61 protein-coding genes (2 of these 61 only partly in view) are annotated in these 57,532 nt (G+C 32.7%); 30 read left to right on the forward strand and 31 right to left on the reverse strand.

Features of this window, described 5'->3' with window-relative positions; all coding sequences use genetic code 11:
• Positions 1–909 carry the end of a M13 family metallopeptidase gene (locus tag AC2D8I_RS03705; protein WP_484704644.1) on the forward strand. Its footprint begins 1,179 nt before the window's first position, so only the last 909 of its 2,088 coding nucleotides appear in the window; its start codon lies off the left edge, out of view; it ends in the stop codon at positions 907–909.
• 326 nt (positions 910–1,235) lie between these two features.
• On the forward strand, positions 1,236–3,512 hold the full coding sequence (locus AC2D8I_RS03710) for a GEVED domain-containing protein (protein ID WP_484704645.1): 2,277 nt from the start codon (positions 1,236–1,238) through the stop codon (positions 3,510–3,512).
• Positions 3,513–3,620: 108 nt separating this feature from the next.
• Here the strand turns inward: AC2D8I_RS03710 and AC2D8I_RS03715 are convergent, their stop codons facing one another.
• The 4 genes from AC2D8I_RS03715 to AC2D8I_RS03730 form a co-directional block, all read right to left on the reverse strand.
• Positions 3,621–4,334: a 3'-5' exonuclease gene (locus AC2D8I_RS03715; RefSeq protein ID WP_484704646.1), complete on the reverse strand. Its 714-nt coding sequence runs from the start codon at positions 4,332–4,334 to the stop codon at positions 3,621–3,623.
• Positions 4,335–4,417: 83 nt separating this feature from the next.
• Complete coding sequence (locus tag AC2D8I_RS03720) at positions 4,418–5,569, reverse strand: serine hydrolase domain-containing protein (protein WP_484704647.1); 1,152 nt, start codon at positions 5,567–5,569, stop codon at positions 4,418–4,420.
• 54 nt (positions 5,570–5,623) lie between these two features.
• On the reverse strand, positions 5,624–6,100 hold the full coding sequence (locus AC2D8I_RS03725; RefSeq protein WP_484704648.1) for a methylated-DNA--[protein]-cysteine S-methyltransferase: 477 nt from the start codon (positions 6,098–6,100) through the stop codon (positions 5,624–5,626).
• 3 nt (positions 6,101–6,103) lie between these two features.
• On the reverse strand, positions 6,104–7,225 hold the full coding sequence (locus tag AC2D8I_RS03730; RefSeq protein ID WP_484704649.1) for a CNNM domain-containing protein: 1,122 nt from the start codon (positions 7,223–7,225) through the stop codon (positions 6,104–6,106).
• 551 nt (positions 7,226–7,776) lie between these two features.
• On the opposite strand from AC2D8I_RS03730, the gene AC2D8I_RS03735 reads away from it, so the two are divergent.
• Both AC2D8I_RS03735 and AC2D8I_RS03740 read left to right on the forward strand, forming a co-directional pair.
• On the forward strand, positions 7,777–8,115 hold the full coding sequence (locus AC2D8I_RS03735; protein WP_484704650.1) for a hypothetical protein: 339 nt from the start codon (positions 7,777–7,779) through the stop codon (positions 8,113–8,115).
• A 2-nt stretch (positions 8,116–8,117) separates the two neighbouring features.
• A complete protein-coding gene (locus AC2D8I_RS03740) occupies positions 8,118–9,452 on the forward strand; it encodes a hypothetical protein (RefSeq protein WP_484704651.1) in 1,335 nt (444 codons plus the stop codon).
• 102 nt (positions 9,453–9,554) lie between these two features.
• Here the strand turns inward: AC2D8I_RS03740 and hemB are convergent, their stop codons facing one another.
• The 9 genes from hemB to hemA form a co-directional block, all read right to left on the reverse strand.
• A complete protein-coding gene (gene hemB / locus AC2D8I_RS03745) occupies positions 9,555–10,544 on the reverse strand; it encodes a porphobilinogen synthase (RefSeq protein ID WP_484704652.1) in 990 nt (329 codons plus the stop codon).
• Between the two features lie 198 nt (positions 10,545–10,742).
• Positions 10,743–11,516: a hypothetical protein gene (locus tag AC2D8I_RS03750; protein ID WP_484704653.1), complete on the reverse strand. Its 774-nt coding sequence runs from the start codon at positions 11,514–11,516 to the stop codon at positions 10,743–10,745.
• A gap of 13 nt (positions 11,517–11,529) precedes the next feature.
• The gene (locus AC2D8I_RS03755; RefSeq protein WP_484704654.1) at positions 11,530–11,916 is read right to left on the reverse strand and encodes a YchJ family protein; all 387 of its coding nucleotides are present in this window, start codon (positions 11,914–11,916) and stop codon (positions 11,530–11,532) included.
• Between the two features lie 9 nt (positions 11,917–11,925).
• Positions 11,926–12,828 (reverse strand): oxygen-dependent coproporphyrinogen oxidase, encoded by a 903-nt coding sequence (gene hemF, locus AC2D8I_RS03760; RefSeq protein ID WP_484704655.1) that lies wholly within the window; start codon positions 12,826–12,828, stop codon positions 11,926–11,928.
• Positions 12,829–12,864: 36 nt separating this feature from the next.
• Positions 12,865–13,212 (reverse strand): 5-carboxymethyl-2-hydroxymuconate Delta-isomerase, encoded by a 348-nt coding sequence (locus AC2D8I_RS03765; protein WP_484704656.1) that lies wholly within the window; start codon positions 13,210–13,212, stop codon positions 12,865–12,867.
• Positions 13,213–13,268: 56 nt separating this feature from the next.
• Positions 13,269–14,042: an EI24 domain-containing protein gene (locus AC2D8I_RS03770; protein ID WP_484704657.1), complete on the reverse strand. Its 774-nt coding sequence runs from the start codon at positions 14,040–14,042 to the stop codon at positions 13,269–13,271.
• Between the two features lie 81 nt (positions 14,043–14,123).
• Positions 14,124–15,152, reverse strand: a complete 1,029-nt coding sequence (gene hemE / locus AC2D8I_RS03775) for a uroporphyrinogen decarboxylase (protein WP_484704658.1) — start codon at positions 15,150–15,152, stop codon at positions 14,124–14,126.
• Between the two features lie 92 nt (positions 15,153–15,244).
• Complete coding sequence (gene hemC, locus AC2D8I_RS03780) at positions 15,245–16,828, reverse strand: hydroxymethylbilane synthase (RefSeq protein ID WP_484704659.1); 1,584 nt, start codon at positions 16,826–16,828, stop codon at positions 15,245–15,247.
• A complete protein-coding gene (hemA, locus tag AC2D8I_RS03785) occupies positions 16,821–18,071 on the reverse strand; it encodes a glutamyl-tRNA reductase (protein WP_484704660.1) in 1,251 nt (416 codons plus the stop codon). The genes hemC and hemA overlap by 8 nt, the downstream gene beginning before the upstream one ends.
• 180 nt (positions 18,072–18,251) lie before the next feature.
• Between hemA and AC2D8I_RS03790 the strand changes: the two genes are divergently transcribed.
• The 5 genes from AC2D8I_RS03790 (at position 18,252) to AC2D8I_RS03810 (ending at position 23,369) form a co-directional block, all read left to right on the forward strand.
• Positions 18,252–19,172 carry a helix-turn-helix transcriptional regulator gene (locus AC2D8I_RS03790; RefSeq protein ID WP_484704661.1) on the forward strand — a complete coding sequence of 307 codons (921 nt, stop codon included), beginning with the start codon at positions 18,252–18,254 and terminating at the stop codon, positions 19,170–19,172.
• Between the two features lie 212 nt (positions 19,173–19,384).
• A complete protein-coding gene (hemH, locus tag AC2D8I_RS03795) occupies positions 19,385–20,416 on the forward strand; it encodes a ferrochelatase (RefSeq protein ID WP_484704662.1) in 1,032 nt (343 codons plus the stop codon).
• Between the two features lie 6 nt (positions 20,417–20,422).
• Entirely contained in the window at positions 20,423–20,968 is a 546-nt protein-coding gene (locus tag AC2D8I_RS03800; RefSeq protein ID WP_484704663.1) for a CopD family protein, read from the forward strand.
• 70 nt (positions 20,969–21,038) lie between these two features.
• A complete protein-coding gene (locus AC2D8I_RS03805; protein WP_484704664.1) occupies positions 21,039–22,496 on the forward strand; it encodes a sensor histidine kinase in 1,458 nt (485 codons plus the stop codon).
• Positions 22,497–22,586: 90 nt separating this feature from the next.
• Positions 22,587–23,369 carry an enoyl-CoA hydratase/isomerase family protein gene (locus AC2D8I_RS03810; RefSeq protein WP_484704665.1) on the forward strand — a complete coding sequence of 261 codons (783 nt, stop codon included), beginning with the start codon at positions 22,587–22,589 and terminating at the stop codon, positions 23,367–23,369.
• A 61-nt stretch (positions 23,370–23,430) separates the two neighbouring features.
• Here AC2D8I_RS03810 and AC2D8I_RS03815 read toward each other — a convergent pair whose 3' ends face one another.
• The 4 genes from AC2D8I_RS03815 to AC2D8I_RS03830 form a co-directional block, all read right to left on the reverse strand.
• Positions 23,431–24,084, reverse strand: a complete 654-nt coding sequence (locus AC2D8I_RS03815; protein WP_484704666.1) for an HD domain-containing protein — start codon at positions 24,082–24,084, stop codon at positions 23,431–23,433.
• A 66-nt stretch (positions 24,085–24,150) separates the two neighbouring features.
• On the reverse strand, positions 24,151–25,137 hold the full coding sequence (locus AC2D8I_RS03820; RefSeq protein ID WP_484704667.1) for an acyl-ACP desaturase: 987 nt from the start codon (positions 25,135–25,137) through the stop codon (positions 24,151–24,153).
• Positions 25,138–25,148: 11 nt separating this feature from the next.
• A complete protein-coding gene (locus tag AC2D8I_RS03825) occupies positions 25,149–25,883 on the reverse strand; it encodes a lysophospholipid acyltransferase family protein (RefSeq protein ID WP_484704668.1) in 735 nt (244 codons plus the stop codon).
• A gap of 109 nt (positions 25,884–25,992) precedes the next feature.
• Complete coding sequence (locus AC2D8I_RS03830; RefSeq protein ID WP_484704669.1) at positions 25,993–26,403, reverse strand: BrxA/BrxB family bacilliredoxin; 411 nt, start codon at positions 26,401–26,403, stop codon at positions 25,993–25,995.
• A gap of 252 nt (positions 26,404–26,655) precedes the next feature.
• Between AC2D8I_RS03830 and AC2D8I_RS03835 the strand changes: the two genes are divergently transcribed.
• The 5 genes from AC2D8I_RS03835 (at position 26,656) to AC2D8I_RS03855 (ending at position 31,769) form a co-directional block, all read left to right on the forward strand.
• Positions 26,656–27,477 carry a DnaJ domain-containing protein gene (locus AC2D8I_RS03835; RefSeq protein WP_484704780.1) on the forward strand — a complete coding sequence of 274 codons (822 nt, stop codon included), beginning with the start codon at positions 26,656–26,658 and terminating at the stop codon, positions 27,475–27,477.
• A 90-nt stretch (positions 27,478–27,567) separates the two neighbouring features.
• Positions 27,568–28,284 (forward strand): aspartyl/asparaginyl beta-hydroxylase domain-containing protein, encoded by a 717-nt coding sequence (locus AC2D8I_RS03840; protein ID WP_484704670.1) that lies wholly within the window; start codon positions 27,568–27,570, stop codon positions 28,282–28,284.
• 173 nt (positions 28,285–28,457) lie between these two features.
• A complete protein-coding gene (locus AC2D8I_RS03845; RefSeq protein ID WP_484704671.1) occupies positions 28,458–29,888 on the forward strand; it encodes a T9SS type A sorting domain-containing protein in 1,431 nt (476 codons plus the stop codon).
• A 264-nt stretch (positions 29,889–30,152) separates the two neighbouring features.
• Positions 30,153–31,214, forward strand: coding sequence for a T9SS type A sorting domain-containing protein (locus tag AC2D8I_RS03850; RefSeq protein ID WP_484704672.1), 1,062 nt, complete (start codon positions 30,153–30,155; stop codon positions 31,212–31,214).
• A 159-nt stretch (positions 31,215–31,373) separates the two neighbouring features.
• Positions 31,374–31,769: a hypothetical protein gene (locus AC2D8I_RS03855; RefSeq protein WP_484704673.1), complete on the forward strand. Its 396-nt coding sequence runs from the start codon at positions 31,374–31,376 to the stop codon at positions 31,767–31,769.
• Positions 31,770–31,773: 4 nt separating this feature from the next.
• Here the strand turns inward: AC2D8I_RS03855 and AC2D8I_RS03860 are convergent, their stop codons facing one another.
• Both AC2D8I_RS03860 and purN read right to left on the reverse strand, forming a co-directional pair.
• A complete protein-coding gene (locus AC2D8I_RS03860) occupies positions 31,774–32,412 on the reverse strand; it encodes a ribonuclease H1 domain-containing protein (RefSeq protein ID WP_484704674.1) in 639 nt (212 codons plus the stop codon).
• 20 nt (positions 32,413–32,432) lie between these two features.
• Positions 32,433–33,011 carry a phosphoribosylglycinamide formyltransferase gene (gene purN / locus AC2D8I_RS03865; protein ID WP_484704675.1) on the reverse strand — a complete coding sequence of 193 codons (579 nt, stop codon included), beginning with the start codon at positions 33,009–33,011 and terminating at the stop codon, positions 32,433–32,435.
• 185 nt (positions 33,012–33,196) lie between these two features.
• On the opposite strand from purN, the gene AC2D8I_RS03870 reads away from it, so the two are divergent.
• From AC2D8I_RS03870 to AC2D8I_RS03895, 6 genes are all read left to right on the forward strand, one after another.
• Positions 33,197–33,430, forward strand: a complete 234-nt coding sequence (locus AC2D8I_RS03870) for an acyl carrier protein (protein WP_013869581.1) — start codon at positions 33,197–33,199, stop codon at positions 33,428–33,430.
• Between the two features lie 12 nt (positions 33,431–33,442).
• On the forward strand, positions 33,443–34,693 hold the full coding sequence (gene fabF, locus AC2D8I_RS03875) for a beta-ketoacyl-ACP synthase II (protein ID WP_484704676.1): 1,251 nt from the start codon (positions 33,443–33,445) through the stop codon (positions 34,691–34,693).
• A gap of 7 nt (positions 34,694–34,700) precedes the next feature.
• Complete coding sequence (rnc, locus tag AC2D8I_RS03880; protein ID WP_484704677.1) at positions 34,701–35,447, forward strand: ribonuclease III; 747 nt, start codon at positions 34,701–34,703, stop codon at positions 35,445–35,447.
• A gap of 127 nt (positions 35,448–35,574) precedes the next feature.
• Positions 35,575–36,063, forward strand: a complete 489-nt coding sequence (locus AC2D8I_RS03885; protein WP_484704678.1) for an IPExxxVDY family protein — start codon at positions 35,575–35,577, stop codon at positions 36,061–36,063.
• Positions 36,063–37,490 (forward strand): pyruvate kinase, encoded by a 1,428-nt coding sequence (gene pyk, locus AC2D8I_RS03890; RefSeq protein WP_484704679.1) that lies wholly within the window; start codon positions 36,063–36,065, stop codon positions 37,488–37,490. The genes AC2D8I_RS03885 and pyk overlap by 1 nt, the downstream gene beginning before the upstream one ends.
• A 235-nt stretch (positions 37,491–37,725) precedes the next feature.
• Positions 37,726–38,010, forward strand: coding sequence for a hypothetical protein (locus AC2D8I_RS03895; RefSeq protein ID WP_484704680.1), 285 nt, complete (start codon positions 37,726–37,728; stop codon positions 38,008–38,010).
• A 109-nt stretch (positions 38,011–38,119) separates the two neighbouring features.
• On the opposite strand, the gene dinB is transcribed toward AC2D8I_RS03895, so the two are convergent.
• Positions 38,120–39,220 carry a DNA polymerase IV gene (gene dinB, locus AC2D8I_RS03900; protein ID WP_484704681.1) on the reverse strand — a complete coding sequence of 367 codons (1,101 nt, stop codon included), beginning with the start codon at positions 39,218–39,220 and terminating at the stop codon, positions 38,120–38,122.
• 67 nt (positions 39,221–39,287) lie between these two features.
• Here dinB and AC2D8I_RS03905 point away from each other — a divergent pair, with 67 nt between their 5' ends.
• Positions 39,288–39,761, forward strand: a complete 474-nt coding sequence (locus AC2D8I_RS03905) for a CYTH domain-containing protein (protein WP_484704682.1) — start codon at positions 39,288–39,290, stop codon at positions 39,759–39,761.
• 135 nt (positions 39,762–39,896) lie between these two features.
• Here AC2D8I_RS03905 and hflX read toward each other — a convergent pair whose 3' ends face one another.
• Positions 39,897–41,129, reverse strand: coding sequence for a GTPase HflX (gene hflX / locus AC2D8I_RS03910; RefSeq protein ID WP_484704683.1), 1,233 nt, complete (start codon positions 41,127–41,129; stop codon positions 39,897–39,899).
• An 80-nt stretch (positions 41,130–41,209) separates the two neighbouring features.
• On the opposite strand from hflX, the gene AC2D8I_RS03915 reads away from it, so the two are divergent.
• On the forward strand, positions 41,210–42,169 hold the full coding sequence (locus AC2D8I_RS03915; protein WP_484704684.1) for an endonuclease/exonuclease/phosphatase family protein: 960 nt from the start codon (positions 41,210–41,212) through the stop codon (positions 42,167–42,169).
• A gap of 96 nt (positions 42,170–42,265) precedes the next feature.
• On the opposite strand, the gene AC2D8I_RS03920 is transcribed toward AC2D8I_RS03915, so the two are convergent.
• A complete protein-coding gene (locus AC2D8I_RS03920; RefSeq protein ID WP_484704685.1) occupies positions 42,266–42,601 on the reverse strand; it encodes a single-stranded DNA-binding protein in 336 nt (111 codons plus the stop codon).
• A 238-nt stretch (positions 42,602–42,839) separates the two neighbouring features.
• On the opposite strand from AC2D8I_RS03920, the gene AC2D8I_RS03925 reads away from it, so the two are divergent.
• The 7 genes from AC2D8I_RS03925 (at position 42,840) to AC2D8I_RS03955 (ending at position 49,517) form a co-directional block, all read left to right on the forward strand.
• A complete protein-coding gene (locus AC2D8I_RS03925; protein WP_484704686.1) occupies positions 42,840–43,568 on the forward strand; it encodes a LytR/AlgR family response regulator transcription factor in 729 nt (242 codons plus the stop codon).
• A gap of 347 nt (positions 43,569–43,915) precedes the next feature.
• Positions 43,916–44,095 carry a hypothetical protein gene (locus AC2D8I_RS03930; protein ID WP_484704687.1) on the forward strand — a complete coding sequence of 60 codons (180 nt, stop codon included), beginning with the start codon at positions 43,916–43,918 and terminating at the stop codon, positions 44,093–44,095.
• Positions 44,096–44,568: 473 nt separating this feature from the next.
• Entirely contained in the window at positions 44,569–46,116 is a 1,548-nt protein-coding gene (locus tag AC2D8I_RS03935) for a tetratricopeptide repeat-containing sensor histidine kinase (protein ID WP_484704688.1), read from the forward strand.
• A gap of 8 nt (positions 46,117–46,124) precedes the next feature.
• On the forward strand, positions 46,125–46,796 hold the full coding sequence (locus AC2D8I_RS03940; RefSeq protein ID WP_484704689.1) for a response regulator: 672 nt from the start codon (positions 46,125–46,127) through the stop codon (positions 46,794–46,796).
• 298 nt (positions 46,797–47,094) lie between these two features.
• Positions 47,095–47,631, forward strand: coding sequence for a hypothetical protein (locus AC2D8I_RS03945; protein WP_484704690.1), 537 nt, complete (start codon positions 47,095–47,097; stop codon positions 47,629–47,631).
• 1,000 nt (positions 47,632–48,631) lie between these two features.
• Positions 48,632–49,195, forward strand: a complete 564-nt coding sequence (locus AC2D8I_RS03950) for a GNAT family N-acetyltransferase (protein WP_484704691.1) — start codon at positions 48,632–48,634, stop codon at positions 49,193–49,195.
• Positions 49,170–49,517 (forward strand): hypothetical protein, encoded by a 348-nt coding sequence (locus AC2D8I_RS03955; RefSeq protein ID WP_484704692.1) that lies wholly within the window; start codon positions 49,170–49,172, stop codon positions 49,515–49,517. The genes AC2D8I_RS03950 and AC2D8I_RS03955 overlap by 26 nt, the downstream gene beginning before the upstream one ends.
• 115 nt (positions 49,518–49,632) lie before the next feature.
• Here AC2D8I_RS03955 and pheS read toward each other — a convergent pair whose 3' ends face one another.
• The 3 genes from pheS to AC2D8I_RS03970 form a co-directional block, all read right to left on the reverse strand.
• The gene (pheS, locus tag AC2D8I_RS03960) at positions 49,633–50,652 is read right to left on the reverse strand and encodes a phenylalanine--tRNA ligase subunit alpha (protein ID WP_484704693.1); all 1,020 of its coding nucleotides are present in this window, start codon (positions 50,650–50,652) and stop codon (positions 49,633–49,635) included.
• A gap of 82 nt (positions 50,653–50,734) precedes the next feature.
• The gene (locus AC2D8I_RS03965; protein WP_484704694.1) at positions 50,735–51,151 is read right to left on the reverse strand and encodes a lipocalin-like domain-containing protein; all 417 of its coding nucleotides are present in this window, start codon (positions 51,149–51,151) and stop codon (positions 50,735–50,737) included.
• Positions 51,152–51,188: 37 nt separating this feature from the next.
• Positions 51,189–51,545 carry a hypothetical protein gene (locus AC2D8I_RS03970; RefSeq protein ID WP_484704695.1) on the reverse strand — a complete coding sequence of 119 codons (357 nt, stop codon included), beginning with the start codon at positions 51,543–51,545 and terminating at the stop codon, positions 51,189–51,191.
• A 52-nt stretch (positions 51,546–51,597) separates the two neighbouring features.
• Between AC2D8I_RS03970 and AC2D8I_RS03975 the strand changes: the two genes are divergently transcribed.
• Positions 51,598–52,107 carry a CvpA family protein gene (locus tag AC2D8I_RS03975; RefSeq protein WP_484704696.1) on the forward strand — a complete coding sequence of 170 codons (510 nt, stop codon included), beginning with the start codon at positions 51,598–51,600 and terminating at the stop codon, positions 52,105–52,107.
• A 3-nt stretch (positions 52,108–52,110) separates the two neighbouring features.
• On the opposite strand, the gene AC2D8I_RS03980 is transcribed toward AC2D8I_RS03975, so the two are convergent.
• The 6 genes from AC2D8I_RS03980 to AC2D8I_RS04005 form a co-directional block, all read right to left on the reverse strand.
• Positions 52,111–52,860 (reverse strand): tetratricopeptide repeat protein, encoded by a 750-nt coding sequence (locus AC2D8I_RS03980; protein ID WP_484704697.1) that lies wholly within the window; start codon positions 52,858–52,860, stop codon positions 52,111–52,113.
• Between the two features lie 2 nt (positions 52,861–52,862).
• A complete protein-coding gene (locus tag AC2D8I_RS03985; RefSeq protein ID WP_484704698.1) occupies positions 52,863–54,635 on the reverse strand; it encodes a BatD family protein in 1,773 nt (590 codons plus the stop codon).
• Positions 54,636–54,859: 224 nt separating this feature from the next.
• Positions 54,860–55,666: a tetratricopeptide repeat protein gene (locus tag AC2D8I_RS03990; RefSeq protein ID WP_484704699.1), complete on the reverse strand. Its 807-nt coding sequence runs from the start codon at positions 55,664–55,666 to the stop codon at positions 54,860–54,862.
• Positions 55,667–55,862: 196 nt separating this feature from the next.
• Positions 55,863–56,903: a vWA domain-containing protein gene (locus tag AC2D8I_RS03995; RefSeq protein ID WP_484704700.1), complete on the reverse strand. Its 1,041-nt coding sequence runs from the start codon at positions 56,901–56,903 to the stop codon at positions 55,863–55,865.
• A gap of 38 nt (positions 56,904–56,941) precedes the next feature.
• Positions 56,942–57,469, reverse strand: a complete 528-nt coding sequence (locus AC2D8I_RS04000; RefSeq protein ID WP_484704701.1) for a flavodoxin family protein — start codon at positions 57,467–57,469, stop codon at positions 56,942–56,944.
• 18 nt (positions 57,470–57,487) lie between these two features.
• Positions 57,488–57,532, reverse strand: the final stretch of a protein-coding gene (locus AC2D8I_RS04005) for a vWA domain-containing protein (protein WP_484704702.1). Its footprint extends 960 nt past the window's final position; only the last 45 of its 1,005 coding nucleotides appear in the window; the start codon falls outside the window, past its right edge; its stop codon occupies positions 57,488–57,490.

A 57,532-nucleotide genomic window follows, 5' to 3' on the forward strand; every position in this document is an offset into this window, starting at 1 on the left:
AAAATGATTAAAAATGTCATTTTAGCTTTTGAAAAGCGAATAAATAAGCTGGATTGGATGAGTGAAGATACTAAGAAGAAAGCTATTGAAAAGCTTAGAGCTACCAAAGTGAAAATTGCATACCCAGATAAATGGAAAGATTATTCAACATTAGAAATTAAAGGTGTTGAAAATGGAGGTTCGTATCTTCAAAATATACTAAGCGCAAGGGCATGGAATTTTAAAGATGATTTAGATAAATTAGGCAAAGCCGTAGATAAGAGTGAATGGTTTATGGCCCCACAAGTCGTAAATGCATATTTTAATCCTTCTTATAATGAAATTGTATTTCCTGCAGCCATTTTGCAGCCTCCTTTTTATAATTATAAAGCAGATGATGCTGTAAATTACGGAGGAATAGGCGCTGTTATTGGACATGAAATATCACATAGTTTTGATGACTCTGGCGCACGTTATGATAAAGATGGTAATTTGAATAATTGGTGGACAGATGAAGATTTAAAGCGATTTGAAGGTCTAGGAAAAGCATTAGCAGATCAATACAGTGCTATAGAAGTCTTACCAGAGGTAACAATTAATGGAGAGTTTACATTAGGAGAGAACATAGGAGATCTTGGCGGAGTTTTAGCAGCGTATGATGCCTTACAAATGAGTTTTGGTGATGAAAAACCCGCAGCTATAGATGGTTATACACCAGAGCAACGGTTTTTTATGAGTTGGGCAACAGTTTGGAGAACAAAAATGAGGGAGGACGCTTTAAAAACAAGGATTAAAACAGATCCACATTCACCAGGAATGAACCGCGCAGTACAACCTTTGTTAAATGTTGATGCCTTTTATGAAGCATTCGGTATTAAGGAAGGCGATAAAATGTATATTGCTCCAGAAGATAGAGTTAGAATTTGGTAATAAGCAAAGATCTAATTTTTAAAAAAGCGTCTAAAATTAATTTTTAGACGCTTTTTTTATTGGGTATCTATATCCACAAATATTTATTGTTGTTTTAAGTGAACTTATGAGTAATAAAATAATTTTTTAGTATTCTAAAATCGTATTGAACTTTGTTAAGCTTTAAAAGTAACAAAATAATTACGGGAAAAACCGTACTTTCTAATGAATGATTTTTTTTAATAGCACATTTTATCGAAAACTAATATTGAATACTCGTTCGGTATTGCTTTAATACTTTTATTGCGCTGCTAATAAAAAATTAATTAAATTATTAAAGTATTTTTATGAAAAAAACAATTACCCTATCATTGTTTAGTTTCCTTTTTGTTTTCACTCTTTTTGCTCAAGAAAGAGGCTGTGGAACAATGGGAAATTTAGAATTTCTAAAACAACAAGATCCAGGCTTAGAAAGGCGTATGGATGAGATTGAAGCTTTTACTAAAACAAAGGTTGAACAAATGGAAGCCACAAGTAATAGAATTGTTGGAGACATTATTACAATTCCTGTAGTAGTACATGTTCTGTACAGAAACGCTACAGAAAACATTAGCGATGCTCAAATACAATCTCAATTGGATGTATTAAATGAAGATTTTAGGAGAACCAATCCTGATGCTGATAATACTTGGCCTCAAGCAGCAGATACGCAAATAGAGTTTTGTTTATCTACAATAGATCCTAATGGGAATGCTACAACAGGTATTACTAGAAAATCCACAACACGTCATGATTGGGGAGCAGATAATGATGCAAAGCGCTCGTCTGATGGTGGAATTGATGCTTGGAATACCGATGAGTACCTAAATATGTGGGTAGTACCAAAAATGACAACTGTATCTGGAGGAGAGGTTATCAACCTTTTAGGTTATGCGCAATTTCCTGGAGGCCCAGCCTCTACAGATGGATTGGTTATGATTTATAATGCTTTCGGTAGAGTTGGAGCTGTTTCAGCACCTTATGACGGAGGAAGAACAACAACACATGAAATTGGACACTTTTTAAATTTACGTCATATTTGGGGAGATAGCTTTTGTGGAAATGATTTTGTAAGCGATACGCCTACACATCAAACGTCAAATGGCGGGTGTCCTGTTGGAAAAGAATCTTGCTCGTCTGTAGATATGGTTCAAAATTATATGGATTATACTAATGATGCTTGTATGAATTTATTCACATTAGGTCAAAAAAACAGAATGAGAGCAACATTGCTTAATGGAGGGCCAAGAGCAGCTTTAGCAGCATCAGACAAATGTGGTGCAGTAGCGCAACCAACATGCTCAGATGGAATTCAAAATGGAACAGAAACAGGAGTAGATTGTGGCGGTTCTTGTGCGCCTTGTCAAACAGGAAATCAATATTGCGCATCAGCAAGTACAAATGTTAGCGATGAGTATATTAGTCGTGTGCAATTAGGAGGAATTGATAATAATTCTGGGGCACAGTTTTATTCAGATTTTACTTCTATCTCAACAGACTTGTCTAAAGGGGCTGAATATACTATTAGTGTCACTCCAACTTGGCCAGGAACTGTATATAATGAAGGTTACGCGGTATGGATAGATTATAACAATAATGGAAACTTTTCAGATGCAGGAGAATTAGTATGGTCTAAGTCACCAAGTAATGTAACACCTGCTACAGGGACTTTTAATGTGCCTGTAAATGCTACAACAGGAGCAACAAGAATGCGTGTGGCATTACAATATGAAGCCATTCCAACATTATGTGAAGAAACTTTTGAATATGGTGAAGTAGAAGACTATACTGTTAATATTACAGATGGTTCTTCGGCAGGATGTACAACAGGCGTGAGTTCATTCCCATACACTGAAGGGTTTGAAAATACTTTAGGAGATTGGTCTCAAGAAACTGAAGATGATTTTAATTGGACGCTAAAAAGTGGTAGTACAGCATCAAATAATACTGGGCCATCTAGTGCTAATCAAGGAAGTTATTATATCTATATGGAATCTTCTGCTCCTAACAATTCGAGAGACAGAGCGATATTAAATTCTCCTTGTTTAAACTTAGCTGGTTTAGGGCAAGCAACAGTTACTTTTAAATACCATATGTATGGTGCTAGTAATATGGGAAGTTTAGCATTAGAGGTAAGTACTAACGATGGTAGTTCTTGGACTAGTATCTGGAGTGAATCTGGAAATCAAGGAAATTCATGGAGTACTGCTAATGTAAGCTTAAATAGCTATGCAGGGAATAGCAATGTGAAATTAAGGTTCAATGGTGTTACTGGTGCGACTTGGCAAGGTGATATGGCTATAGATGGACTTTCAATTACAGGAAGTTCTACAGCTAGAGAATTAGAGTCTGTGTCCGATGAAGTGTTTAACCTGAGTATTTATCCTAATCCTGTTAAAGAAACACTTTATGTAAAAGCAACAAAATCTTTACCTTATACCGTGGTGAATATGATTGGTCAGCAAGTGGCTAAAGGAAATACTACAACTAATGGTATAGATGTAAGCGATTTAAAATCTGGTTTATACATGATTCAGTTTAATGCGAATAGTAAAATAATTACTAAAAAGTTTATTAAGCAATAGTATAAAATTAGCTAATTAAATTTAAAAGCCTCGATGAAAATCGAGGCTTTAGTTTTTTATATAGTGTAATTTAATTAGGTAGGTTTATGTGATTTTTTTAAGAGCTAATTAAACGTGAATAATTTCATCTTCATCTAGAATGGCGTCACCACGTAACCTTAAGAATATTTGAGCGACAGCAATAGTATCTTTTTCGCAATAGGTAACAATACGATCTATTTCATTATTTTCATAATACACGCTGTAAACTTCACTACCATCTATATCATCTTTTGGAGAAGGAATTCCTAATACATTGGTTAAAAGTTTAAGCGAAGTGTAGCTTTTGTAATCACCAAATTTCCATAAATCCATTGTATCTAAATGTGGGACTTCCCAAGGTTTTTTTCCAAAGAGATTGAGTTTATGAGGTAATTCAATGTTGTTAATAATCATACGTCTTGCAATGTACGGGAAATCAAACTCTTTTCCATTATGAGCACAAAGCAAGTGTTTTGCTTGGCTAAAGTGGGTAAGTATTAAATTTTTAAAATCTTTTAAAAGTTTTTCCTCTGCTCCAAAAAAAGACGTTGTTCTAAACAATCGTAGGTCATTATGCGTCGAAAAATAACCAACAGAAATACAAACAATTTTTCCAAATTCTGCCCATATTCCAGCACGCTCGTAAAATTCTTCAGCAGAGAAGACTTCCTTTCGTTGGTATTTAGATTTTAAATCCCAAAGGTCTTGTTTGCTTTTGCTTAATTCTGAAAAATGTTGCGTTTCAGGAACGGTTTCTATGTCAAGAAATAATATGTTCTCTAAATTAAGTTTAGATATCATAGGTTTTTATTTTATTGAAAAGCTGTATTGATTTTGAGAAAAAGAAAACAGAGTTTTACAAAAAAAAGCTTAGCTCAAAAAAATTAACGCTTAGCGTTTAACATTTTATAGGCTTCATCTATATATATGGAAACGTCTTTGGTGTATTCTCCAACACTGGCTTCTGGTGATTTTTGATGTCCTAAGCGAACAATGATAATATTATCTTCAGGTTGAACAATAACATATTGTCCTAAGTGACCTCGCATTAGTTTAAAATTTCTCTCATTTTGTGTTTTCAACCACCAGCCATATCCATAAGCATCACTAAAACGTGGGGTTAAGGATTTTGCGACAAAACTAGAGTCTAAAATCTGGTTCCCGTTCCATTTTCCATGGTCCTTATATAATTTACCAAATCGAGCAAAATCTTTGGCATTACTCGCAATACAGCAATAAGCTTTTACCAAGTCATGGTCTTTGCTATCTACCTGCCAAAAAGCATCGTTTTCAGCTCCTAATGGTTTCCAGAAACTCTCTTCCATATATTTATATAGCTTTTTTCCTGTTGCTTTTTCAATAACCATAGCTAGCATTTGTGTGTCTCCACTAGCATATTTATATGCCTGACCTGGCTCGTCTACAACTTCCAGACCTAACATTACCTTTTCTAAGTCATCATCAAAATACGCTCGTGTGGTGATCGATAATGGGGAATAATAAGCTTCATCCCAATTGGTTCCTGAAGACATTGATGATAAGTCTCCAACAGTCATTTTTGCAGCTTTACCTTCTTTAAATGTTGGTAAAAAATCTCCAACAGGCTGGTCCAGACCTTTTATATAACCTTCCATAATAGCTTTGCCTAATAAACCAGAAACATAGCTTTTGGCCATCGAAAAGGAGTTGGATTTTGAATTAGCGTTATAACCCTCATAATAGTTTTCAAACCAGATGCTATCATTTTTAATAATTACATAAGCAATAGTACCGTATTCTGTATTAGCTTTTTGTAGGGCATCGGTTTCTTTTACAGTATTATAATTTTTGTGATTAGGCCATGGCTGAGGGGTTCCTTTTTCAATAGTTCTATTGTCGAATTTATGGTAATCATCTAAAAAAGCTGTTGTATAACCTTGCATATAAATGGTACGAACAGCCTTTATTAAATAATCAGTATCTGTAGCATATAGCAAAACAATAGAAAATAAGAAAAATAGAACTACAATCTTAAGTAGTTTTTTAAGAAAAGTCATAGAAAAAGATTTTAAAGGATTTAAAGATAAGAAAATAAACCTCGTATAAGGACACTAAAATAGTGATTGTTGTTTATAAGGGCTTTCATGTTCTAAAAGCCATTGCTTTCTATGTAAGCCGCCTGCATAGCCTGTTAGGCTACCGTCACTCCCAATAACTCTATGGCAAGGTATAATAATCCAAAGTGGGTTTTTGCCATTGGCATTAGCTACAGCTCTTATGGCTTTAACATCTCCTAATTGCTTTGAAAGCGAGAGATAAGAGGTGCTTTTGCCATAAGAAATGGTTTTTAAAGCGTCCCAAACACGTTTTTGAAAAAGTGTGCCTTTAGGGTTTAGTTTTAAGTTGAAATGCTTTCTTTTGCCTTCGAAATATTCGTTGAGTTGTTGTACGCAATCTTTTAGAACCTCAGGAATAATTTTTGAAATAGGAGTGTTAGGGTTGGTTAAGATAGAAACGGAAGTAATGCCATTACAGTCACCTTCAATTTTTGTAACTCCTAAAGGTGAGTTGATAAAACAGCTTTCCATTGTTTAATCTTTTTTGTTTTCGTTATCTATAATACCTAGTTTTTTTGCTCTAGCTTCCCAGTTTTTTCGTGCTTGTACTTGTAAATCAGAAACATTATCGCTTTCATCCATAATCTCTAGTCCCAGTAGGGTTTCTATAACATCTTCCATTGTTACTAAACCGCTAACGGTACCATATTCATCAACAACTAAAGCCATATGATTTCGGGTTTCTACAAGTTGTTCAAATAATTTAGGAATAGCGATGTCTCGATTTACTATAATAATATCTCGTTTTATTTCAGCAAGCTTTTTCGAGCCATTACCTAAAGCCATTTCTTTAAAAATTTCATCTTTTAAAACAAGCCCTTTAATATTATCTTCCATATTGGAATATAGGGGGATTCTAGAAAAACGAAGGTTGAGGTTTTTATTAAAAAAATCTTCAACAGTTGTCGTTTCGCTTTCTGTTTTCATAACCGTTCTGGGGGTCATAATATGTTTTGCTACAATGTCTTTAAACGTTAAGAGGTTTTTTATAACCTTACTTTCGCTCTCTAAAAACACTCCTTCTTGTTGTGCCATATCTGCCATTACATGGAAATCTTCACGACTTAAAACACTGCCGTGGTGTCCTTTACCTCCAATTAATTTTGTGGTTAGTTGTAAAAGCCAAAGGATTCCTGTCCATCGTAAGGGAAAAATAAGCACTTTAAGGGCTTTGGTTGTAAATTTTGCTAAGCTTTTCCAGTAGGTTGCTCCAATGGTTTTTGGGATAATTTCTGAAGCAACTAATATTAAAATAGTCATTATTGAAGAAACAACACCTACCATTACATCTTCAGTGAAGCTTATTCCTAGAAAGGATTTTGTTTGGCTGCCATATAATTCTGCATATGCTATTTTAGCTTGTACTCCTACAAGAATGGCACCAACAGTATGTGCTATTGTGTTTAAGGTTAAAATAGCAATAAGAGGTCTGTCTACATCTTTTTTAAGTGTTTCTAGCTCGTTTGCAAAGCCTTTGTTTTCCTTTTTTTTAACATTTATAAATGTTGGTGTAACACTAAGTAAAACAGCCTCAAGTATAGAGCATAAAAAGGAGAAAAAAATTGATATGAAAGCGTAGAATAATAGTAAAGCCATCCAGAGTTTTTATTTGATGCTAATTTAATTAATTTTTTTGATCCTTTCGGTTAAGTGGTCTTAATTGCGTAATCAATTTTAGTATCGCATCTTAAGAAGGTTTAATAGGGATAATATTTATTTAAAAGCATATTACTTTCCTGTAAAAACGTAACATTTGCAGTGGTTTCTTAAGCAAAAGAGTTGTATCGTGTTTTTAGCGAGCGTATTTTTTTAAAACTAAAATTTAAAGTATAGTCGTATTTAATTTAGTTATTATAAATACCTTGTATTGGGATTGTCTTAAGTTTTTTTAGTTCTCAATTTTACAACTATTACTAGGTGTCTTAAAAAAACACCTCGATATTGATTACCTTAGTAGAAAAGGGGTTAACTTAAGTTGTGATAAGGAAAGCGTAAACGACCAGACTTTTAAAAGGAATACTATAAAGAAAGTAGATTGTGAAAAATGTAACTAACTAGATAAATAAACACTTGTGTATTGCTATTGAAGCAAAATAATCTCTTCAAAGAAAAAATAATAATACAGCTATAACCTAAAATCAATAATTATGAAAAATATTATTAACAAAATTAATTACAATGTAACCCCAGGAACACGTTATTATTTGACTATTGTTTTCGGCAATGGACAGATAGGTAATTCAACTTTTAAAAGCGTTAGCGGGCAATACCACACGGGAGCGATTATGAATATAGATATAGGAACTGGAGCCCAATTGGAAGCGCAGTCTATTCTTATAGGATCTTTGGTAACAGATACCAACCCTTTAACTAATATGACAAGTGTTTCTTACTATATTAATACGGAAGAATTAAAAACCTATGAAACAGAGGTAGAAGAGTCTAATGCGTCCATTTATTACACAACTAAAATTTATTTCAAATAATTATGAAACCAAAAATTATACTTATCGTTTTTTTTGTTTTGAGTATCACGCTTTCATATGCTCAAGATATAGACCTTACTGAATTAAAGGCGCCCACGTCTCCAGCCTTTACTATTTTAGGAATACAACCTACAGAGATTGCAAGACCAACGACTTTTGATGCTTTTAAATCGAGTTTGTTTAATGATTTTTCTGATGATGATGGATTTAGTTTACCTCAAAATTTAGCCTTAGAATTTACGCCATTTTGGTTGTTTTCACATAAGAATTTGACTTTTGAAAACATACTAGAATCTAATAATATTGGGAATAATATTTTGTATAATTCTTCCTTTTCTGTAGCAACTATAGACATAAAGGATGAAACGGATTCTTTAAAAATAGGGACGAGAATGGGGATAGGCTATAGAACAATGATTTTTAAAGGCAGTCCTTCTAAAGCTAATAAAGAAAAAATATTAGAAGCTGTTGAAGAGGTGAATAATATACAGAGAGCAGCCACTGGTGTTATAAACCCGCTGCAGCAATTAGCATCAGACACTTTAATTACGAATTTAGACGATTATATTAAGCAAGTTCCAAAAGAAATGGAGCAATATTATGATAGTGAAGGCATAGGTGAATCTAATAAGGAAGCGGTTAAAACAGCCGTAAATGAAACTATTATGCCCTGGTTGAAAGCACAAGATGCTTCAGAAATAAATACCAATGAAAAAGTTCAAGAATTAATAAATACGAGCTTGTTAAATACGGTGTATGCTAAGGATAGTAAAGTGAGCACTCTTATTAAAACGCTTTCAGAAAAAGCAAAAATGGTAGATAGTTTACTGGATGCTTCTAAAACTCCTTACAAAGGGTTTTTCTTAGAATTTGCGTCCTCTATTGCGTTAGATTTTGAAAATGATAAATTTAATGACAGTAAAATTCCTAAATGGGGAATTTGGTTAACGCCTTCCTATCGTTTAGAAAATGAGACTTTCGAATTTTTAGGCGTTTTACGTTATCTTAAGAATGAAGTATTACAAAACACGGTGTCTGATAATATAGATTTAGGGGCGAAGATTGTTTTTCATAAAGATAGATTTTCGCTTTCAGGAGAGTTTATACAGCGTTTTCAAGACGCCGATTTTATGGATAATTCCGGAGAATCAGAATCAAAAAATGATTTAAAAGCGACGTTGAATATAGAATATAAACTAACAACTAATATTTTGTTGACTTATACTTTTGGTGAAGATTTTGATATTAATACGGAAACAGAAGGGAATATTATTTCTACGGTAGGTTTAAGTTATGTTATTGGTGGAAATACAAAATCAATAGCACTGTTTGACTAATATTGTATATATAAATATAGTATAAAACTATCACATTGAATAACTTATTTTAAAAAGGATATTCGATGTGATAGTTTATTCAAAAATATAATGATTTTTGTTTTAAGAAATTAATTTTACAACATCTTTAGCAAAATAACTTGCAATTACATCTGCTCCAGCACGCTTAATAGCTGTAATTTGTTCCATCATTACTGCATCATGATCTAGCCAACCTTTTTCTGAAGCTGCCTTTAACATTGCATATTCTCCACTCACTTGGTAAACGGCAACAGGAACATCGATTTCATTTTTTATTTCACGGACAATATCTAGGTAGCAAAGTCCAGGTTTTACCATAACAATATCTGCGCCTTCATCAATATCCATTTCAGTCTCTCTAATGGCTTCAAAACGATTAGCGTAGTCCATTTGATAGGTCTTCTTGTCTTTTGGAACGTTTTGAAGGTCGGCAGGAGCAGAATCTAAAGCATCTCGAAAAGGGCCATAGAAAGCAGAAGCATATTTTGCAGAATAACTCATAATTCCAGTATCTGTATAGCCTTCATCTTCTAATGCTTCACGAATGGATATAATACGGCCATCCATCATATCACTAGGGGCTACAAAATCGGCTCCAGCCTCAGCATGTGACAAGCTCATTTCGGCCAATATTTCAACAGTATCGTCATTTGCTATTTTGCCATTTTCAACAATGCCGTCATGACCAAAAGAAGAGTATGGATCTAAAGCAACGTCCGTCATTACCAACATACCTGGGCAAACAGACTTTACTGTTTTAATAGCGCGTTGCATTAAGCCTTTAGGGTTTAATGCCTCTGTTCCTTTATTGTCTTTTAAATGCTCTGGAACCTTAACGAATAACAACACCGATTTTAAGCCCATTTCCCAAAGTGTTTTGATTTCATTTTCAAGTAAATCTAAGCTATAACGGTAATAATTAGGCATAGATGCAATCTCTTCTTTTACAGCTTTACCTTCCGCCACAAAAAGAGGAACTAGAAAATCGTTAGGAGAAATTATCGTTTCACGAACTAAGCTTCTAATCGCTTGACTTGTTCTTAGTCTTCGGTTTCTTTTTATTGGATACATTTTATTGATTATTAGGTTATTGGTTAAATTTAGTTATTATTTGTGGTCGTGAGGGACTTCTTTTTTTATTTTTTTTAAGCGACTCAAAATGAGTTGATTCCTTATTTATACGTTTGCTTTTAAATAATCGAAGCTTCATTTTATTGCTATGGCATAGGTTTTTATAACCCATTTTTTCGATTATAAATAGGATCCAATTTATTCTAAGTTACGAATGAATTTTTCAACATTAATTTCAACATCATCTTCTCCTTGTTGATCAAAAGGGTTTTCTAAATGTGATTGAATATTGTCTAAAGCAACTAAAATTACGCTAAATAAAACAGGGACAGCATATTGTAAACCATAATTGAAATTAGTTGCATTTTCAGCAAAGTGAGGTCCGTAAATAATAGGTAGTATAATTATGAAAATATCGCTATATGTTCGTAATGTTCTTGGTGTTCTGTACTGGTAGATGTGCTTGATGCGTTCAAAGGAAATCATCATTTTACTTAGAAATTGATTGGAACGCGAAGCTTCTCCAGACGGTAAGCCATAACTTCGCATTTTTTTTATAAACAGCGATAATTTTCTAAAACTATTGTATACTTCTTTCTCATTGTATTCTAATTCAGCAACAGAATGTGTAAAGATTTGTTTGCAAGAATTTAATAGCTCTGAAAGGTGTTCTTTTAGCTCCGTTTTTAATTCTTGAGGTGGGTTTTCTAACCAATCGGATACAGCAAAATATAAAGTTCTGCCATGGGCTTTGATTGCGCCATATTCGTCTAAGGCGATCTCTCGACGTTTGTATGCACCTCCAATAGAAAATACAATAGGGAAAACGATGGCTGTACTAATTAATGTAAGTGGAAAATTAGCTTTGATATGGAAATGTAAGCAAAATGCTGTCGATGCAATTGCGAGGCTGGTGATGATTAATGTCTTCCAATTTATAATTAAACCAATACGTTTAATACGTTTTAACATGTTTGCGTCATTTTTAATTGCTTAATCCTAGGTATTTCCATTGCTTGTTTTCTTTAACAAAAGCCGATTTTTCATGAATGGTATCTGCTTTTCCGTTTTCAAAAAAATAAGCATTAAATGTTACTGTTCCATGAGTATCATTTTGAGAGCCCTTAGTTGTTTCTAGTATTTCTAATGCGATCCACTTGACAGATTTTGCCCATTTAACAATGGCTTTTTTTTCTTTTATTGAACGTGTTTTTGAGTGGTGACTTTCCATTAAATAATCACCATCAGCCAATACAAAAGCGCTATATCTCGAGCGCATTAACTGCTCGGCGGTTAATGCGTGATTAATATTTTTATGAATTTTTTCACAACAATTAGAGTATGCTTTTAGGCTTCCGCAGTAACAATTCATTTTAATAAATTAAATCCAATCTTTTGGGTTTTGTAATATGTTTACCAATCGTTCTTCTTCACTTCCTGGCTCTGGGGTAAAGTCGTAAACCCATTGTACATGTGGTGGTAAACTCATTAATATGCTTTCAATTCTTCCGTTTGTTTTTAAGCCAAAAAGGGTGCCTTTGTCATGAACTAAATTGAATTCAACATAACGACCACGGCGAATTTCTTGCCAATCGCGTTGTGCTTTAGAATATTCTAGATGCTTTCGTTTTTGAACAATAGGGACGTAGGCTTGTAGGAAACTGTCTCCAACCTCGGTAACAAAGGCATACCATTGTTGCATGCTCATATTATCTGAAGCTTTGCAATAATCAAAAAATAGTCCTCCAACACCACGACCTTCATTTCTGTGACTGTTGTAAAAATAGTCATCACAACGTGCCTTGTATTTAGGATAAAAGCTAGTGTCGTGTTTGTCGCAAGCAGTTTTACAGGTTTGATGGAAATGTGACGCGTCCTCATCAAATAAATAATAGGGTGTAAGATCTTGGCCGCCACCAAACCAGCGGTCAACTATTTTTCCAGTGTCATCATACATTTCAAAATATCGCCAGTTTGCATGTACCGTTGGAACCATTGGACTTTTAGGGTGGATCACGAGACTTAAACCGCAGGCAAAAAAATGCGCATCTTTAACACCGAAATAATCTTGCATTGTTTTTGGAAGTTTTCCGTGTACACCAGAAATATTTACGCCTCCTTTTTCTATGATATTTCCATTTTCAATAACGCGAGTTCTTCCGCCTCCGCCTTCAGGACGTTCCCAAAGGTCTTCTTTAAATTTAGCTTTGCCGTCTATAGCTTCAAGTTTAGCTGTAATTGTGTCTTGTAATTCGTGTATGTAATTGAAAAATTTATCTTTCATGAGCTCTTAAATTTAAAAAAGGAAAAACTAGAATGTTTATACCATTGTTTTGTTGCAGTATGTTGCTTTTTCGAAGTCTCTAATATTTATAGATAATATAGGGACTTTAGGGAATAGGGCCTTTAGTTTTTCTACCATCAATTTTGAAAGGTTGGCTTTTTGTTCTAGTGTTCTTCCTTCCATAATATTAGCAAAAATATGTATAAAATCATCCTTTTTACCACCGACAAGATAGTGTTCGGGGAATGTGTTTAAACGAACTTTTATATCCGATTCTTCAAATAGTTTTGAAGATACTGCTGTGTTGTGTATTTCTTCTAGTATTGCTTCTGGTTTTACAAAGCTTAGAATCGGTTTTGAGCAGTCTATTACAAAATGTGGCATATGTTTTTTTTAAGATCTTTTTTATAGCGGAAAGCGGTTTACTAGTAAAAGTGAAATTAGCTTATTGTTTTGTTAATTGAAAATGCAGCTTGTTTTTCTGCTTTTATTAGTTCTAACGTTTTAATAGAGGCTGCGGTTACAGAAAACGGTAACACAATGATAATTCCTATAATGGGAATTAAAAGGAAAAGTATAAATACAATACCATTTCCAATGGCAATACCTTTATATTTCTTAACAAATAAAATACTTTCTTTGTATTTAAAATGGCGTTCTAGTGTGTAATCCATATTTCCAAAACCAGCATAATACGCTTGAATCAAAAAGAGAAGTAGTGTTGATAAGATTCCTATTAGGGGAATGAAGCTAATAATTAAAAGCGGTAGACTAAATAAAAGCTCTTTGCATAAATTTCTGCCATTAATTCTAAGGCCTCTCCATAATTGTGCTTTCAGTGAGGTTGATTTTACGGCAAGCTGTTTTTCTCCGTAAAAATGGGCTTCTATTTTTTCTGAAACAGGACTCATAAATGGCGCCGAAAAAGCCATTACAATATGCTTGTAAAGTATAAAACCTAAAACAATTACAATTACTCCGCCAATAAAACTGGAGATGGTGGTAAATGTTTCCTTTCCAGTCTCCCATATCCAAATTTTAGTTATAAAATGACCAATATTATCAGATAATCCGTATGCTGTAACCCCAATAATAGTAGCTGTTAGAATACTAATAATAATGGGAATTAAAAAGAACCTCCAAAGGTTTAATTTAGAAATTAAAGCAAGCGTTTTAGTATAAGCCTTTATACTGTTAAGAATGTTCTTTATCATGCTGTTATTTTTGGGTTAAACCATACTTAAAGAGTGTAAAAACCAATTTTATGTTACTTAAAAGAACCTCATTAAAATGAGTTATTGCGCTTTATATTCTTTTACAGCATCTATAAATGCTTTAGCATTATCTAATGGGATATTGGGCAATATACCATGTCCAAGATTTACAATGTATTTGTCTTTTCCAAACTCATTAATCATTTGATGTACCATTTTTTTGATTTCTGAAGGAGGGGAAAACAAACGTGTGGGATCAAAATTTCCTTGAAGTGTTATATTGCCTCCTGTTAAGTAACGTGCGTTTCTTGGAGAACATGTCCAGTCTACACCAAGAGCAGCGGCACCAGATTTAGACATTTCATTTAGAGCAAACCAACAGCCTTTACCAAAAGCGATAACAGGAGCATGCTCTTTTAAAGCATCAATGATTTGCTGAATGTACTGCCAAGAAAACTCTTGATAATCTACAGGCGATAACATACCTCCCCACGAATCAAAAACTTGGACAGCATTAACTCCTGCTCTTACTTTTTCTTTTAAATATGCGATTGTAGTGTCTGTTATTTTTTGCAATAATTGGTGGGCAGCTACTGGGTTTGTAAAACAAAATTCCTTAGCCTTGTCGAAGTTTTTACTGCCTTGTCCTTGAACACAATAACATAAAATGGTCCATGGAGATCCTGCAAAACCAATTAAAGGGACTTCATTGTTTAATTTTTCTTTTGTTGCTTTTATTGCTTGATATACATAATCCAAAGTACTCGTTACATCTGGAACAATAACCTTATCAACATCTTGTTGTGAGCGTATAGGGTTTGGCAAATATGGCCCAAAGTTTGGTTTCATTTGCACTTCTATATTCATTGCTTGGGGAATTACTAAAATATCAGAAAAAAGAATAGCAGCATCCATGCCATAGCGACGAATGGGTTGTACCGTAATTTCACTTGCTAATTCAGGAGTCTGACAGCGAGTAAAGAAATCGTACTTTGCTTTAATTTCCATAAATTCTGGAAGGTACCTTCCCGCTTGACGCATCATCCAAACTGGTGGGCGTTCTACAGTTTCTCCTTTTAATGCTCTTAAAAATAAATCGTTTTTCAACATATCTTTATGTGTTATCCCTACGGTGTAAGGTTTTTTTAGTGGACTTCCTTTTGTAAATAATAGTGATTTTAGCTCTTTATATAGCTAAAAAATTATATGTAATGCTCATTTACCAATTCAATAACACTTTCTACAGTTGGTAATTTTGCAATTCGTATATCTTTAAAGTGTTTTTTTGCCTCTTTAGCAGTAGATTCTCCAATACAAAAAGCAATCATATCCTCTTTAACATTATTCTCTTGTTTGTAACTCTTAACTGTTGAGGGACTATAAAACATAACGCCTTCAACATTCTCGTCAATCTTTACTGCATCAAACTTCGTTTGATAAGCTTCAACTTCATTGACTTTTATATTGTTCTCGGTAAGAATATTCGGTAAATCATCTAACCTTAAATCGCTACAGAAATATGAGACTTCATTACCTTCCATAAACTCTACGAGATGCTCTGCTAATTTCTTAGCATTTTTTTCAGTATGTAAAACCGGCCCTATTTTTTTTTCAACTAAACGCTTCGTTCGGCGACCAACACAATAGATATTTTCAAATTGTAATTCTGTAGCCGAATAGTTTGTGATTAAGGATTCAATCGCATTTTTGCTAGTAATCACTACATTCTGAATTTTATTCTTTAAATGACGTGGGTGAATCCTGTTTAAGTTTATTTTTATAAAATCTGAACTTTCTGGGACTACTTTTTCGTGAAATAACAGCCGTTGATCCTCTGTAAAGGATTTTGTAGAATAAACATTCGTTTTTCTGTAAGCATTTTTAATGTTATCCATTAAGCGTTTACCGCCTTTTTCGATAATATAGTCGGCAGAAAAAATAGCTAAGTCGTTGTGTTCTCCTAATTTTTTACTTCTTTTTATTTCTATTTTTTTAGTCCCATCAGGACTTAAAAGAATACCATGGAAATGAACCTCTTCGTCTTTTATAAATGCCAAGGCTCCTATGGGAGCAGTACAACCGCCTTCTAACCTATTAAGAAATGTACGTTCTATTGTTGTACAAATTTCAGTTTCTTCATGATTGATTTCTTTGCATATCGTTAATATGTCTTCATCTTCAGCTAAGGCGGTAACCATAATGGTGCCTTGTCCTGGTGCAGGAACCATCCAGTCTAAGTTAATGGCTTCTTCAGGTCTTAAGTCTAATCGGCCTAAACCAGCAGCGGCAAAAATAGCGCCATTCCAAATATCACTGTCTTCTAGTTTTTGTAAACGCGTATTTACATTCCCACGGATATCCTCTGTGGTATGTGTAGGGTAACGGTTTAGCCACTGTGCGCGGCGGCGTAAGCTGCTTGTTGCGATAACACCTTTTCGAGAGCCTAAAAACTCTTCATTGTGTTTATAGACTAAAGTGTCTCTAACATTACCACGCTTTATAACTGCTGCTTGTACGATTCCTTTAGGTAATAACGTTGGGACGTCTTTTAGGGAATGTACAGCAATATCAATGTCGTTATTTAGCATCGCTATGTCTAAGGTTCTGGTAAAAATACCCGTAATCCCTAGCTCGTAAAGTGGTTTATTTAGAACAATATCTCCAGTAGCCTTTACAGGAACTAAAATAGATTTATGACCGAGGTGTTCTAATTGTTTTTGTACTATGGTAGCTTGCCATAACGCTAATTCGCTATCGCGTGTACCAATTCTTATGGTTCTAGACATTTTTTGATTGTTCTAACTGAAACACTTTCTTTATAAGTTCAAGACTATCATTTGTAGAGATATTATCGTCTTTTAAATGATGGGCAAAGTGATTGGTTATTTTTTGAATAATATTGTTGCTTATCAATTCGGCCTGCTCTTCGTTAAAATTGGAGATTTTTTTACGTTGTGTATCCAACTCTGCAGTTTTAAAATCTAAAAGCTTGTGTTTTAAGGCTTTTATTGTAGGAGCAAATTTACGGGTTTCTAGCCAGCCATTGAATTCGGTTTTTACGTCTTCAATGATGCTTTCGGCTAAAGGAATATGAGCTTTTCTGTTTTCTAAGGTTTCATCTGTGATTTGAGATAAATCATCTAAATGAACAAGAGTGACATTATCTAATTCTGAAACGTCTTGGTTAACGTTTTTAGGAATAGATAAGTCTAATATAAGTAATTTTTTTTCAGATTGGATTAAGTATTTGTCTATTGTAGGGTTTTGAGCACCTGTAGCAACAATTAAAATATCTGAGGTGTTTATTTCCTCTTGTAAATCGGCATATTCTTTTACTAAAAGATTAAACTTTCCAGCAATAGCTTCTGCTTTATCTTTGGTTCTATTAATTAGGGTTATATGCTCGTTTTTGGTGTGTTTCACCAAGTTTTCACAAGTATTTCGACCTATTTTACCAGTTCCAAAAAGTAAAATATTTTTTTCTGAAACATTTTTAACTTGTTTTAGAATGTATTGAACCGAAGCAAATGAAACTGAGGTGGCACCTGAAGATATGTCTGTCTCTGTTTTTATACGCTTACTCGCTTGTATTACAGAGTTAACTAAACGTTCAATAAAAGAATTGAGTAATCCGTGTTTTCTAGACAGCTTAGCGCTTTTTTTAAGCTGGCTTATAATTTCAAAATCACCTAGTATTTGACTGTCTAAACCCGAACCTACACGAAACATATGTGAAATGGCATCTTTGTTTTTGTAAACATAAGCTACTTTTTGAAATTCTTCTATGGTCCCTTTTGTATTGTCGCAAAGTAATTGTATTAATTGAAAAGGATGCTCTGCAAAACCGAAAATTTCAGTTCTGTTACAGGTAGAAGTCACTATTAGACTTTCTATCTCATTTTGGTTTGCTTGGTTTAATAATTTTAGTTTAGCCTCTTCGTCTAAACTAAAATGTCCTCTAATCTCTGCATCAGCTTTTTTGTAACTCAACCCAATGGCGTAGAAATATGTACTTTTTGTATGTTGCATTATTTAATTTGCGAAGCTTATCATTACAAGGAACAAAAATATGCTTAGTCATCAATAAAAAATAACGCTTAAAGAACTTTAAGTGTCGCTATGTGGGTTTTAGGCATGTTTTAGCCGTAAAACGGTTAAAAACACCTATTTTTGTAGTGATAGCAACACTTTTAAAATAATTAATTTAGAATGAATCTAAATAAAAGAATTGATAATACTAATAATAATACTTCTAAAAATGTCGCCAAAGGTTCTTTTAATGAAACCGAAATCGACGAAGAGGTTTGTGTTTTAACCTATAAAAATGAGACGAACGATTCTCAAATAATTGTTAGAGAGATTGATAGTAGCTTTATTCAATTTCATTTTTGTGTTAAAGGGAAGAGTGCGTTTAATTTTAATAATGGACGGTATACTTTGGATGTACAGGAAGAGCACTCCTTATTATTGTATAACCCGCAGAGAGATTTGCCTATTAATTTAAAGGCCAATGAGAATACGTGGTTAATATCTGTGCTTATTTCTATAAAGAAATTTCATAGTTTGTTTTCTCAAGAAGCAGATTACATTACTTTTTTAAGTGAAGATAATAAGGATAAAAAATATTATAAGGACGGCAAAATTACGCCTTCTATGGCAATAGTACTTAATCAATTAATTAACTATAATTTAAATCAGTCAATTAAAACCCTTTATTTTAAAGGGAAAGCATATGAATTGTTGAGCTTGTATTTTAATAGAAATGAAGATGCAAATGTAGAGCAATGTCCTTTTTTGATTGACGAAACTAATGTGATAAAAATTAGAAAAGCGAAAGATATTGTGATCGCTAGAATGTCTGAGCCACCAAGCTTAAGTGAGTTAGCAGATGAAATAGGATTGAGTCTTAAGAAATTAAAGGAAGGCTTTAAGCAAATTTATGGGGATTCTGTTTTTAGTTTTTTATTCGATTATAAAATGGAGTTTGCTAGGAAATTATTAGAATCAGGTGAGCATAATGTAAATGAAGTGGGATTAAAAATAGGGTATAGTACTTCGAGTCATTTTATCGCTGCTTTTAAAAAGAAATATGGCACAACTCCAAAAAAATACATTCAGTCTATAATATGATTTTAAATTTTAAAAATGGGCTTGTCTTATTGGAGAAGAGAAGTAATCGTATTTTTTTTAGGGAGTGCTTTTTTGTAAATTAAAGAGGGGCTTTATGCGTTTTATAGCTCTAAAGAGCAGCCTTTAAATTGCTTTTAATATTGAGTGTATGATTTTTAAGCCTGTTACAAATTAGAGTTGTATTTTTGTTTAATTAAATGTGATTGATTAAAATGAAAAAAGGAATTTTACTAGTAAATCTTGGTTCTCCAGAAAGCCCGGAGCCTAAGGATGTTAAGAAGTATCTGGGTGAGTTTTTAATGGACGAGCGTGTTATAGATGTTCCGCTATGGGCAAGGACCTTACTTGTAAAGGGGATTATTTTAAATACAAGACCCAAACAATCTGCAAAGGCTTATAAAAAGATTTGGTGGAAAAAGGGTTCTCCGCTAATTGTATTATCGGAAGAACTTCAAGAAAAGGTGCAAGATCAGGTGGAGTTTCCTGTGGCTTTGGCTATGCGGTATGGGAGCATGACTATCAAAAAAGGATTGCAAGAATTGGTAGATAAAGGAGTGGAAGAGGTGATGTTAATTCCTTTATATCCACAATTTGCAATGGCTACAACAGAAACAATTTTGGTTTTGGCTGAAGCAGAGCGAAAAGCGCATTTTCCAAATCTAAAAGTAGAGTCCTTTCCAGCATTTTATAAGGAACCAGAATATATTGAGGTGTTATCAAATTCAATACAAAGGCATTTGAAAGGAAAGAAGTATGAGCATTTGTTATTCTCATATCACGGTGTGCCAGAGCGTCATATCCGAAAAAGTGATATAACAAAATCACATTGTAAAATCGATGGGAGTTGTTGTAAAACAGCATCTAAGGCTCATGAGTTTTGTTATAGACATCAATGTTTTGAGGTTACAAGGTTAGTGGCAGAGAAATTAAATTTAAATGAAGATGCTTATTCTACCTCTTTTCAGTCTCGCTTAGGTTTTGATCCGTGGTTATTACCATATACAGATAGAACCATTGAGCGTTTAGGAAAAAAAGGAGTCAAGAATATGGCTATAGTTACCCCTGCGTTTGTTAGTGATTGTTTAGAAACCTTGGAGGAAATAGCAATGGAAGGTGAGGAGATTTTTCATGAAGTTGGCGGAGATGAGTTTACAACAGTGCCTTGTTTAAATACAGATGCTGCTTGGGTAGCGCTTATTGTAAAATGGGTTAAAGCTTGGGCTGAAAAAACGGTAGCAGTATAAAAAAACATGGCGTATAATTACATAAAGTCTTTACATTTAATCTTTGTGATCACATGGTTTGCAGGGTTATTTTATATTCCTAGACTATTCGTATATCAAATTGAAGCGTTTCATAAGGCGTCACCAGAGAAAGAGATTTTAGGAAAACAGCTAAAATTAATGGCAAAGCGATTGTGGTTTATTATCACATGGCCATCGGCAATATTAGCCATATTGTTTGCGGTGTGGCTAATAGTATTAGTGCCGACGTGGTTGCAGCAACCTTGGATGCATGTGAAATTGGGGTTTGTTGCATTATTAGTCCTTTATCAAATTCAAACACATATTTATTTTAAACAATTACAAAATGATATCGTAAAAAAGAGTTCTAACTTTATGAGACTGTGGAATGAAGGGGCTACTTTTATTTTATTCGCTGTTGTGTTTTTGGTTGTTTTAAAAAGCGCTATTAATTGGGTTTTTGGTGTTGTCGGTATTATTGTTTTGGGAATTTTATTAATGCTTGGATTTAAAATTTATAAACGTATTAGAGAAAGAAACCCTGAGGCATAAGTTGTTATTTAAATAGTGGTTCAGTTGTTGATGGTGTAGTGCTAATGCGATATAATAAAGAAACAATTAAATGAGGTTAAATAAGTTGTCCTTAAGGGTTAGAATATTTATAGCAATGATATTGTTGGTTCTGTTATCGTCAATATTAACGGGAATGCTTTCGGTTATTCAGAAAAACGAAGAAGCACAAACCTATAATAATGAGCGTTTGGTGCGAAAAGAAAGAACGGTAATAACACGATTTAACTATATAATAAAGGAAACATCATATCCTGTTGTTACCGAAAAAGTACCATTGATTTTTAAGGATAAAATTCAAGAAGTTGCAGAAATTCATAATCTATGTCTTCCTGTGGAGCTTTACGATTTAGAAGGAACTTTTCTTATTTCTTCAAGATCAAAATTTGGATTTGAGAATAAAAAAGAATGCCTCGATGTTTCTATTTTAAATGCGTTGTTTAATACGGCCGAACATCGTTACGTAATAAAGGGTGTTGAGAATGGAGAAGCCTTTAGGTCGTCTTACAATTATATAATGGATGGAAGGGGTAGGCCTTTAGCTATTATTAATTTGCCCTATCTTGAAAAGGACGATTTTTTTGAAGACGAATTACAATCATTCTTAGGGCAGTTGATTCTTACGACATTTGTAGTTTTCTTAATAGCGATAGCATTAGCCTTTTTTGTTTCAAAGTATATAACCAAATCGCTAAAGGCAATAGGCGATAAAATGCGGACTACACGTTTGGAGCAGCGTAATGAAAAAGTGGTTATAGAGAATGTGAGCGAGGAAATTTCAATTCTTGTAAATTCATATAATAGTATGATTGATGAATTGGAGGAGAGTGCGGTTAAGTTAGCGACAAACGAAAGAGAGCAGGCATGGCGAGAGATGGCGAAGCAAGTTGCTCATGAAATTAAAAATCCGTTAACTCCTATGCGATTAACGGTGCAAAGCTTTCAGCGAAAATTTAACCCTTTAGATGAAAATATTACACAAAAATTGGATGAATATAGTAAAACTTTAATTCAGCAAATAGATACCATGAGTACTATTGCTGAAGCTTTCTCTAATTTTGCAAAAATGCCAGCACAGCAAAATGAAATGCTTAATGTTGTTGAGGTTGTGGACTTGTCTCTAGAAATTTTTAATGAGAACTACATTACATTTAAATCAGAAAAAAATAAGCTTATCGCTAAATTTGATCGTACGCAATTAATTCGTGTGGTTACTAATTTAATTAAAAATGGAATTCAGGCTATTCCAGAGGAGCGTACACCAGAAATATTGGTTGCTGTTTCAGAAGAAGGAAAGATGGTGAAAATTAAGGTCTCTGATAATGGGATTGGGATTTCCGAAGAGAATAAACCTAAGGTGTTTGAACCTAAATTTACCACAAAAACTAGCGGAATGGGATTGGGGTTAGCTATGGTTAAAAACATAGTAGAAACCTATGGTGGAAGTATTACTTTTGTGTCTCAAAAAAACGAAGGGACAACATTTACTGTAACATTTCCAATGGGATAGTTAGCTAAAGAGGTAATGAAATTTAATAATTAGAATTTTAAAAATTAATAAAAAAGATTCTCGTTTTTGAGAATCATAAAATATATTTTAATGGATTACGAAAATATAATAACAGAAACTCAAAATGGAATAACAACGATCACTATTAATCGTCCTAGTAAATTAAATGCTTTAAATAAAGCTACAATTAGTGAGTTGCATTATGCTTTTAAGACAGCAAATGACGATGCGGGAACGAAGGTGATTATAATTACTGGAAGTGGTGAAAAGGCTTTTGTTGCTGGTGCAGATATTAGTGAATTTGCAGACTTTGATGTTGAAAATGGAGGTAAGTTAGCGGCCGAAGGGCAAGCGTTATTGTTTGATTTTGTAGAAAACCTATCGACTCCAGTTATTGCAGCGGTTAATGGTTTTGCTTTAGGAGGTGGACTAGAACTGGCAATGTCTGCTCATTTTAGAATAGCAAGTGTAAATGCTAAAATGGGGTTGCCTGAAGTGTCTTTAGGGGTTATTCCAGGTTATGGTGGGACACAACGTTTGCCGCAATTGATTGGTAAAGGGCGCGCTATGGAAATGGTTATGACTGCTGGAATGTTAGATGCTAATACAGCATTAGACTACGGTTTGGTTAATTATGTTGTAGAGCAGTCGGAGTTAATTCCATTGGCAGAGAAAATAGCAAGTAAGATAAAGCGTAATTCATCTGTTGCGATAAGTAAGGCTATAAAGGCTATAAATGCGAATTTTAAAGATGGAATTGATGGTTATAGTGTAGAAATAGAGCAGTTTGGAGCATGCTTTGGTACCGAGGATTTTAAAGAAGGAACGACAGCCTTTCTCGAAAAGCGTAAAGCGGATTTTCCAGGGAAATAAAATAAATTGTTTTATTATGTAGGTGTAAATGAAAAGATACAATTAGTTTGTGTCTTTTTATTTATGCTTTTCCATTCCATTCTGCATAAAATTGATCCAGAAATCCTAGCATATATTTATGCCTTTCAGCAGCAATTTTTCGACCAGTTTTGGTGTTCATTTTGTCTTTTAGTAGCAATAATTTTTCGTAAAAATGATTTATTGTAGGGGCTTCAGAAGCTTTGTATTCCGCCTTGCTCATTTTTAAATTGGGCTTAATTTCTGGATTATAAAGTGACCTGTTTTTAAAACCGCCATAGTTGAAGCTGCGCGCAATGCCTATAGCGCCTATAGCGTCTAAGCGGTCTGCATCTTGTACAATATCTAGTTCTAATGATTTAAATTTTTGGGGCTCGTTTCCGCCTTTAAAAGAAATGTTTTCAATAATCAGTATCACATGTTCTATTATTACTGAATCTATGTTTAGATTGAATAAGAATTCTCGGGCTATTCTTGGGCCTACAGTTTCATCGCCATTATGGAATTTGCTATCTGCAATATCATGTAATAAAGCTCCAAGCGCAACAATAAGTTTATCGGCATTTTCATTTTTGGAAATAAGGAGCGCATTTTTGTAGACGCGTTCTATATGAAACCAATCGTGTCCACCTTCAGCATTTTTTAATTGGTTTTTTACAAAAATTATAGTTTGATCTATGTATGTTGTTGTTTTCATAAGTGGCTTAAAAATAAAAATTCCTTTTCAATTGAAAAGGAATTTTTATTCATAATATTTTAGTGTTTATAATTTGGCTGGCTCCACCCATTTGAATTGAAAAGAATTCTCAGGAACGGTCATTCTGTCTGCTAAGCGCATCATTCTAGCAGGAAGCTTCATTAAATAATCTCTTGCTTTTTCGGCTTCGTCTGTTAGGTTTGTAACTTTATCTATCTCCCAGCGTTTAATAAGTTTGCTTAAAATGTCTACATAATCTAAAGAGGTGTAAACGCCAATACGTTGTGCTGTATTAGAAAACTCTTCGAAAGCGGTACTTATTTTATCTCCAGATTCTCTTAGGAAATGAGCAGGCATCGCTATTTTTTGTTTCATCATATAGTGAAAAGCCATCATCATTTGGCTAGGATCTACTTTGAAGATACGTTCTACAAATTCAGAATAGGCATGATGGTGTCTCATTTCATCACCAGCAATAATTTTGCACATCTTAGAGAGTTGCTTGTTGCCTTTTTGTTTGGCTATTTTAGCAACTCTATTATGAGAAATGTAAGTCGCTAGTTCCTGAAAGCTTGTGTAAATAAAATTTTTATAAGGATCGCGATCTGTTCCAATATCAAAACCATCTGCAATGAGGTATTGTGTTGTTTTCTCGATCTCTTTCATGTTTACTCTGCCCGACAAGTATAAGTATTTGTTTAATACGTCTCCGTGTCTATTTTCTTCGGCAGTCCAATGTCTTACCCATTTGGACCACCCATTACGCTCTACTTGTCCTACGCCTTCAACATCCATTAACCAGGATTCGTAGGTTGGTAGTGCTTCTTCGGTGATCATATCGCCTACAAGAACGACCCAGAAATCATAAGGGAGTTCTTTAGAGAGTTCTCTTATTTCTCTAACTTCTTCAAAAAAATTATCTCCTTCAGAATCTGGCAGGAAATCTGTAGGTTGCCATATTGTTTCTATGGGTATGAGATATTTTTGTATTAATGCGTCCACGTCCTTTTCCAAAAACTGCATTACTTCCAATCTTACATTTTTTAATGACATCGATTTATTATTTATATGTGAATATTCTGTTTTATTGTTTTTTCAATAGTCTCTAAAAGGACATCTTTTTCAAAGTCACTAACGTTTAAAGGCTGGTGTGCTGTAAATTTTAAATGAGCGCCAAGTCCCATAGGAAACTTTCCGTAGGCTAATGTTTTCCATGAATTATTTATAGAAACAGGTACTATCAAAGCGTTTGGGATATATTTTATAAGGGTTTCTAGTCCTTTTGTTTGAAACTTTTTAGGAACACCATCTCTACTTCTGGTGCCTTCAGGGAAAATAACTGCTGCTCGATTAGTGCGTTCTATGTATTTAGCGAATTTTTTAATAGCAACAATAGACTCTCTAGGGTTTTTTCTGTCTATTAATACAGAGCCGCCATGGCGTAAATTGTATGATACACTAGGGATGCCTTTTCCTAATTCTTTTTTACTTATAAATTTTACATGGTGTTTTCTAAAGAACCATATTAAAGAAGGTATGTCACTCATACTTTGATGATTTGCAACGATAATAATGGGTTGGTCTGTTGGAATATCGTAAGGGTTGGTAAAGGTGTATCTTGACCCTAAGATGTTAAGGCAACGCATTAGAAAAAATTGAAGTGCATCTACACTTTTTTTATGAGCGTTATATCCAAAAACATTGAGACAAACCCATTGAATGGGATGAAACACTAAAAGTGTCAAACCAAAAAATAGGAAATAGACAATGGTTAATGGGTATGCTATAAATTTAATCATCACAAAATATACTATATCTGGTCAAAAATACGTATAAAAAAAACCACAACAAGAATATGAAGTGGCTTAAATTGCTTAAAGTAGTATTTTCTTTAATAAATTATTAGTCTTAACAGTGCTCGTTATAAGCATCCATAAGGTTTTCTGCAATCAATTCTGCTGGGCGCCCTTCTATATGATGGCGTTCTAGCATATGAACTAATTCTCCATCCTTAAATAACGCGATACTTGGTGAGCTTGGAGGAAAAGGAACCATATGTGCTCTGGCTTTGTCTGTAGCCTCTTTATCTACTCCTGCAAAAACAGTTACCAAGTTATTGGGGTGTTTTGCGTTTTTTATACTCATGGTAGCTCCAGGTCTTGCATTGGCAGCTGCACAGCCACAAACTGAATTTACAACAACTAAAGTTGTGCCTTCCTTTGCAATAGCATTATCTACAGCTTCTGCTGATTGTAACTCTTCGAAACCTACTTTAGTTAAGTCTTCTCGCATAGGTTTTACTAATTCTGCTGGATACATGTTTTTTGTTTTTTACGTTTAAAATTATAATACAATACAAAGTTAATCAAAAACCGTGCAATTATCATTTAAATGCGCCTTTATAACAGTTATGATGTCATAAGGGCAGTCTATAACGTTGTTTTTTTAAGTGTTTGAGCATAAGTGGGAACGCTGTTAAAAATATGTAAATAAATTTTTTAAGGTGTAACGAAAATGTTAATACACCAACTAACAAAATGGTATATTTGCGAACATTTAATAATTAATAAAATACGTATGTTAAAATGGATAGGCGCTACTTTAGGCTGGTCTTTTGGAGGGCCTATAGGGGCAATAATAGGATTAGCATTAGGGAGTTTAGGGGAAACGTTATCTTCTGGCAATAAGAGTCCTTTTTTAGATGATCAGGATGTTAGATCTGAAGGTAAAAGAACAGGTTATGAACAGTATAACCCCAATTATGGAGGCGGGTCAGATTATCGGTCACAGTCTCAGCGCCGTTCACAAACGAGCTCTGGAGATTTTGAGGTGAGCTTATTAATTCTAGCCTCTATTGTTATTAAAGCAGATGGGAAACAGGATCAGCGAGAGTTGGATTTTGTACGGTATCAATTTACAGAAATGTATGGTAAAGAGAGGGCAAATAAGGCTTTTCGGTTGTTTAAAGGCATAAATAAACAATCTAATATTTCTACGCGTCAAGTTTGTTTGCAAATTAAGCATATGATGGATCATTCTTCGCGCTTACAATTACTGCATTTCTTGTTTGGTATTGCTAAAGCAGATGAAGTCGTTAGTGAGGATGAAGTTCGTCAAATTTATACCATTGCTGGATATTTAGGAATTAGCTCTCGCGATTATGAGAGTATAAAAGCAATGTTTTATAATAGTAGCGACAATGCTTATAAGGTTTTAGAAATAACTAAAAGAGCAACACCAGAAGAGATTAAGAAAGCGTATCGAAAAATGGTGAAAAAATACCACCCAGATAAGGTTGAACATTTGGGAGAGGAACATCGAAAAGGGGCTGAGAATAAGTTTAAAGAAGTGCAAAAGGCCTACGAACAATTGCAAAAAGAGAGAGGGTTTTAGGAATGCGATTAGACTGTTAACTTTTTTTGATTTTAAATAGATAGTATTAAATTATATGTTTTTAAAAGATATAGAACGGTTAGTATTGGTATGGCTAAACAGCAAGAAATAACTAAGTACATAAAATTGCCTTTTGAGTTTGATAAGAAAAAACTTGTTAAAGAGCTTGCGTTGATTGTTGATGATAAGTGGGTTTCACACTTTAATACTAATGGGTATACAGGTGAATGGAAGGCTATTTCATTGTATGCTAATAATGGTGATGAATCCAATATTTTTGCTTCACCAATTAATAATACGTCATTATTGGAAACTCCAATTATAAAAGATTGTAGCTATTTTAAAGAGGTTATAAAAACGTTTAAATGTCCTATTCTGTCAGCGCGTATTTTGCGATTGGGTGTTGGGGCGGAAATAAAACCACATAGAGATTATCAATTGGGATATGAAAATGGGTGTTTTCGTTTACACATTCCCATTATTACTAATAAAGATGTGCAATTTATTTTAGATGGGAGTTCATTAATGATGTCTCCTGGGGAGTGCTGGTATACAAACGTGAACTATATGCATTCTGTTATTAACAACGGAACAATAGATCGCATGCATTTAGTTATCGATGGCAGCAGAAACCAGTGGTCCGATAATTTGTTTTTTTCATTAGCTCCTAAAGCGAGTTTTTTAAATTCATCAGAAGAAAAAAAATCTGTAGAAACGATTAGGCGAACTATAGAGGAATTGGAGCGACATAATAGACCGGAAAATAAATTTCTTATAGACCAAATGAGAAGAAAATTAGAGAAGTAAGCTGCCGAGAATAGACAAGTAGACAGCATTTCTAATGTGTTGTTTTTTTTTGAATAAAAGGCTGTGAAAATACCATTACAAAATTTATAAGTACATAAAGTTGTTTTAAGTGTAAGCATTGGTTTATAATGCGACTTAGAAGAACTAATAAGATATTATTTAATACAAAAAAAATGAATACAAAATTACACAAAACATTAATTATAGCTGTTTTAGTTGCAGCTTTTAATTTTGTGACAATTAATGCACAGCAGCTTCAGAATGTTGGAAATACTGGAATTTCGGATGTAGAGATAGCAGAACAAAAAATAGTTTTCGATTTAGATGACAATATATATGCGACTTATACGGACCGCTTAAGGCGAAAAGTTTCAGTGGTTAGGTTAAATACTAATACAAATGATTGGGAATTTGTAGGAAATGAAGAGTTTTATGATATCGGTAATGGTGTTATATTAAATGTTGAGATAATTATTGATACTAATAAAAACATTTATTTAATGGTACAAACGACTCAAAATACAAACGTTTTACGATACAATAATGCGCTAGCTTCCTGGGATACTACAAATATTAAAACAGTAGAATCTTTGAGTACATTCGATAGTTATATGATTCTATCTCCATTTGATGATTTAAATCCAGATGCGGAAAGAATAATTTATGTTTCTTATTTAGAAAATTTAAACGAAGGCGCTTCGTCTATACGAAGAAATACAAGTATTTCTAATCCTATTTCCGAGAATTGGTCTTTTGAGCAAGACACAAACACAAGTGTTACTTTTCAAAATAATACTGACGGACATTTTATGCCTATTTATTTTCAAAATACATTTAGAGCATATATGGCTTATCTTCATGAAATGCAGGATGGTACCTTTAAAAAAGTATTGTACCGTGCCAGTGGAAACGGTTGGGATGAAGAGAATGCTTTTAATAATGCCTTTTTAAATGAGCGTATCGGGAGTTTTGATTTTAGTATTACTGCAGCTAACGACGCTTTTTTTGTGGCAACTTCTTCAAATAAAGATATACTAATAGAATTGCAAAAGGTGAATAATAACTATACTCCTATTGAAGTTACTAAACAAGGCTTGCCTCTAAAAGCAGATAATTTAAAATATGCTACGGATAGGAGTTCTCATTTCCTAGCTATTTATCAGGCTAATGCAGTTGCCGAAATGCAAACTTCAATTTATGAATTAAAATCAAATGCAATAGAATGGACTTTATTAGGAAGTAGTAATGGGGATTTTGAGGATTTTTATTTAGATAGCAATGGCGATCCTTATGTGATTTTTAAAGACAATGTAGTTAAAACAGTTGGTGATGGTCTTTTAAGTGTAAGTAATGATATTTTATTATCGGGAATGGCTATTTATCCTAATCCAACAAAGAACAAGATTCATATTGAGCTAAAAGATAGTGGTGCAGTTTTAAAGAATGTGAAGTTGTATAATGTGTTAGGAGAATTAATAAAGGATAATACAGTGGCAAATCAATTATTAACAATGGATCTAACTGGCCTGAATAAAGGAGTGTATTTATTGAAAATAATAGATGATAAAAATAAAACAACAACAAGAAAAATTATTAAAAATTAAAAGATTTATCTTTTGATTTAGACATGAAAAAAAAGCTTTGAAGTTTTCTTCAAGGCTTTTTTTATTATGGGTAAAACTAAGTGTTGTTAGTTGTTTGTTTTTTAGCGGGTTGTGTGGTTGGGTTAGAGGTGAAATACTATTCTTAAAACAGGAGATTAAGATTAGGAGCTAATTAGTAAACTATTTTAAAGCTTTTAAATATTTGCGTTGGTTTAAGTTTGATTTATTTTAGCGTTTTTAACCTTTATTTTAAATACCGCTATTATGAGATTTTATTTTTTATTTTTATTATGTTTTTTTAACTATGTTGGTGCATTTTCGCAAGTTACAGATGTTGTAACAGGTCTTCAAACTCCAATGGGTATTACCCTTAGTGGTAACGAGATGTTTATCATAGAAGGCGGGGCAAATGGAAAAATATCTAAGATAGATATAACAGCAATAAATCCTCTTCCTGAAGTTGTTTTTTCAGTTAGTAACATATACGATTTGGCAATTAAAGGCAACGACTTGTATTTTTCAAGATTCAATGAGGATAAAATATCCAAAATAGACCTTACAGAAGTAAACCCTGTAGCTACAGATGTTGTTAGTAACCTTAATTATCCAAGCGCATTGGTTTTTAAAGGAGATGAGTTGTTCTATGCAGAACGTTATTCTTCTAAAGTATCAAAGATAGATGTAACAGCAGCAATGCCAAATCCTATAACTGTTGCATCTGGAGTAGGGCAGCCAATGGGATTGACTTTTAATGGGGATCATTTATATGTTTCAGATTATAATTCAGGAAAAGTTTACGAAATCAATACATTAAATGCAAACCCTTCTCCGGTTATTAAAGCAGATTTAAATGGAGATCAAGTTTTGGGATTAACATCTTATAATAATAATATATATGTCGCAAAGCCAATGAACTTTACAATCATTAATTTTGATGCGACTATAGCTGCTCCTGCGATAAATGAACTTGTTGGAAGCGTGAATAGGCCAAGAGCCTTATGTGTTGTGGGAGAAGATTTATATTTTACTCAAGAAATTGGAGGTAAAATTTCAAAAATAAATATAGGCGGTACTTTAACTGTAAATACAACTGTTTTTGATGAAGTCTATGATGTTTATCCCAATCCAGTGCAAACCGTTTTAAAAATTAAAGGGGTTTCTTCTCCTGTGCAGTATACTATTTATTCAATGTCAGGGCAAGCGCTATTAAAAGGAGAGACTACGGGAGCGCAAGAGATTTTTGTAAATGAACTAATAGAAGGATTGTATATTCTCCAAATAGAAGGTTTTAGTATCAAGACTTTTTCTAAGTTTCTTAAAAAATAAATTTAGAATTAAAAAGTGATAAAAAAGCAATGCTTAATTAAGCATTGCTTTTTGTTTAAATTCAATTTTAGTCAGTGGAATATAAAAAAGATCTTCTTAAATTTGTAGAATTATAATGGTTAATTAAAAATTAGACCCCTATTTAAATAGGATATACGCATGAGAAAAGATATAGATATTCCAGAGGTTAAAGATGTTTACATTGCTGTTGTTAATGAGTACAATGAAATCTATAAAACACAAGATTGGAATGCTTATATTATAAATGAAAAGGATGTTGATTTAGATGTTGTTATAATTGTTACAGAAGGATATTCTGATGCTAAAATAACCACTACAATGCGTAAAAAATTAGATAAACTTCCTGCTAAAAGCTATGCGAAAATAGAATTAATGCAAGAAGCTCTTTTTGCTCTAAATAATCAATTTAAAGTTTCTTTTTTTGAAGGGAATCAAATGTATGATAAAACGTATTTATTTCGAAAAAACACGATTAATTTAAAAGCATTACAGCCTATCCCGTTAATGAAATCTAGAGGTGTTTTAGTTAAGTAATAATTTATTTTCGACCGAAATCGGCTGGTATTTCTCCCCAAGCTTTGGTTTCCCATTTTACAATAGTTGTAGTATAATTATTAGTTTTAAGCCACAGCACAGCTCTATCTACTAAATCAAAAACAGGTTTGTTTTTAGCGCTGCGTTTCAATTTAGAATTACATGTTTTTTTTCGAACCCAACTCATTGCTGTTTTTGAATCGGTATATAAGATTCGATCACTATTGTGTTTTTTAAGAAAGCTTAGACCATGCACTAGTGCAAGGAATTCCCCTATATTATTGGTGCCTTGTTCAAAAGGACCTTGAATAAATAATTGTTTTTTACTTTTAGTATCTACGCCGCGATACTCCATAATACCAGGGTTACCGCTAGAGGCTGCATCAACGGCTATAGAATTGTAATTAGGAACTCCTATTTTTTGTAATTCGAGTGGGCTCAATTCACTTTTAGAGGTTTTGTTTTTTCCTATAAAATCAAAATAATTACCTTCTAGTGCTTTTTTTGCTGCATCCAAAGAATCGAAAGATTTATATTGTGCGCCTTGGTAATCTTTAATTTGTTTTTTACAAGCATTCCAAGTTTCAAAAACGCCCGTTTTATGCCCTTTCCAAACCGTATAATATTTTTTCTTTTTTGTCATTTTCGTAAGGCAAGAGGTTTTTAACCCTCAGTTGTTTTAGAGAGTAGTTCGTTTACTACCAAAGGAAAATGTTTCATCTCTAACTTATGGATTTTAGCCGCGACATCTGCAGGGGTATCGGATGGTGAAACATCGCATTTAGCTTGAAAAATAATAGCGCCCTCGTCGTAGTGTTCATTTACATAATGGATCGTAATGCCTGTTTCTGTTTCTTTATTGGCAACGATAGCTTCATGAACATGCATTCCATACATGCCCTTTCCTCCAAATTTTGGGAGCAATGCGGGATGTACATTTATAATTTTATTTTGAAACGTATTAATTATAGATTTAGGGAACTTCCACAAGAAACCAGCAAGTATAATTAAGTCTGGTTGCGTAATTTTTAAGATCTTTAAAAGATCATTTGTTTTTGTAAATGCAACTCTATTAAAAGAAAATGCGCTAACCCCTAGTTCTTTGCACCTATTTAATACTTTTGCCTGAGGGTTGTTTGTGAAAACTTGAATAACAGAAGCATTATCTTTATCTTGAAAAAATTTAATTAAATTCTCAGCATTAGTGCCGCTTCCGGACGCAAAAATTACAATACGTTTCATTTTTACAGATTATAAAGTTCTAATTTTTGAAGCAAAAAAAAGAATAATTATTAACAATTGAGGGGTAAAAACCAATTACTTAAACTTTTATTTATTAAATTAGAAACACATTTTTACAGTAAAGGGTTGTTTTAAAATAAAGTTTTTTATTTTTGCGTCTTAATTAAAACTAAAAAATTAAAATTATGTCAGACATTGCATCAAGAGTAAAAGCGATAATCGTAGACAAATTAGGAGTTGATGAAAACGAAGTTGTAACAGAAGCGAGCTTCACTAACGACTTGGGAGCAGATTCTCTAGACACTGTAGAATTAATAATGGAATTTGAAAAGGAATTTGATATCCAGATTCCAGACGACCAAGCAGAGAATATTGCAACAGTAGGTCAAGCAGTATCTTATATTGAGGCTGCAAAATAAGCACTAAAATTTATGGAACTTAAGCGAGTTGTAGTTACAGGACTAGGAGCACTAACACCAATTGGAAACACCAAGGATGAATATTGGGATGCTCTAATAAATGGAAAAAGTGGCGCTGCGCCTATAACATATTTTGATACTGAGAAGTTCAAGACAAAATTTGCTTGTGAGTTAAAAAACTTTACCGTGACCGATTTTATTCATAGAAAAGAGTCACGTAGAATGGACAGGTTTACGCAGTACGCAATGGTCGCTTCAGATGAGGCCATTGCGGATGCTAAACTAAATCTAGATGAAGTTAATAAGCTTCGCGTAGGAGTTATATGGGGCGCAGGAATTGGAGGTCTAGAAACATTTCAAAATGAAGTATTGAATTTTGCCGAAGGTGATGGCACTCCAAAATTTAATCCTTTCTTTATTCCGAAAATGATTGCAGATATAGCGCCAGGAAACATATCTATTAAGAATGGATTTATGGGGCCAAACTATACGACCGTATCTGCATGCGCGTCTTCAGCAAATGCAATGATAGATGCTCTAAACTATATTCGTTTAGGTCATTGTGATGTTATAGTCACGGGAGGAAGTGAAGCTGCTGTAACTATTGCTGGTATGGGAGGCTTTAATGCAATGCATGCACTGTCTACCAGAAATGAAAGCCCAGAAACAGCTTCTAGACCTTTTGATGGTACTAGAGATGGTTTTGTATTAGGAGAAGGCGCAGGCGCAATTATTCTTGAAGAATATGAACATGCTAAGGCTAGAGGAGCTAAAATATATGCAGAAGTTGTAGGTGGTGGATTATCTTCAGATGCTCACCATATGACAGCACCACACCCAGAAGGAATAGGTGTTGTTGCAGTAATGGAAAACTGCTTAAAAAATGCAGGATTAAAACCAGAAGCAGTAGATCACATAAATACACATGGAACTTCTACTCCTTTAGGAGACGTGGCAGAGTTAAAAGCGATATCTCAAGTATTTGGTAGTCATGCAAAGCATATAAGTATTAATTCTACAAAATCGATGACTGGTCATTTATTGGGGGCGGCTGGAGCTATAGAATCTATTGCATCAATATTAGCAATAGAACATGGCATTATCCCGCCAACAATTAATCATACCACAATCGATGATAAAATAGATCCAGAACTAAACTTAACTTTAAACAAAGCTCAAAAAAGAGAGGTTAAGGTTGCTATGAGCAATACCTTTGGTTTTGGAGGACATAATGCTTGTGTGTTATTTAAAAAATTAGATTAGACTTCGAATGAAAAACATTCGAAACATATTCAGTTCTCGTTCTAAGGAAAACGAGAACTTTTATATGTCTGTACATAAAATTTTGGGCTTTAAACCCAAAACCCTAAAGCATTACCAAACGGCGTTTACACATCGTTCTATGAATATAAAAAACAGTATGGGACATACTGTGAATTATGAGCGATTAGAGTTTTTAGGCGATGCTATGTTAAGTTCAGTTATAGCACATCACTTATATATAGAGGTGCCAAGTGGCGATGAAGGTTACCTTACAAAAATGCGCTCTAAAATAGTGAGTAGAGAACATTTAAACGAGCTAGGTAAAGACTTAGGTCTTATAGACTTAGTGCAAAGTAAAATTCCTAAAGGCCAATTTGGCGATAATATACATGGTAATCTCTTTGAAGCTTTAATAGGGGCTATTTATTTAGATAGAGATTATAAGTATTGTGAGAAATTTATTTATAGACGTGTAATTACGCCTTTTGTAGATATTGAAAAACTAGAAGGAAAAGTAATAAGTTATAAAAGTTTACTCATAGAATGGTGTCAAAAAGAAAAGAAGACATTCGATTATAATGTTTATGAAGATACGGGAAACGATAATATTCGGCATTTTTCAGTAAAACTCTCCATCGATAAAAAAATAGTTGCAAAAGCTAGGGCAACTTCAAAGAAAAAAGCAGAAGAAAAAGCATCGAAACGCGCATTCTTTGTCTTTCAAAATCAAATTTCCAAAACACTTTTGCTGTAAAATAGGGATTCACTCTATAAAGCTTATCCTTTTATAATTACGCTACAGCGTTTTCAAAACTATTTCAATAAAATAATATATCTATAAGGCTTTTTAATACTATATTTACATTTAATTCTAGTAGCAAATGGCTGTTCATAAACTCATTTTAGATGATTTTTTAGAAGTAGAGCGATTTTCTTTAATAGGCATACATTGTGTTATTAAAGATTATAGGTTAGCGTATCTTCTAAACAAAGCATTAGAAATTAGTCTTAAACGAAAGGCTAAAGATATAGGCAATGAGGTGTTTAAGACGAGCTATTCAATCTTTGAATGGGAAGATCCAGCATTACTTGCTAAATGGCAGCTGGTTTCTAATAGTTGCAAAGTTAAAAGCAATCAAGAGACTAACGCATCGCATTCGTTATTTAGTTTAGAGCAAGCCAAAACTAAAACACATCACTTAGTACCAGAGTATAAGAAAGTAAATTATTTACTTAAGATAGAAAATGAGTTAAATGAAATAAAAGAAAAACTCATTTTAAGACATATACTAAATATATCGCAAGTCGTTACTGCATACGCTATAGATGTAGAGAAACTTAAATCAAAAGATAATTTAATATTCAGCTAATGTTAAAAAGAAAAAAAACCAAGATAGTAGCAACATTAGGCCCAGCTACAAGTACAAAAAAAGTATTGAAGGCTATGTTGGATGAGGGGGCCAATGTGTTTAGAATCAATTTTTCGCATGCCGATTATGACGATGTCAAGGAGCGCGTGAAAATGATTCGTGAACTTAATGATGAATATGGATATAACGCTTCTATTTTAGGGGATTTGCAAGGGCCTAAATTGCGTGTAGGAGTAATGAAAGGTGAAGTCGTTGTAAATTCTGGCGATGAGATTACTTTTGCAACTGGTAATCGTTTTGAAGGGACAAAGGATCGTGTATATATGACTTACGATAAATTTCCGCAAGATGTGAAACCTGGAGAGCGAATTCTTTTAGATGATGGAAAGCTTATTTTTGAGGTTGTTTCTTCAGATAAAAAAACGGAAGTAATCGCTAAGGTATTACAAGGAGGGCCTTTGAAATCTAAAAAAGGGGTTAATTTACCGAATACTAATATATCGCAACCCGCTTTAACTCCTAAGGATATAGAAGATGCTAAATTTGCCTGCGAATTACAAGTGGATTGGATAGCCCTATCTTTTGTGCGTCATGCAGAGGATTTAATGGAGCTTCAGGAATTAATCAAGCAACACAGCGAACATAAGATTCCAATCATTGCAAAAATAGAGAAGCCAGAAGGTGTAGAAAATATAGATAAAATAGTTGCTTATTGTGATGGTCTAATGGTTGCCAGAGGTGATTTAGGGGTAGAAATTCCTGCTGAAGAAGTCCCATTGGTACAAAAAGAACTAGTATTACGTGCGAAACGTGCGCGGATACCTGTAATTATAGCTACACAAATGATGGAAACTATGATAAGCAGTTTAACGCCAACCCGTGCAGAAGTAAATGATGTGGCCAATTCTGTAATGGATGGCGCAGATGCCGTAATGTTATCTGGAGAAACGAGTGTCGGGCAATATCCTGTACAAGTGATTAAACAAATGGCAAATATTATTCGTAGTGTAGAAGATTCAGAGCTTATACAGGTTCCAGAATCTCCACCACATATTCGTACCAACCGTTATATTACAAAATCTATATGCTATCATGCGGCACATATGGCAAATGAAATTGATGCAAAGGGGATTTCAACCTTAACTAATAGTGGTTATACAGCATTTCAAATATCAGCTTGGAGACCAAAATCACATATTCTCGTATTTACATCAAACAAGCGTATTTTAACACAGCTAAATTTGCTTTGGGGTGTTAAAGCTTTCTTTTATGATAAATTTGTAAGTACAGATGAAACTATTGAAGACGTTAATAAAATAGCACAAGAAAAAGGTTATCTTGAAAAAGGGGATATGTTAGTGAGCTTGGCAGCAATGCCAATACAAGAAAAGGGAATGGTTAATACACTTAGAGTTACAGAGATATAATTAGAGCCTTTTTTTAAATAATACAATGCTACCAGCTACTCAAAATAGCTGGTTTTTTATGCTTTATAAATTGATTTTTAAGAGATATAAAAAGGCGTTTGGTTATATGTTAAAGCCTATTCTAAATAGTGTAAAATGTTTTGAATTTGTTAAAAACACGTCGGTTTTAGTTAAAAAAGCGCTTTAAATGTAATTATGAAGCGGTAAATGCTACTAAAAATTAAAAATAAAGCATATGAAAGGACGAGATGTAGAAGCTATAGAAAAAGAAGAAATAAAATTTTTAAGATTTCCAAAAGAAGAGGTGTTAAACTCTAAAACAGAACAAATAGAGCGTTGTTTAACCGTAAAAAGAGCTATGGTTTTAGGGAATTTAGAGCATCAAAAAGTAAAGATATTATTTATAGATAATGATGGTTTTAAGAAAGTTGAAACAACAATTTGGGGCGTGACTGATAAATCTGTAATACTTAAAAAATCTACCGTTATTCCGTTAGAACGTATTTTACGGGTGTCATAAAAGGTAATATTGTTTGCGACTTTATTTAAAAATTATATTTGATATAATAATTCTTGAGAGGAAATAAGTTGTTGTTATAATGATGAGATTTGCTATAAGAAAATGAGGTTTAAAGCTCGAATTTTAATTGCACGCTAACTGTTTTTTGTTTCACATTTTTAATCGGTTTTTCTGTATTTAAATTTGATAACGAAACACCTAATAAACGGACAGAATTATTTAGTTTTTCTTGATATAGTAATTCTTTTGCTGTTTCTAAAATTAGGGCTTTATCACTAATAAAATACGGTAGAGTTTTGCTTCGCGTTTGTAGAGTAAAATCACTATATTTAATTTTTAAGGTTACCGTTTTTCCTGCTACTTTGCTTCTTTTTAGACGTTTAGAAACTTCTTCAGTGATATGGGTTAATTTCTCTAGCATAAAAATTTCTGAAGATAAATTTTCAGTAAAAGTACGTTCTGCTGCTAATGATTTTCTAATACGGTTGGGTTTTACTTCGCTATTATGAATACCTCTAACTACAGCATAATAGTATTTTCCTGATTTTCCAAAATGTGTTTCTAAAAACGCTAATGTTTTAGACTTTAAATCATTTCCTGTAAAAATGCCTTTCTGGTACATTTTTTCTGCAGTTACTTTACCGATTCCATAAAATTTTCGAATATCTAAAACTTCTAAAAACTCCAAAACCTCTTCGGGATTTACCGTTTTTTGCCCATTAGGTTTATTATAATCACTAGCGACCTTGGCTATAAACTTATTTATAGAGATTCCAGCAGATGCAGTTAATCCTATTTCATTGTGTATACGAGTTCTTATTTCTCTAGCGATAAGAGAAGCGCTTGGGTTGCCTTTTTTGTTTTTGGTAACATCTAGATAGGCTTCGTCTAAAGATAAAGGTTCAACTAAATCCGTGTAATCATAAAAAATAGCTCTAATTTTTTTAGAGATCTCGTTATAGCGGTCATATCGTGGACGGACAAAAATTAATTCAGGACAAAGGCGTCTCGCTTTTACACCACTTATAGCGCTTCGTACTCCAAATTTACGAGCCTCATAACTAGCAGCACTTACAACACCACGAGTGCCTCCGCCTCCAACGGCTAGTGGTTTTCCTTTAAGTTCAGGATTATCCATTTGCTCGACAGATGCATAAAAGGCATCCATATCCACATGAATAATTTTTCTTATTGCTAAATCACTTTGCATACTGTAAATTTACAATATTATAAGGTTGTCAAAAACAATTCATAGCCTTCCTTTACAGAATAACAATATGATAGAGATTGAACGCAAATTCTTACTGAAATCGATCGCCTTTAAAAGTGAAGCATATCGCAGTACGCGAATAATTCAAGGGTTTTTAAGTACAGATAAAGAGCGAGTTGTACGAATAAGACTCAAAGGAGATATTGGGTTTTTAACCATAAAAGGAGCCTCTACAAGTAACGGGTTGTCTCGTTTTGAATGGGAACAAGAACTTCCTAAAGCCGATGCTGAAGCCCTTTTAAAGCTTTGCAAAAAAGGAATCATCGATAAAATACGCTATGAAGTAAAAATTGGTGATCATATTTTTGAAATAGATGAATTTTTTGGTGAGAATGAAGGATTAATTGTTGCAGAAGTAGAGTTAAGCTCAGAAACCGAAAGTTTTCCTAAACCAGAATGGTTGGGTAAAGAGGTTACTGGAGATGTTAAGTATTATAACTCACAATTAAGTAAAAAGCCATTTAAATTATGGAATAAATAGATGGCTTAAGAATTAAAAAAGCAACATCTGATTTTTTACTAAATGTGTATATAATAGTATGCCAGTAAATTATGATTCGTATGGTAAAACAGATATTAAATTAATTGGTTATAAAAAAGCGATGTCATCACAACATTATTCATCCTCTCCTTCTCCCATGCTGTCATAATTGTAATCTGGGTATAAAAAATGATTATATGGAAAACGTGTAATATGGATTTCGCGAACTTCATTGTAAACCCGTTTTTTAAAATCTTCAAGATTCTTTTTATTTAAAGCAGAAATAAATAGAGCATTATCTCCTATTTTGTTCATCCAAGTATTTCTCCATTCATTCAAACTATAATGTAGTTTTGTACGTTCAGCAACGAGATCGGTTTCATCAAAAGGTTCAGCTTTATAGGCATCAATTTTATTAAAAACCATTATAGTGGGTTTATCGCTACTGTCTATTTCTCCTAAAATTTTATTTACAGAAGCAATATGGTCTTCAAAGTTTGGGTGTGCTATATCGACTACGTGAAGTAGCAAATCGGCTTCGCGAACTTCATCCAAAGTACTTTTAAAAGAGTCTACTAGTTGTGTTGGCAGCTTACGTATAAAACCAACAGTATCCGACAGTAAAAAAGGTAAATTTTGAATAACAACTTTTCTAACAGTCGTGTCTAAGGTTGCAAATAGTTTATTTTCTGCAAAGACTGCGCTTTTGCTTATGGTATTCATTAATGTTGATTTTCCAACATTCGTATAGCCTACTAGTGCTACGCGTACCATTTTACCTCTATTGCCACGCTGTACAGACATTTGTTTGTCTATAGCTTTTATTTTATCTTTTAATAAGGAAATACGATCGCGAACAATACGTCTATCTGTTTCAATTTCTGTCTCTCCTGGACCGCGCATTCCAATCCCTCCTTTTTGACGTTCTAAGTGTGTCCACATTCCTCTTAATCTAGGAAGTAAATATTGGCATTGTGCTAGTTCTACTTGCGTTCTTGCATAACTGGTTTGTGCGCGTTGTGCAAAAATATCTAAGATTAAGTTGGTTCTATCGAGGACTTTACATTCTAAAATTTTACTTATATTTCGTTCTTGTGAAGCCGAAAGTTCATCATCAAAAATAGCGGTGCTAATGTGGTTGTTTTCAATAAATTGACGTACCTCTTCCATCCTACCAGTTCCTATGTATGTTTTAGGGTTTGGCATTTCCATTTTTTGGGTAAATCGTTTTAAAACGGTTCCACCTGCTGTAAAGGTCAAGAATTCTAATTCATCTAAGTATTCTTTAGACTTTACTTCGTCTTGTTCTTTTGTAATAACCCCAATCAATACAGCTTTTTCTAAAGCGATGTCCTTTTTTTCTAGCATAAATAAAATTAAAGCACAAAGTTACACAATTGAAAGCAGATTAATTTCCCTATTTTTAACCTATAAACGGAATTCATTGTATGTTCAATTTTTTTAAATCTAAATCTATAAAAGACACCATTGCATTTTACAATATTGAAAACCTGTTTGATGTTTATGATGATAACTTTACACGAAATGATTTTAACCCAAACTCCGAAAAAAAATGGGATATAAAGCGGTATGAAAGTAAGTTGAAAAAAATAGGGTATGTGATTTCTAACATTGGTAAAAAAGAAACCAATAAACCGCCAGCCATTATTGGTTTAGCTGAAGTTGAAAATGCACATGTTCTAAAGGATTTAGTGAGTTCTAAGCATATTAAAGCATTTAAATATAAGTTTGTACATTATAATTCGCCAGATGAACGCGGAATAGATGTCGCTTTGCTATATGATGAAACTGTTTTTAAAATTATTAATTCTGAAACATTTTCTATACCATTATATGAAGAGAATGGAACGGTTGATTATACTAGAGACATCTTATTGGTAAATGGGCTGTTTCGGGAATTAGAGCTTTATGTTTTGGTAAATCACTGGCCTTCCAGACGAGATGGGTATAAAGAAACGGAATATAAACGTATGGAGGCCTCTCAAAAAGTTTCAGAAATTATCACAAATATAAAAGACCAGAAACCAAACGCTAAAATTATAATAATGGGCGATTTTAATGATGATCCTGCTTCTAATAGTATAAATAAACTGGAAGAGAATCACAATTTGTTTAACCCAATGCATCTGTTACACTCTACAGATAGAGGTAGCACCCGTTATCAAAATAAGTGGAATTTATTTGATCAGTTTATTATTACGCCTAATTTTTTCGAGCGAAAATTTAATACGCTTCGTTTTCTTAAAGCTAATATTTTTGATGAAGATTTTTTAAAGTTATATGAAGGAAAACATAAAGGAAGTCCTTATAGAACTTATTTAGGAAAGCAATATAAGGGCGGTTATAGTGATCATTTTCCTGTGTATATGTTGGTGCGTAAAAAGTAAATGTTTGGCTAGTACTGTTTGTTTATACGTTGTTTTTTATAAGAACTTAAGCCCTAAGCTTTCTTTTTCACTTAGAGCTTAAATTTTTAAAAGATATTATTGTTTACTTAATAGTAACAGCTCATTAATCACAATTTCTGTGGTATAACGCTTCATGCCATCTTTATCTTCCCAAGTACGTGTTGTTAGTTTCCCTTCAATAGCGACTTCTTTTCCTTTTTGTAAATATTTTTCAGCTATGCTTGCTGTTTTTCCCCACGCTATTACATTGTGCCATTGCGTGTCTGTTATTTTTTCTCCGTTTTCATTTTTATAACTTTCATTTGTGGCAATGGAAAATTTAGCAAGCATTTTACCCGATTCTAAATTAATAACTTCAGGGTGGTTGCCTAAGTGTCCGATTAACTGTACTTTGTTTCTAAGTGAGCTCATAATTTTAAATTTGTATTGTTAAACTATTACTTTGTTGTAGAACCAATATCGATTCCGCATTGCAAATGTTTAATATGTAAGCGTATTATAAGGTTGTTTACCACTTAATTTCGTTTGTAGTCGTTTGTAGTCGTTTGTAAACGGGTATTATATAGAAATCCTTAACAAGTGTAAGGATAATCCTTATCTTTTTGAAAAATGATTTTTTTAATTTTAAGGTTCTAAAATTTTCTTTTTTTTGAATACTTACTATATTATAGATAATAAAAGTGGATTAGATCATAATCTTAGCGATGTATTAGCAGATTACCCTGTTTTTAAGTCGCTAGGAAGCTCATCTAATTATGAGGAAGCGATGAATATTATTTTAAAACGCAAGCCTGATATTGTATTTTTAAACTTGGATAATGTTTTAGAGAACACTTTTCAGTTTGTGATTGAGCTAAACACCTATTTGGAAAATTCCCCGAGTTTTATCGGGATTTCAGAGTCTAAAGGGTTTGCGTATCAGGCCTTAAAGCATAATTTTACAGATTACCTGATTCGTCCTCTTTTAGAATTAGACATAAGAAAATTGGCTTTAAAATTAAAAAAAAAACATACGGCCTCTTGCAATAGTAGAATGCTGTGCTTAAAATCGTATAATGATTATCAATATATTAATATAGATGAAATAATATTTCTTAAAGCAGATAATAATACGACAGATTTTTATACTAATAACGGCAAAGTAATTAGTGCATATAAAACCTTAAAAATATTTGAAAATACACTTCCAAAAAACTTTTTAAGAATCCATAAAAGTTATATTGTTAACAAAGATTATATTTCTAGAATTAATTATGGAAAATCAAGATGCACAATAGATCATACTTCATATAAAATCCCCTTTACAAAAACATATATTCATAATATTGAATTTATAAAAGATTGCTTGGCTAGCACTTTTACTTCCAGCTTAAATTGAATTTAAACATTTTAATAAAGACTAATTTATTACTTAAAGGATCTAATAATTTACAGAAACAATTATTATTTGCCATTCATATGCCTGTACTTAAAATAGTGTGTGTTCTTTTTTAATTTTAAAATTTTCCTTTCAAAAATGGAGTGTTTACTCACAGACAGACGGTATACACTAAATCTGCGTTTTTTTTTTAGGGTATTGCTACTTATCAAAGTAATTTAGCGGTATAAGCAAGCTTCACTTATTAAAATGTTAAGGCCAAATTTAAGTTAACTAAAACCTTAACGCATTAAAAATCCATTCCCAATTTTTGGGGTTAACTATTAGTACAATTTAAAACCACAATTATGAAAACTACAAATAAACTAATTGCATTATTATTTTTTACAGCTTTATTTTACTCCTGTTCTGTTGAGGACATCAATGATACCAATTCAAGTGATACAGAAACTCAAAGGGTAGAAAATGCGACTGGAGGTGAGGATGCAGCTGAAACAGATGACGATATGGATCCCAATGGGGAATAATCAGTAACAGAAAAAATATAAAAAAAAGCTTTAAATATATATTTAAGGCTTTTTTTTTTAATTTTGTTTATTTAAAGGACCAGGCTATTTTCAAAATCAAATCCCATACCAACCACTATTTAGGTCTTATTATAATAAGTGCTATTATATGTGGCTGTACTGGTAGTAAAAAAAAAACATCAAGGGTTTGTAAAATACAAAAAGAAAATCTAGAAATTAAACGTTTACATGATAAAGCCTATGCCTTTTTAAAAGAGAATGACTCCACAGCTTTTAAACGTCTAAATAAAAAAGCTTTTCGAGCGTCACTAAAGCTAAACGATACTTCGGGTATTGCTCAAGTATATTGGCGATATGGTGCTTATTACTCTAAAAAAGAGGTGTTTGATTCTTCTTATTACTATTATGATAAAGCTTATAAGCTTTACGAGGCTAAAAAAGATACTTTTTTTTCAGGTAAAATGCTTTATAATATGGCATTTATACAGAGCCGGTTTAAAGATTACATAAATTCTGAGGAAAAATTATTTGAAGCCATTTCTAAGTTTGAAATGTTAAATAAAAATATTTCGCTGTACAGATGTAATAGTCTTCTTGGGATTATATATAAAGAGTTGGAGGAGTATGAGAGTTCTATCCGTTATCATAATAAAGCTTTAGATTATCTAAAAAAAAGTAAAAATAAAAAAGATTATAAGGAATGGACATTAAATAATTTAGCAATAACTTATCAAAAGAAAAAGGATTACGATAAGGCTATAAGTTATTTAAAAAAAGCCCTAGAATCTAAAGATCTTAGTGAAAAAAACTTGAAATTATATGCTAAGATCATAGATAATCTAGCCTATACGCGATTTCTAAAAAACGATAGACTTAATATTAAAAGGTGTTTCGATGTATCTTTAGGAATACGGAATGAGATCACAGATATTTCAGGTATGGTTATAAATAAGCTGCATTTAGCAGAGTATTATATGGCCATAGAAGATACAACAACTGCTATTGCTTATGCTAAAGAAGCCAATGAGTTGGCAAATTCGATTAAAAATAATAGAGATATTATGTCTTCTTTGCTTTTGCTTTCTAAAATCGATTTAGATAAGTCTGCAAATTACTTAAGCGAATATGTTCGTTTAAGAGAAGCATTAGAGCAGAAAGAACGAAAAATAAAGAATAAATTTGCTAGAATTCGTTTTGAAACGGATAATTATATTTATAAAGCAGAAATACTGTCTTCGCAAAAAACCATAATAACCATAACAGGAATTGCGATGACTTTTATATTAAGTTTGTTAATTTATATAAGATCAGAACGTTCTAAAAAACGAGAATTAATTTTAGAAACAAGGCAAAGGCAAGCTAATGAAGATATTTATAAATTAATGCTAAAACAGCAATCTAAATTAGAAGAAGGCCGTATGAAGGAACGCAATAGAATTTCAGAAGAATTACATGATGGCGTGCTTGGGAAAATATTTGGTACAAGAATGGGCTTGGGATTTCTAGACTTTCAAGGGAGTCAAGAAAAGAAGGACAGTTATATAAACGAATTGCAAAAAATTGAGCAGGAAATAAGAAATATTTCTCATGAACTAAAAAACACAATTCTTCAGTCTAGACAAGATTACATTACACTTATTGAAACACTGGTAGAAGAACAAAGTAAATTAGGCGGTTTTGAATATACTATAAATACTGCCGATGGTGAATTGTGGAATGAAAGCAGAGATAGTGTTAAGATTAATTGCTATCGTATTGTGCAAGAGTCTCTTTTAAACATCGTTAAACATGCAAAAGCAACACTTGTTAATATTACCTTTGGATATACAGATGAAAACCTTAACTTTACTATAAAAGATAATGGTGTCGGGCTTAATGATAAAAAAGTGAGTAAAGGTATTGGTATCTCAAATATACACTCTAGAGTCAAAACAATAGATGGGACTTATTCTTTAGTCTCCCAAAAGAATAAAGGCACAAAAATAACGGTAATAATTCCTTTTAAAAATAGAATAGAATAGAATAATAAATGAAATCCATTAATGTATTAATTATAGATGACCACCCTATAATTGCAGATGCTTACAAAAGTGCAATGTCAAAAATAAGCACGGATAATGAGGCTTATACCTTTAACATTAAAGAAGTAAATACTATTGATAGTGCAAGCTATGAACTTAATAAAAGATCTAAATCGTCTTTTGATATTATTTTTTTAGATATAAAATTACCAAAATCTAAAGACGGTTCTTTGTTATCTGGTGAAGACTTAGGTTTAGAGATAAGACGTATTACCCCTAAGTCCAAAATAATTGTAGCAACCACATATAACGATAATTATAGATTAAATAATATTCTTAAAAGCATAAACCCAGATGGGTTTTTAATAAAGAACGACATTTCTTCTGGAGAATTAGTAGAAGCGATCAATACTGTAATCGAAAACCCTCCTCATTATAGTAAAACTATATTGCAATTACTGCGTAAACACATTACTAACGATTTCGTATTAGATAAAATTGACAGACAATTATTATATGAGTTATCATTAGGAACAAAAATGGGGGACCTTCCTAATATGATACCGATGTCTATTGGAGGGATAGAAAGAAGAAAACGTCAATTAAAAGAAGCGTTTAATGTCTCTAAAATGGATGATAAAGCATTGGTGGAAGTGGCTAAGCAAAAAGGTTTTATATAACTACACAGAAAAACCTTACTAATTGTAAGGAAAAACCTTACTCGTCATTCTTTTTTTTTGTGTAGATTCGTAATGTACTCTTTTATAAATAAGAGTTTCTCCCCCAAAGATATTGAACAAGAAACATACTTAAATACAGGTTTTAAACATATTAAGTTATTGTTTGAGGTTATCTTTTAAATAATAAAATAATGTACTCAGCACATTTCTTTCTGTACGCAGAATGAATAACGTAAAAAGCGATAAGTTTAGTATCGAAGAGTATTTGTTTTTTTTAAATTCTTAAATATATATAACAATGAATTTAACAAATGTATTTGAATTAGAGGAAGCTCAAGATTATGATGGCGCGTATTATGCGTATCAAAAAATGATGACAGGGAATAAAAGGAATTTTGAATTATGGAAACACAATTTTTTCTTTTTATGGTACATGTTGGATACCGTTGAAGGGCAATTTACAATTGATGTTAATTTAAGAGAAGCTTTAGTTATAGAATTAAAAAAAGGGCAAAAAACGTATGCTAACATAGCAGAATTTAATTTTATAGCAGGTTATGCTATTTCGATAGTGCCTTATGAGTTTGGTAACTGTACAAAATATGAGAAATTGGCCATTAAATTACTAGAAAAGGCAACAGTATTAGAACCAGAAAATCCTATTTATAAAATGATTTTACTAGGCGCACAATGGGATTTTGGAGGTCAGGAAAATAGATATAATGAAGTTTGTGCTAAATCTAAAGAAATCATTTTACAAGAGTACAACGGTAATGGATTAATTAATAAATACTTTGCAACAATTTTGAGCAGATATGAAGAAGTGTTAGTGTAAAAGTTTCCTTATAAATGCTAAGGAGTTTCCTTACAAATATGTTAAAGTATTAATTTATATTTACTGTAATAAATTGGAAGACAAAACAATAGGATTTTATTGTTTTGAAAAGAGTAAAATAAATTTAATCTAACTAGCTTAGAGAATTATTTTGATGGGAGCAAAAATAAACGATCAAGTTAGTTAGGTTTTTTGAGTAAAAGTGTATTTAATAATTTTATGTAATTAGCCATTAAAATCAATTAATAATTGAGCAAAGATAACCAATCTAACTGATGAGAAATCACTTAAGTGTAGGGACTTACAGTAGACTAAATCAGTTAGGTTTTTTTAAAAATTAGTAACCAGCTATTTATGTCAATTAATCATTGACCAAAAGTAACCAATCTAACTGATGAGAAATCACTTAAGTGTAGGGACTTACAGTAGACTAAGTCAGTTAGGTTTTTTAAAAAAATTAGTAACCAGCTATTTATATCAATTAATCATTGACCAAAAGTAACCAATCTAACTGATGAGAAATCACTTAAGTGTAGGGACTTACAGTAGACTAAGTCAGTTAGGTTTTTTAAAAAAACTATAGTAATCAGCTATTCATATCAATAAAATAGTGATTAAACATAACGAATCTAACTGATGAGAAACCGCTTAAGTGTAGGGGCTTGTTAGTAGGCTAAATCAGTTAGATTTTTTCTAAAGATACTTAAATTTTTTAAGCAAACTCCAAAAAGGGCTTTTTTTTATTTGCAACCGCCTCATTTTCATATGTGAAATGATATAATAATTATAGCAAGTTTAGTATATTAGACTCTTTTATTGATAAGGTTTTAAGTTGTTTAATTTTTTTTCTACTGTATCTATTCGCTTTTTGATTCATTTTTATAGCAACGCATTCCTCTTTAATTTAAAATTATGGGGTTTTTACGAAATACTAATAATGAACTTTTAAGCAGTTAAGTGTTGTAATGAAGGTTGTTTAACCAATAATATAAAACGACAGATGAGCATTCATATTGAAACAGACCGTTTAATTTTAAGAGAATTACAGGAAAGTGATAGAGACAATATGTTTACTCTCGATTCCGATCCCTTAGTCCATAAATATTTAGGTAATAATCCTATTAAAACAAAGGGAGAGGCTATTGTTACTATTAAAGGAATACAACAACAGTATAAAGAAAGAGGTATTGGTAGATGGGCTACTATACTTAAGGAAACAAACGAATTTATTGGATGGTCAGGACTTAGGCTTTATACAGATGAAATGTTTAACAACACAAGCAATTTTTATGATGTTGGATATAGGCTGATGCCTAAATATTGGGGACAGGGATATGCTACCGAATCAGGAAAGGCTGCCATAGCGTATGCTTTTAAAGAATTGAAACTTAAAACAATATATGGTATTACAGAGGTAGAAAATATAGCTTCCCATAAAGTACTTTTAAAAATGGGATTGCATTATATAGAGCATTTTTATTTTAAAGAGGACAATCTAACATTACGATGGTATCGCATTAACAACCCTAATAAAGTTTATGGAAAAGAAATGTTTGGAATGTGAAGCTAGAATTATAGGAAGAGTTGACAAGAAATTTTGTAATGATCATTGTAGAAATGCTTACAATAACAAAATTAATAAAGACGGGAAGAATTTAATTAGGAATATTAATAACAAACTTCGTAAGAATTGGAGGATTCTTGAAGCTTTAAATCCTATTCAAAAAACCAAAACGACTAAGGAAAAATTAACAGAAAAAGGGTTTGATTTTAATTATTTCACAAGTACCTATACCACTAAAATAGGAACGGTTTATTATTTCGTTTATGATCAAGGTTATTTACCTTTAGAAGACGATTTTTATGCTCTTGTAAAACGAAAATAAATGAAAGTGTATCGTTTAACTAAAAATGCCTTGAGTGTTAATTCAAGGCATTTTTAGCATTCATTTTATTAATTGTTTTTAGACTATTAAGGAGTATAAATAACCAATAACACTGTTAGAAAGCACTTTTAAATTGTTCTAAGAAGCGAACATCATTTTCACTCAATAAACGAATATCACTTATTTGATGCAAGAGCATTGCTATACGGTCGATGCCTACTCCAAAGGCAAAACCAGAATATTCATTAGGGTTAATTTTACAATTTTGTAAAACATTAGGATCTACCATGCCACAACCTCCAATTTCTAACCAACCGGTCCCTTTGGTAATTTTATAATCTGTTTCTGTTTCTAATCCCCAATAAACATCAATTTCAGCACTAGGTTCTGTAAAAGGGAAATAAGAGGGGCGTAATCTAATCTTAGACTTGCCAAATAACTCAGTGGTGAAGTATTGAAGTGTTTGCTTTAAATCAGCAAAACTTACATCTTTGTCTATATACAAGCCTTCTACTTGATGAAAAAAGCAATGTGAACGTGCCGAGATAGCTTCGTTCCGATATACTCTTCCTGGTGAAATAGTACGAATAGGAGGTTTGTTATTTTCCATATAACGTACTTGTACAGAACTCGTATGTGTACGTAATAATATATCTGGATTTGTTTGTATAAAAAACGTGTCCTGCATATCTCTTGCAGGGTGATATTCTGGTAGGTTTAAAGCCGTGAAATTATGCCAGTCATCTTCTATTTCAGGGCCTTCACTTACGTTAAAACCAATCCGGGAGAATATCTCTGTAATTTGATTTTTTACAAGTGAAATGGGATGGCGTGCACCTAACGAAATAGGTTCGCCAGGACGCGACAAATCACCAAAACCTCCTTTCTCTTCTTCTTTGGCTTCCAATTCGTTTTTTAAAGTGGCTATTTTATTTTGTGCAGTATTTCTTAATTCGTTGATGATCTGCCCAAAATCCTTTTTCTGGTCGTTAGCAACAGTTTTTAATTCTGCGTAAAAATTATTAAGCAGTCCCTTTTTTCCCAGATATTTTATACGAAAAGCCTCAACCTCTTCCTTAGATTGTGCTTTGAATGCTTCAGCTTCAGTAATTAGCTCTTTTATCTTCTCTATCATAATTTCATTTCAAAAATGAAATGCAAATTTAGTGATTTTTAAATATAAAAAAATGACTTATGTTTAAGGAGTTTTTAGTTTTCTAATTTTTAATAAAGACTTGTTTAAAAGTATAGGTTTCCCCTTGTACAATTTCAATTTCTGTTACAGAGAAAGTATTGTCTTCAAAAATGACTTCATTAGTTGAAGCTGTGTCATCAATTGTAATGGTATAATTATTATTTCCCGCATTTTCCCATGTCCCTAAATCCGTATCTTCTAGCTCACAGTTGTCAAGAACATCATCATAATTACTAACCTTATAGGTGTTGTCCGAATTAAACTCTAGGGTATTTTGCTTTTCACAAAGGTTTAAATCTTGCTCAATATCATTATAAAAAGCTTTATGAAAAGTCCAAGTTCCTATAATGGGATCTATAGACGTTGTAGTGTCATCATCGCTTTCACAGCTTGTAAAAATTAATAAAATAATACTTAAAAATAGTCCTGTTTTTTTCATTTTTTGTTTGTTTTATAATTGTTTATTAAATTAAAGTTTAATCAATATAATGGGTTTCTATAAAATAGTTAACAATGGCTTCTTTCATTAAAACGCTCTGCTCACCAGCTTTTAAGTGTGGTAATTGTTCTTTTACTTTATAGTGTGGCCAGCCATCGTCATCAACAAAATCGAACTCATAATAACCATAAGGTTCCAATAGTTTACATATGGCAATGTGCATTAGATCTAATTTGTGATCCTTTTTAAACCTACGGTTTAATTGGCCTAATTCCTGCACGCCAATAAGGTAAATAATGGCGTCTAAATCTAAGGTGTCTCCTTCTGCAAATTGATTAGACAATTTTTCTACCACTAATTCCCAACGTGCTTTTAATTCTTGATCTCTAGACATAATAATTTTAAAGTTGCAAAGTTAACTTATATTTACACATAAATTTATTCTTATGAGTGTTATTGATATTGTTTTAGCTGCGCTTTTGTTATTTGGATTGGTTCGTGGTTTTATGAAAGGTTTTTTCGTAGAAGTAGCCTCGTTAGTTGCGTTAATAAGTGGTGTTTATGGAGCTATGCATTTTAGTAATTTTGCAGCCTCTTATTTGGAAGAAAAAACACAATGGAGTGAGCAAACTATTAATGTTACAGCATTTGCTATTACTTTTATTATTATAATTATCGTTATTTCCTTGGCAGGAAAAGCGCTAACAAAACTTGCTGATTTTGCGGCTTTAGGCGTTTTAAATAAATTACTAGGAGGTGTTTTTGGAGCGCTTAAAATAGGGTTGATTTTAAGCGTTATTCTTATTGTATTTAATAAAATGAATAATACAATTACTTTTGTAAGTGATGAAAATATAGAGGATTCTATACTCTATAAACCTGTAAAATCTTTGGCTCCAATGATTTTTCCTAGCATCATAAATAACACTGAAGATTCAGAAGAAAATCAAGCTTAATTACTATAGCTCCTTAATATCTTTGTTTGATATCCAACCTGTTTTACCATCTGCAATTTTAATTTTCTTCCAGTTACTCACGGTATCTAAAATTTGAACTTTGGTACCTTCATGCAATGTAAAGGCTTCATCACTTCTTAAATTTGGTTCGCTTTTAACGAGGCTCTCTTGAGCAAAAATAATAGCAAATTTATTTTTTTGTGCTAAATTATAATTATGAAAAGTCAAAACGAGTGTGAAACAAGCTAAAAATAGGGCTGCTAAGCTGCTTACAAAATATAAGCGTTTTATTGTTGTAGAATACGTAAAGTAATATAATAAAAATAAAACTACGAATCCGATTACCAAAGCCACAGAGAAAATAGCCCAGGCATCAAAACTTAGACTGTTTGTTATTTTTTTTACGAACTTTTTAATCCCTATTTCTGGGAGAGTGTTTATGGCATCTATTCTCATATTATTAGCAAAAGCCATATTATTTTTTATATCTGCATCATTAGGCGATAATTGAATTGCTTTTTCATAATAGTATATACTAGGAGCTATATGATTGAGTTTGTAATGTGCATTGGCTATATTGAAATATAATTCTGCAGAATGTTTGTCTCCTTCTAGAATTGTATTGTATTTATCTAAAGCTTCAGCAAACTGGCCTGCATTATACAATGTGTTTGCTTGTTCAAAAAGGACATTATCTTGCGCAGAAATAGAACTGCTTAGAGTTATAAATAGTATATATATTAATGTTTTCATTCTTAGCGTATTTGTTTATCAATTTGATTGATTGTCTGTGCTGCTTTGTTGTAATCTTGTTGCATTGTAACCGTTGTTATAGGGGTGTATCGTGCTAACTCACAGCTTTCCAAAATACTGTTAAATTCAGAAATAATGGCGGCATCTACGTGTCGTTGCGCTAATAAAGGGTTTATTTTTTCTTTGCTTAAGTCGCTGGTTTCTATATTCAGTTTCGCTTTTAAGTAATTGTGTAGAGCTTTTTCTAATGCAACGTAAAAGGCTTCTTTTTGACCTAATGCTTTTTTAGCTTTTCCTAAATAGCGCTTTGCTAATTTGTCTGCTTTTCTTAGTTTATTGCCTACAACATCTGCATCGCGTTCTGCTTTCTTTCTTCTAAAAATAATAGCTAATGGAATAATTAAAAATGGCGCAAATAAACTTGTCCAAAAGGCTGTAGATTTAAAGAAATGCTTGGGTTGCTTTAAGGAGAGGTTGGCATTAGTCTTTACAAAAGCAAATTGATCGTTATTTAGTATAACGGGTTGTTTTTTTGTTTCTGTAGTTGCTATATTATCTTTAGAATCACCATGATTAGGACCGTTTAGAACATTAATAACTATTTCTTTAGAAGAAATACGTTTGTAACTTTTTGTTTTTAAATCAAAATAAGAAAATGAAATACTAGGGATGGGATATTTTCCTTTGTATTGCGGGACTATGGTGTAACTATCCGAAATACGTCCTTGCATTCCTCCTTTGCCCGTTTTTACAGATTCGTTGTGTTCTGGTTCGTAAATTTCTAATGAGCTAGGGGCGTTTAATTTAGGGAGTTCAAATAGTTTTAAGTTTCCTTTCCCTGTAACTTCTACTTTTGTTTGTAGGGATTCTGAAGTGTTTAATTGTGTTTTTGAAGACGTTACATTAAACGAGAATTCACCAACAGCTCCTGTAAAATCGAGGGGTTTACCTTTTTCGGGTAACGGTTTTACATTAATGGTTCTATTTCCAGCAGAAACGGTTCTGTGTACTTGAGTCATTAAGCGACCTCCAAAAATATCTCTCCGTTTTGTAGGTACATCAATAGTAATATCCAGACTTAAAGGTTCGATGTTTAATTTCCCTGTTTTTTGAGGGTACAAGACCAATTTACGTAATACGACATAACGGTAATCTTCGCCTTTGTAAGTGCCATTTTGTATTTTAAGACCTTTAATGTCTATGTTTTGACTCCAAAAATCAACAAATTTTGGATTGTCAATTTCTCTCCAGTTACTAACGCCTGTATTTGGGGAAACGTATAATTTATAGACTACGGTTATCGCTTCGTTTAAGTAGGGTTTTGAGTTAGAGATTTCGGCCACTAAATGAATGTTTTCTTCGGCTAAATACTCTGCGTTATTACCGTCCTTGGGTTTGTCTACAGCTTTGGTAACTGTAACCGTTATCGGAGATGTTTTATAAACGACTTCATCCACCGTTATTTTAGCCTGTTTTATTGTATAGCGGCCTCTTTTTTTAGGTGCTAAAAAGTAACTATATGTTTTTTGGTAAGACCTTTTACCGTTAATCCATGAGGTACTAACAGATTGATTGGGGCCACCAACAACAGTGAAATTCTCAAAATTTGGTGGGTTAAAATTATCCCCATCCTTATTCATTTGGAAATCTACACGCAAACGTTCGTTTATTCCTAATTTTTTCTTACTTACTTTGGCTTCAAATTTAACTTGAGCAGATAAGATGCTTGTGCTAAAAAGTAGTAATAATATGGAGATGTGCTTTGTTAGTTTCATAATGATTAGCGAACAGCGATAAGGCCGTTAAATTGTTGTTTTCGAGGCTTTAATTTTCGTTACAAATATTAATATTATTTGGTCGAATGTATTTACTTTTTTATTTTTTACTAAAAAGAGGTGTTTTAAGTCTTATTTAAAGTTTAGATTTTCATTATTTAAGCGAAAACAATGAGAATAAGTGTCTGTAAATTATCCTTTAGTCACAAACTAGATAGGTTGGTTTACCAGTCTTTTTCTGTTTGTATTTTAACTCCTTTAGTTTTTTTAGCATTTATTTTTTCTTGAACTTTCTGTTCTTGATTATTGGTTGCTTCCAATAAGTTTTTTATTCTTTGGGGAGATAATTGCCCTGGTTGTTGTTTGGGCTTTTGTTGTTCTTCCTTTTTATCTCCTTTGTCTTTATTTTCTTTCTCGTCTTTGGGTTTTCCTTCTTCGTCTTTTTTGTCCTCGCCGTCTTTTTTATCTTTATTGTCTTTGTTTTCGTCTTTTTTGTCTTTATCCTTTTTATTCTCGTCTTCTTTTTTGTCTTTATCCTTGTTGTCCTTATCGTCTTGTTGTTGTTGGTCTTCTTGTTTTTTTGCGCAGTCTTTTGCTAATCCTAAATTGTAGCGAGATTCGTTATCTGTAGGGCGGTTTCTCAAGGCGTTTTTAAAGGCCTCAACCGCTTGTTTACATTTTTTATTTTGCATAAGAATATTTCCTATATTATGAAATGCCTTATGTTTTTCTATTTTGTTTGTTGCGTTTTTTGCAGCTTGTTGATTGCGATACAGGGCCTCTTCATAATTGCCTTTTTTATAATAGGAATGGGCAAGGTTATATGTGCCAGCAACACTTGTAGGGTTTTCGGATAATGCTTTGCGGTATTCCATTTCTGCTGAAATAAAATTGTCGTTATTAGCTAATTCATTCGCCTGATATACTAATGTGTTCGCTTTTTCTGTGGCTACAGATAAAGCCTCGTCTTTTTCTTGGGCAAAGGTGGTTATGGTTGTTACTATTAAAAGGTATGTTATGATCTGTTTCATCTGTTTGTTTGCTTTTTTTTATGGTATTCAGATGCGATTTGCATAATTAAATATTTTAATGTGAAATAGAAACTTTAGACACAGTTTTAGTTATAAATATATAAAACTCCTATGTTGTTCTGAGTTAAAGGTTTTATAAAAAAGCTTCTATTTACATTGCGATTATAGCTGTAGCAATTTATTATTTAGATAAAAACTAAAAGTTCTCATTAAATAGGTTTAATTTTTTTAACCAGGCAGTTTTTCGTTCTAGGAGAAAAATATCTAGAAATAATAAGAGAATTCCGAGACCTAAAAACCATTGAAATTGATCTTCAAAATCGGCAAATTGTTTGGCCTCAAATTCCGTTTTATCCATCTTGTTAAGAATGTCCTTTATTTCATTGACAACGTTGTCTGTTTTTCTTCCGTTTATATAGGCGCCATTGGCTTCGTCTGCTATGTTTTTTAGGGTTTCTTCGTTTAGACGAGTTATAACCGTTTCACCTTGTCTGTCTTTTTTATAATTAAGGACTATGCCATTTCTTTTTATTGGGATAGGCGCTCCTTTGCTATCTCCTACGCCAATGGTGAAAATTCTAATGCCTTCTTTAGCGGCTTCTTCAGCGACACTTGCAGAAGACGCTCCATGATCTTCACCATCGGATATAATAATGAGCACACGATTCGTCTGATTATCGTCATCGTAATACGTTTTTGCTAATTCTATAGCTTCATCTATTGCTGTTCCTTGGGAAGACAGCATATCTGTATTCATATTTTTAAGAAACATCTTTGCCGATGCATAATCTGTTGTTATTGGTAATTGCGGAAATGCTTTTCCTGCGTATGCAATAATACCGACGCGATCGCTTGCTAAATTATTAACAATTTGGGTAACTAATTGCTTTGATTTTTCTATTCTGCTAGGAGCAATATCTTCCGCAAGCATACTTTTTGAAACGTCGATTGCAAAAACAATATCGACCCCTTCGCGTTTAACGGTTTCTAGTTTAGAACCGTTTTTGGGGTTTACCATAGCTATTGTTAGACTCGCAAAAGCCAAGCATAATATTATTATTTTTAATACAGGTTTAAATACAGACTTATTAGGGCTTAACCTGTTTATTATTTTAGTGTTGGCAAATTTATTTTGAGCCCTACGTTTCCATATTTGAAGTACCAAAAAAAGTACTACAATTGCTGGCACAATTAGTAATGCCCAAAACCAAGCTTTTTCTTCTAATAGATCAAACATATTTATTTTCCTGCTTAGACAGGAAGTTTTTAGTTATTTTAATTTAAATTTTTTTGCTCAGTAGTTATACTGTTGCTAAAGTCTTTAATTTTAGTACTTACTTCTATAGGAATGGTGTCGCCTTCAACCCAAGTGTGTAGGTATCCCTTGTATTGCATCCCTAAGTATTTTGCACTTTCTATGAAGGGTATTGCGAACCCTTCGAACATTTTATTTTCATTACTACAACTAAGTACAGCCATTTCGATTCCTCTTAATTGTTTGCCATAGTTTTTTTCTTTATATAGAAAATCGGAAATTCTATCTAAAAAAACCTTCAATAAACCACTCATAGTGTACCAATATATTGGCGTTGCAAAAATAATGACTTTATACTTTTTAACGATATCTTTGAATAATAGGTTAAAATCATCATTTTGATTTTTAAATTCGTAATCGAAATGCCCTATTGTTTTTTTACTTAAATCGACAACATCATAATTTGTGTGCGCTTGTAAAAGAGATACAATATTACTTGTATTACCTTTACTTCTTGAGCTTGCTTGTATAATGATTCCTTTTTTCAATTGATTGGATGGTATTGTTTAAATAAAGCTTCTAAAAATGGTGTAGCGTAACAAAAACTCAAA

This window comes from Lacinutrix sp. YIN62, from assembly GCF_057219185.1.

Bases quoted from the DNA above. Each gene is read 5' to 3' on its own strand.
- AC2D8I_RS03710 (WP_484704645.1), top strand. From the start codon at position 1,236: ATGAAAAAAACAATTACCCTATCATTGTTTAGTTTCCTTTTTGTTTTC.
- AC2D8I_RS03715 (WP_484704646.1), bottom strand. From the start codon at position 4,334: ATGATATCTAAACTTAATTTAGAGAACATATTATTTCTTGACATAGAA.
- AC2D8I_RS03720 (WP_484704647.1), bottom strand. From the start codon at position 5,569: ATGACTTTTCTTAAAAAACTACTTAAGATTGTAGTTCTATTTTTCTTA.
- AC2D8I_RS03725 (WP_484704648.1), bottom strand. From the start codon at position 6,100: ATGGAAAGCTGTTTTATCAACTCACCTTTAGGAGTTACAAAAATTGAA.
- AC2D8I_RS03730 (WP_484704649.1), bottom strand. From the start codon at position 7,225: ATGGCTTTACTATTATTCTACGCTTTCATATCAATTTTTTTCTCCTTT.
- AC2D8I_RS03735 (WP_484704650.1), top strand. From the start codon at position 7,777: ATGAAAAATATTATTAACAAAATTAATTACAATGTAACCCCAGGAACA.
- AC2D8I_RS03740 (WP_484704651.1), top strand. From the start codon at position 8,118: ATGAAACCAAAAATTATACTTATCGTTTTTTTTGTTTTGAGTATCACG.
- hemB (WP_484704652.1), bottom strand. From the start codon at position 10,544: ATGTATCCAATAAAAAGAAACCGAAGACTAAGAACAAGTCAAGCGATT.
- AC2D8I_RS03750 (WP_484704653.1), bottom strand. From the start codon at position 11,516: ATGTTAAAACGTATTAAACGTATTGGTTTAATTATAAATTGGAAGACA.
- AC2D8I_RS03755 (WP_484704654.1), bottom strand. From the start codon at position 11,916: ATGAATTGTTACTGCGGAAGCCTAAAAGCATACTCTAATTGTTGTGAA.
- hemF (WP_484704655.1), bottom strand. From the start codon at position 12,828: ATGAAAGATAAATTTTTCAATTACATACACGAATTACAAGACACAATT.
- AC2D8I_RS03765 (WP_484704656.1), bottom strand. From the start codon at position 13,212: ATGCCACATTTTGTAATAGACTGCTCAAAACCGATTCTAAGCTTTGTA.
- AC2D8I_RS03770 (WP_484704657.1), bottom strand. From the start codon at position 14,042: ATGATAAAGAACATTCTTAACAGTATAAAGGCTTATACTAAAACGCTT.
- hemE (WP_484704658.1), bottom strand. From the start codon at position 15,152: ATGTTGAAAAACGATTTATTTTTAAGAGCATTAAAAGGAGAAACTGTA.
- hemC (WP_484704659.1), bottom strand. From the start codon at position 16,828: ATGTCTAGAACCATAAGAATTGGTACACGCGATAGCGAATTAGCGTTA.
- hemA (WP_484704660.1), bottom strand. From the start codon at position 18,071: ATGCAACATACAAAAAGTACATATTTCTACGCCATTGGGTTGAGTTAC.
- AC2D8I_RS03790 (WP_484704661.1), top strand. From the start codon at position 18,252: ATGAATCTAAATAAAAGAATTGATAATACTAATAATAATACTTCTAAA.
- hemH (WP_484704662.1), top strand. From the start codon at position 19,385: ATGAAAAAAGGAATTTTACTAGTAAATCTTGGTTCTCCAGAAAGCCCG.
- AC2D8I_RS03800 (WP_484704663.1), top strand. From the start codon at position 20,423: ATGGCGTATAATTACATAAAGTCTTTACATTTAATCTTTGTGATCACA.
- AC2D8I_RS03805 (WP_484704664.1), top strand. From the start codon at position 21,039: ATGAGGTTAAATAAGTTGTCCTTAAGGGTTAGAATATTTATAGCAATG.
- AC2D8I_RS03810 (WP_484704665.1), top strand. From the start codon at position 22,587: ATGGATTACGAAAATATAATAACAGAAACTCAAAATGGAATAACAACG.
- AC2D8I_RS03815 (WP_484704666.1), bottom strand. From the start codon at position 24,084: ATGAAAACAACAACATACATAGATCAAACTATAATTTTTGTAAAAAAC.
- AC2D8I_RS03820 (WP_484704667.1), bottom strand. From the start codon at position 25,137: ATGTCATTAAAAAATGTAAGATTGGAAGTAATGCAGTTTTTGGAAAAG.
- AC2D8I_RS03825 (WP_484704668.1), bottom strand. From the start codon at position 25,883: ATGATTAAATTTATAGCATACCCATTAACCATTGTCTATTTCCTATTT.
- AC2D8I_RS03830 (WP_484704669.1), bottom strand. From the start codon at position 26,403: ATGTATCCAGCAGAATTAGTAAAACCTATGCGAGAAGACTTAACTAAA.
- AC2D8I_RS03840 (WP_484704670.1), top strand. From the start codon at position 27,568: ATGGCTAAACAGCAAGAAATAACTAAGTACATAAAATTGCCTTTTGAG.
- AC2D8I_RS03845 (WP_484704671.1), top strand. From the start codon at position 28,458: ATGAATACAAAATTACACAAAACATTAATTATAGCTGTTTTAGTTGCA.
- AC2D8I_RS03850 (WP_484704672.1), top strand. From the start codon at position 30,153: ATGAGATTTTATTTTTTATTTTTATTATGTTTTTTTAACTATGTTGGT.
- AC2D8I_RS03855 (WP_484704673.1), top strand. From the start codon at position 31,374: ATGAGAAAAGATATAGATATTCCAGAGGTTAAAGATGTTTACATTGCT.
- AC2D8I_RS03860 (WP_484704674.1), bottom strand. From the start codon at position 32,412: ATGACAAAAAAGAAAAAATATTATACGGTTTGGAAAGGGCATAAAACG.
- purN (WP_484704675.1), bottom strand. From the start codon at position 33,011: ATGAAACGTATTGTAATTTTTGCGTCCGGAAGCGGCACTAATGCTGAG.
- AC2D8I_RS03870 (WP_013869581.1), top strand. From the start codon at position 33,197: ATGTCAGACATTGCATCAAGAGTAAAAGCGATAATCGTAGACAAATTA.
- fabF (WP_484704676.1), top strand. From the start codon at position 33,443: ATGGAACTTAAGCGAGTTGTAGTTACAGGACTAGGAGCACTAACACCA.
- rnc (WP_484704677.1), top strand. From the start codon at position 34,701: ATGAAAAACATTCGAAACATATTCAGTTCTCGTTCTAAGGAAAACGAG.
- AC2D8I_RS03885 (WP_484704678.1), top strand. From the start codon at position 35,575: ATGGCTGTTCATAAACTCATTTTAGATGATTTTTTAGAAGTAGAGCGA.
- pyk (WP_484704679.1), top strand. From the start codon at position 36,063: ATGTTAAAAAGAAAAAAAACCAAGATAGTAGCAACATTAGGCCCAGCT.
- AC2D8I_RS03895 (WP_484704680.1), top strand. From the start codon at position 37,726: ATGAAAGGACGAGATGTAGAAGCTATAGAAAAAGAAGAAATAAAATTT.
- dinB (WP_484704681.1), bottom strand. From the start codon at position 39,220: ATGCAAAGTGATTTAGCAATAAGAAAAATTATTCATGTGGATATGGAT.
- AC2D8I_RS03905 (WP_484704682.1), top strand. From the start codon at position 39,288: ATGATAGAGATTGAACGCAAATTCTTACTGAAATCGATCGCCTTTAAA.
- hflX (WP_484704683.1), bottom strand. From the start codon at position 41,129: ATGCTAGAAAAAAAGGACATCGCTTTAGAAAAAGCTGTATTGATTGGG.
- AC2D8I_RS03915 (WP_484704684.1), top strand. From the start codon at position 41,210: ATGTTCAATTTTTTTAAATCTAAATCTATAAAAGACACCATTGCATTT.
- AC2D8I_RS03920 (WP_484704685.1), bottom strand. From the start codon at position 42,601: ATGAGCTCACTTAGAAACAAAGTACAGTTAATCGGACACTTAGGCAAC.
- AC2D8I_RS03930 (WP_484704687.1), top strand. From the start codon at position 43,916: ATGAAAACTACAAATAAACTAATTGCATTATTATTTTTTACAGCTTTA.
- AC2D8I_RS03935 (WP_484704688.1), top strand. From the start codon at position 44,569: ATGGCATTTATACAGAGCCGGTTTAAAGATTACATAAATTCTGAGGAA.
- AC2D8I_RS03940 (WP_484704689.1), top strand. From the start codon at position 46,125: ATGAAATCCATTAATGTATTAATTATAGATGACCACCCTATAATTGCA.
- AC2D8I_RS03945 (WP_484704690.1), top strand. From the start codon at position 47,095: ATGAATTTAACAAATGTATTTGAATTAGAGGAAGCTCAAGATTATGAT.
- AC2D8I_RS03950 (WP_484704691.1), top strand. From the start codon at position 48,632: ATGAGCATTCATATTGAAACAGACCGTTTAATTTTAAGAGAATTACAG.
- AC2D8I_RS03955 (WP_484704692.1), top strand. From the start codon at position 49,170: ATGGAAAAGAAATGTTTGGAATGTGAAGCTAGAATTATAGGAAGAGTT.
- pheS (WP_484704693.1), bottom strand. From the start codon at position 50,652: ATGATAGAGAAGATAAAAGAGCTAATTACTGAAGCTGAAGCATTCAAA.
- AC2D8I_RS03965 (WP_484704694.1), bottom strand. From the start codon at position 51,151: ATGAAAAAAACAGGACTATTTTTAAGTATTATTTTATTAATTTTTACA.
- AC2D8I_RS03970 (WP_484704695.1), bottom strand. From the start codon at position 51,545: ATGTCTAGAGATCAAGAATTAAAAGCACGTTGGGAATTAGTGGTAGAA.
- AC2D8I_RS03975 (WP_484704696.1), top strand. From the start codon at position 51,598: ATGAGTGTTATTGATATTGTTTTAGCTGCGCTTTTGTTATTTGGATTG.
- AC2D8I_RS03980 (WP_484704697.1), bottom strand. From the start codon at position 52,860: ATGAAAACATTAATATATATACTATTTATAACTCTAAGCAGTTCTATT.
- AC2D8I_RS03985 (WP_484704698.1), bottom strand. From the start codon at position 54,635: ATGAAACTAACAAAGCACATCTCCATATTATTACTACTTTTTAGCACA.
- AC2D8I_RS03990 (WP_484704699.1), bottom strand. From the start codon at position 55,666: ATGAAACAGATCATAACATACCTTTTAATAGTAACAACCATAACCACC.
- AC2D8I_RS03995 (WP_484704700.1), bottom strand. From the start codon at position 56,903: ATGTTTGATCTATTAGAAGAAAAAGCTTGGTTTTGGGCATTACTAATT.